The organism is Pseudomonas sp. PDM30, assembly GCF_019218985.1.
In the GTDB taxonomy this organism is placed as follows: domain Bacteria; phylum Pseudomonadota; class Gammaproteobacteria; order Pseudomonadales; family Pseudomonadaceae; genus Aquipseudomonas; species Aquipseudomonas jessenii.
Window position 1 is genome coordinate 1 of the sequence record NZ_JAHUWM010000015.1, and the last position, 57,671, is coordinate 57,671.

The following is a 57,671-nucleotide window of genomic DNA, read 5'->3' on the forward strand; positions in this document are numbered from 1 at the left end:
CTGCCGGTGACGGTGATAGTCACCAGTTGGGTGTCGACGCCGCCGAGGCCATCGCTGACCTGCACGCTGAACACTTCGTTGTGACTCTCGCCCGCCTTCAGCGACTGCACCGCACTGGCGACACCATCGGTGCCATTGGCCAGGGTGTAGGTCCATTGGCCGCTGTTGTTCACGGCGATCGAGCCAAAGGTGCCGGTGTTTGACCCGGCAATACTCCAAGTGGCGGTGGCATCGTGGTCGATGTCGGCCGAACTGAACTGGCCATTCACGCTGAACGTGGTGTCTTCCTGCACCGCGCCGGCATCATGGCCGGTCGCGAAGCTGAGCACCGGTGCGTCGTTGGTGCCGGTCAGGGTGATCATCACCGTCTGCGGTGCCGAAGCGGCGTTGTCCGTACCGCTGTCGTCGCTGGCCACCACGGTGTAGGAGAAGCTGATGGTTTCGCCGGCGCTCAGGAAGTCCAGGTTCTGGTTGCTGCTGTAGGTCCAGCCGGCCTGATCCACCGAGAAACCGGCGACCAGCGCGGCGGCCTGCGCCGCGCCGAGGGTGCCGCCGCTCCAGACGAGGTCGTTGTTGGCGGTCTGGCTGACAGTCACGACGTCGTTGCTGTCCAGATCGGCGAAGCTCAGCGCTCCGCTGTCGCTCAGCGTGGCCGCGCCGTTGCCTTCGTTCATCGCCCCGGTCGTGTCGTCGATGGTCAGCGTCGGCTGGTCGTTGGTGCCGGTCAGGGTGATCGTCACATCCTTGGTCACCGTCGCCCCGAAGTCGTCGGTCAGCGTCACCGTGAACACTTCGGTCTTGGTCTGGCCCTCGGCCAGGTACTGCGCCGCGTTGTTGTTCAGCGTATAGGTCCAGCCCACGCTACCCGCAGCGTCGCCTGTGCTCTCGTCGCTGACAATGGCCACCAGCGTACCCAGCGCACCGGACGGCGCGCTCACGCTGGCCACATGTGCGTCATCGGCCAGGTCTACGTCGCCGAAGGCGAAGCTGCCGCTGGCCACCGTGGTGCCGTCTTCGGTCACCGCCCCGCTTTCGATTTCTGCCGCCGCCACCGTCGGCGCGTCGTTGGTGCCGGTGATAGTGATGGTCACATTCTGCGTTACCGACGAACCCTGACCATCGCTGATGGTGACCAGGTAAGTTTCGGTTACTGTCTGTCCCTGGGCCAGGTACTGCGCCGCCGCATTGTCCAGGTTGTACGTCCATTGCACCGAACCGTTGGCCGCGTTCGCAGCTTCGCTTACCGGCGAGAGCATGAACGTACCAAGATGAGTAGCGTTGCCCCCCGCCGGCGTGAACGTCGCCATGTGCGTGTCATTGAGGTCGACGTCGTTAAAGACAATCGTGCCGCTGGCCGTCAGCGAGTCGGTCGTGCTCGCAGTGGTGTCGGCGTCTTCGGTCACCATGCCGGCCTGCGCGCCGAGGCTGATCGTCACACCATCATTCACGCCCGAAAACTGCACGGTAGCAGTGGCCCAACTGAGCGTTCCGTTGCCGAGGCGAATCGCATAGGTAAAGCTGTCCGTCAGGAGCTCACCAGTGGCAAGCGCCTGGAGTTGTTCCTTGAACTCACACGAGAAAGTAGCGGCGTCGTAGCCGACCTTCCCGTCCGAGGTGATCCAGATCTTTGCACCATTCTTACTGGTGTCAGAACTCGTCGCCTCAGCCCTCGCCGTATCCTGGGTCAGGAGGTCGGCCGGAGCATAAGCCTTGGTGGCAGTAGAAAAACTGTCCGCGTTGTCGAGTGACCAGAGTGTCTTCGCGTTGCCGCCAAGGTCATTGGACATGACGTCCCAATACATGACCCCCAGCAGATTTTCAGTGGTGTTAAGGACATCATCCTTCGCCTGCGGCGTGTTGGAAAACGAGGTAACGGTTCCGCCGCTTGTAGTTGTAGTGCTAGCCATGTCTTTCTCCCAAGAATGTCACCCTGAGCAAAAAACCGCTATGGGCCACCAACAGCCGCAAGCCGATTCTTCCTCAACCCACGAACACTTCACTCCACCGGTACCAGCCGGCTGGCCAGTAGCTTCACGCCCACCCCGGCCCTGCCGCCCAGCGGTTCAATGCGCACGATTTGTCCTTGCGCCTTGAACTTCATGGGGCCGCCGGGCGTGTCGAGTTCGATCTCGAAGTCAATCAAGCTACCCACCTGCTGCTCGCTATCGGTTTCGAAATACAAACCGGAGGCGCTGATGTCACGGATGACACCCTGGCCCCCGCCGATCAGTTGCAGCGACAGGGTGACTTGTTCACGGGGCTCAATTCGGTGTGCGTCTTTCATGACTGCAGTCTAAAAACGGCCGCTGTTTATTACATGAGTGCGCTATCCCTTTTTTCTGGGAGTCAATCACCCATAAAAACAGTGTTTTATGGGACAAATGTCATGGGAGGGGGCACTGAAGCGCTATAGAAAAAAGCTACAGGCTGCAACGATTGCTATCATGATCAGCTAACACAACCCGCCTAAAGAGGCAGCGACCCGAATGCCAATTCAAGTCCTGTTAGTCGCTCTACCGCTCGTGGCCTGGGGCCTTGAGCGTCTGGTGGAAAGCGCTCAACCAAGGTTGGCGCTGGCGGGTTCGGTGGCGTCGGTGGCGCAATACCTGCTTTCGCTGCACCAATACGCGCCGGATGTGGTGGTGCTGGACCTGGACAGCGAGGACTGTATCGAGTCACTGGCCGAATTGCACAGACAGACCAAAGCCAGGATTCTGGTCGTGACAGGGTCGAGCGACGTGACGCTGCATGACAGTGCGGTGCTGGCAGGCGCACGTGGCGTGGTGGATAAGCGGGAGTCGGCATCCGCATCGACATTGCTCAAAGCCATAGAAAAAGTGCATGACGGCGAGCTCTGGATTGACCGCAATGCGACCAGCCGTATCTTCCTTGAACTGGCGCGCAAGAAAGTCGAGCGCGATATAGACCCGGAGCAACAAAAAATCGCCAAGCTAACGCGCCGCGAGCAGCAAACCATTGCATCGCTGGCCCGCGACCCCTCTGCCCCTGGCAAGTTGGTGGCCGAGAAACTGCACATCAGCGAACACACGCTGCGCAACCATTTGACATCGATCTACAGCAAGCTGGGCCTGACGAATCGCGTAGATCTGTACGCCTACGCACACAAGCATGGGCTTTCCACAGGCGACTGAGCCGATTCCTTCCAGATTGATCGAAAACCCGATCTACCCCACCCATCTCCTGCGAGACCGGCAAGATTCGCCATCAATCTGCGTGACAGACCACTGCCGCAGTGGATCTTCACGGAACCCAGCCTTTATCCTTGACGCCCCCCGCTGTCCCGAGTCCTGGAGTTTCGCCCATGCCCCATGAAGGCAACCTGCTACAAGCCGCTGTCGTATTTCTGATGGCGGCCGTACTCATCGTTCCATTAGCCAAGCGCCTGCAACTGGGGGCGGTTCTGGGTTATCTGTTTGCCGGGGTGATCATCGGCCCGTCGGTGCTGGGCCTGATCGACAACCCGCAAAGCGTCGCGAACATTTCCGAACTCGGCGTGGTGTTGCTGCTGTTCATCATCGGCCTGGAACTGTCACCGCGACGCTTGTGGGTGATGCGCAAATCAGTGTTCGGCGTGGGCTTGGCCCAAGTGCTGCTGACGGGTTCGATGATCGGCGTGGTGGCGCTGTGGCTGTTTGGCCAGCCATTGAACACCGCGATCGTCCTGGGCCTGGGTCTGGCGCTGTCGTCCACGGCGTTCGGCCTGCAAAGCCTGGCTGAACGCAAGGAACTGACCAGCCCCCACGGGCGGCTGGCGTTCGCGATTCTGTTGTTTCAGGACATCGCCGCGATCCCCTTGATCGCCATGGTGCCGTTGCTGGCCGGTGGCGATCACAGCACCACCGTCAGCGAAAACCTGAACCACGGCCTGCAAGTGCTGGCCAGCATCGCCGTCGTGGTGATCGGTGGGCGCTATCTGCTGCGACCGGTGTTTCGCGTGGTGACCAAAACCGCGTTGCCAGAGGTCTCCACCGCCACGGCGTTGCTGGTGGTGATTGGCACAGCATGGCTGATGGAACTGGTCGGGATTTCCATGGCCCTGGGCGCCTTCCTCGCCGGTCTGTTGCTGGCGGACTCCGAGTATCGCCATGAACTGGAAGCCCAGATCGAACCGTTCAAGGGCCTGTTACTCGGGCTGTTTTTCATCAGTGTCGGCATGGGGGCGAACCTGAGTTTGCTGCTGAGCATGCCGATGGCTGTGCTGGGCCTGACCCTGTTGCTGATCGCGATCAAACTGCCGCTGCTGTTTATTGTCGGTCGATTGGCCGGAGGCTTGAAGAACGTCAGCGCGATCCGCCTGGGTATCGTGCTGGCGGCCGGTGGTGAATTTGCCTTTGTGGTGTTCAAGATCGGGCGAGATCACGGGCTGTTCGCGGCAGAACTGTATGACTTGCTGGTGCTGACCATCACCCTGTCCATGGCCGTGACACCCTTGTTGCTGCTGCTCTGCGCACGGTTGGTCAGCCCTAAAGTGCAACCGGTGGAAGTGCCGGAGAAGTTCCGCGAAATCGACGCCGACGCGCCACGGGTGGTGATCGCCGGCATGGGGCGCATGGGCCAGATCGTTGCGCGGATTCTGCGCGCGCAGAACATCAAGTTCGTGGCCCTCGACACCTCGGTGGAAACCATCGAACTGTCCCGCAGTTTTGGTGGCGTGCCGGTGTTCTACGGCGACCCGATGCGCCCGGAAATCCTCAACGCGGCCAAGGTCGGGGAAGCCGAGTACTTCGTGATCGCCACCGACGACCCGGACACCAACATCAAGACCGCCGAGCTGGTGCGCAAGCTCTATCCGCATATGAAAATCATCGCCCGCGCCCGTAACCGTCAGCATGTGCACCGGCTGATGGACGTCGGCGCACACGCCGTGCGCGAAACCTTTTATTCGAGCCTGGAAATGAGCCGGCAAACCCTGATCGGGCTGGGATTGACCCAGGCTCAGGCGGATGCGCGGATCAAGCGCTTCAAGCAGCACGACGAAGTGGTGCTCGAAGCCCAGCATGCGGTGTATGACGACGCGGTGAAAGTGATGCAGACGGCGCAGGAAGCGCGGGCGGAACTGGCCAGGTTATTCGAGTCGGATCACCTGCAAGAGCAAGCGGGCAAGAATTGAGGTGACTGTGAGGGCCCCTTCGTCGGAACGCCGCCCGGAGCAAGCCCGCTCCCACATTGGATCTTGGGTGTTCAAAAATATTGAGCCTGACAGAGCCCCCTTGTGGGAGCGGGCTTGCTCGCGAAGAACGATAACGCGGTGCATTGGATAAACAATCATTTCAAAGGAATCCACCATGACTGACCAACCTGCCCCCGCCCTCAAGGAAATCTTCAACAGCGCGCGTCTCCAGCACATCGCCACCGAAATAACGGCGGTGTATCCGGAATTCGAGGCCAGACGCTTCCTGAAGCTGGCCCGATCCGGGCTGGCAGACCTCAGTGTCATGCAGCGCATGGCCCGGGTCAGCGAATGCCTGCACGCGGTGTTGCCGCTGGACTATGAAGCGTCGCTGCAGGTACTGCGCGCCCTCGCCCCGCGCCTGAACAGCGGCTTCGTCAGCATGTGCCTGCCGCACTTTGTCGCCAGCTACGGCGCCCATGCGTTCGATCAGTCAATGGACGCGCTGAAGTACTTCACCGCTTTTGGCTCTTCGGAGTTCGCAATCCGTCACTTTCTGCGCAGTGACCTCGAGCGCTCGCTCAAGCTGATGCATGCCTGGTCGCTGGATGACAACGAGCATGTGCGGCGCCTGGCCAGCGAAGGATGCCGGCCACGCCTGCCCTGGTCATTCCGGCTGGAGCCCATCCAGGCCGATCCGACACTGGCCGCGAACATCCTCGACAACCTCAAGGCCGACACGAGCCTGTACGTACGCAAATCCGTGGCCAACCACCTCAACGACATCACCAAGGATCATCCCGACTGGGTGCTGGACCTGATCGAAGGCTGGTCGCTGGACAACCGGCACACCGCATGGATCGCCAAACACGCCCTGCGCAGCCTGATCAAACAGGGCAACCGACGGGCACTGGCGATCATCGGCGCGGGCGGCAAGCCTGAAGTCGAGATCGTTGATGTAAAAGTCGAACCGCCGGTGATTGGCCTCGGAGAAAAAATCACTCTGTCGTTTGCCGTCAAATCCACCGTTCAAAGCAGCCAGCGCCTGGTGATCGACTACGCCATCGATTACGTCAAGGCCAACGGCAGCACCTCGGCGAAGGTGTTCAAGCTCAAGGCGCTGACGCTGCCGGGCAACGCCGTCGAAGCCGTCAGCCGTGGTCAGCAGATCAAGGAACTCACCACCCGCCGGCATTATGCGGGGCGCCATGCGGTGCACATCATGGTCAATGGTGAGCGGCTGGCCAGCACGGCGTTCGAGATTCTTGCTTGAGCCCCAAGATGGATATTGGATGTGCTGCCGCCATCGCGAGCAAGCTCGCTCCCACATTGGTTTAGCTTCGTTCGCAAAATGTGTGACAACACAGCACCCTGTGGGAGCGAGCTTGCTCGCGATCGCGTCCGTTCAGGCACCGTAGGAGGTTGGCCCGAGCAACAACCCTTGCTCCCGCTCACACAACTCCACCACATAATCCCAAAGCACCCGCAGCCGCACCGATTTGTGCAGCTCCCGGCGGGTGCTGATCCAGTAGCTGCGCTGGATGCTTTCGTCCGGCAGCAGCGGCACCAGGTCCGGGTCGGCGCTGGCCATATAGCACGGCAGCACGGCGATCCCCAGGCCTGAGCGCGCCGCCTGTTGCTGGGCGATCACGCTGGTGCTGTGAAACACCACCCGTGGGTTGCGGCAGAAGCTGTTGAGGAACATCAGTTCCTGGCTGAACAGCAAATCATCGACATAGCCAATCCACGCATGACGCCCCAGGTCCTCCCGACTGCGCAACGGCGGTGAGCGATCGAGATAGTCCTGGCTGGCATACAACGCCAGGCGATAGTCGGTGAGTTTGCGGGTGACCAGCATGTCGGCGGCCGGGCGTTCGAGGTGGATGCTGATTTCCGCCTCGCGGTTGAGGATGCTGACAAAACGCGGCACCGCCACCAGTTCCACCTCCAACCCCGGATAGCGCTCGAACAAACCGTTCATGCGACTGGCCAGAAACATGATGCCCAACCCTTCCGTCACGCCGACGCGGATCTTGCCCAGCGGCGCGGTGGATTGGGTGATTTCCTCCTGTGCCAGCAGCGCCACGTTCTCCATCGCCTCGGCGTGTTTAAGCAACGCCTCGCCGGCCGGGGTCATCTCGTAACCCTGGGCGTGCTGGACGAACAGCGCCGTACCGAGGCTTTTTTCGATGGCCTCGATGTGCCGCGCCACGGTGGCATGGGTGGTGTTCAAGCGACGGGCAGCCGTGAGCAAACGCCCGCTGCGCTGCAATTCGAGAAAAAACCGCAGGTCATTCCAGTCGAACATGAATCGTCCTTGTTCGTTGCCGTTCGGGATGCTGTTTAAAAACGCACAGCAGCTGCGCAAAAACTAACATTCTTTTGACGAAAGCTAACAACTAGGATGACAGACAACAAGAACAACAACACGAGGTCAGGGATGCAGGCTTCCCTAGATGAATTCGATTACATCGTGGTCGGGGCCGGGCCGGCCGGGTGTCTGCTGGCCAATCGACTGTCGGCCGATGCGCAACATCGCGTGTTGCTGCTCGAGGCCGGCGGCCGCGACAACTATGCGTGGATTCACATCCCCGTGGGTTACCTGTTCTGCATCGGCAACCCGCGCACCGACTGGTGCTTCAAGACCGAAGCGCAACCGGGCCTGCAAGGCCGCGCCCTGAGCTATCCGCGCGGCAAGGTGCTGGGGGGCTGCTCCTCGATCAACGGCATGATCTACATGCGCGGCCAGGCCGGCGACTACGACGGCTGGGCCGCCGACGGCAATCCTGGCTGGAGCTGGCGAGACGTATTGCCACTGTTCAAGCAGAGTGAAAATCACTTTGCCGGCGCCGCCGAGTTTCACGGCGCCGCGGGCGAATGGCGGGTCGAACGCCAGCGCCTGTCATGGCCGATTCTCGATGCGTTCCGCAGTGCCGCCGAGCAAAGCGGCATCGCTAGCATCGATGACTTCAACCAGGGCGATAACGAAGGTTGCGGTTATTTCCAGGTCAATCAGAAGGCCGGCATCCGCTGGAACGCGTCCAAGGCCTTTCTCAAACCCATTGGCCAACGCCCCAATCTCACCGTGCTGACCGGTGTCGAAGTCGACCGCGTGTTGCTGGACAATGGCCGCGCCTCGGCGGTCAGCGCCCGCTGGCAAGGCCAGGCAAAAACCTTCAAGGCGCGCAAGGAGATCATCCTGTGTGCCGGCTCGATCGGTTCGCCCAGCATCCTGCAACGCTCCGGCATCGGCCCGCGTCCACTGCTTGAGCGGCTGGGCATTGGCGTCGCCCATGAGTTACCCGGCGTCGGTGGCAACCTGCAAGATCACCTGCAACTGCGGCTGATCTACAAGCTGGAAAATGCCCGTACCCTGAACCAGATCGCCGGCAGCCTGTGGGGCAAGATGGGCATGGGCCTGCGCTACCTGTATGACCGCAGCGGCCCGCTGTCCATGGCGCCGAGCCAGTTGGGCGCCTTTGCCCGCTCGGGGCCGGAGCAGACTTCAGCCAACCTCGAATACCACGTGCAGCCGCTGTCGCTGGAACGCTTTGGCGAACCGTTGCATGCCTTTCCGGCGTTCACCGCGTCGGTCTGCGATCTACGTCCGCAAAGCCGTGGCCGGGTGGAAATCCGCTCGGCCGATCCGCAAGAAGCTCCGCTGATCCAACCCAATTACCTGAGCCACCCGCAAGACCTGCGGGTCGCCGCCGATGCCATTCGCCTGACCCGGCGCATCGTCGCCGCCCCGGCCCTGCGTGCCTTCAATCCGGTGGAGTACTTGCCCGGCGACAGCCTGCAAAGCGAAGAACAGTTGCACGAAGCCGCCGCGCGGATCGGCACCACGATTTTCCATCCGGTGGGCACCTGCCGCATGGGCAATGACGCCGACGCCGTGGTCGATGAGCAACTCAAGGTCCATGGCATTCCCGGCCTGCGCATTGCCGATGCCTCGATCATGCCGCGCATCACCTCGGGCAACACCTGCTCGCCGACGCTGATGATTGCCGAGAAGGCTGCACAATTGATCCTCAACCCCGCCACAAGGAGCATCACACCGACAATGGAACTGATCGCACACCCCTGAATCCTTACGCGCCCCCCTGTAGGAGCGAGCTCGCTCGCGATGAACCTGAGAGCGCACGTGGGTGTCAGGTTTGCAGCGTTATCGTTGACGACCATCGCGAGCAGGCGCGCTTCTACAAGTAGCGGATACACCCGATACATCGCAGTAGCGGCACCCGCCCACAAGGCCGGTGCCGGCAGTGGAACAACAAAAACAATCACTGTGAGGGATACCGGTATGTCAGAGAACGTTCAAACCCTGGAAGCCGTGCGTAGCGCGGGCACCAGTCAGGAAACCCAGAAAGTCATCTTTGCCTCGTCCCTCGGGACAGTCTTCGAGTGGTATGACTTTTTCCTCTATGGCGCCCTCGCGGCGGTGATCAGCAAGCAGTTTTTCGCCGGGGTCAACGACACCACGGCGTTTATCTTTGCGCTGATGGCCTTCGCCGCCGGCTTCATCGTGCGGCCGTTCGGCGCGCTGGTGTTCGGTCGGTTGGGGGACATGATCGGGCGCAAGTACACCTTCCTCGCCACCATCGTCCTCATGGGCCTGGCGACGTTCTGCGTCGGGCTGCTGCCGACCTACGCCAGCATCGGCATCGCCGCGCCAATCATCCTGGTGGTGCTGCGCATGCTCCAGGGCCTGGCCCTGGGCGGTGAATACGGCGGCGCCGCGACCTACGTCGCCGAGCACGCGCCCATCGGCAAGCGCGGCTTCCACACCAGCTGGATTCAATCCACCGCGACCCTGGGCCTGCTGCTGTCGCTGCTGGTGGTGCTGGGCTGTCGTTACTTCACCGGCGATCAGTTCGAAGTCTGGGGCTGGCGCATTCCGTTCCTGTTTTCCATCGTGCTGCTGGGCATCTCGACCTGGATTCGCCTGAGCCTGCATGAATCGCCGGCCTTCGTGAAAATGAAAGAAGAAGGCAAGTTGTGCAAACAGCCGATTCGCGACTCCTTCGGCAAGTGGGAAAACCTCAAGGTGGTGTTGATCGCCCTGTTCAGCATCAATGCCGGGCAAGCGGTGACATTCTACGCCGCGCAATTCTATGTGCTGTTCTTCCTCACCCAGTTCCTGAAAATGGACCCGGCCGTGGCCAACGGTTTGCTGATCGTCAGCGTGACCATCGGCGCCCCCTTCTTCATTTTCTTTGGCTGGCTGTCGGACAAGGTCGGGCGTAAACCGGTACTCATGATCGGCCTGCTGCTGGCCACCGCCCTGTACTTCCCGATCTTCAAGACCCTGGCCCACTACGCCAACCCGGCCATCGACCAGGCCAGCCGCCAGGCACCTATCACCGTGATGGCCGACCCGACCACCTGCACCTTCCAGTTCGACCCGGTGGGCAAGGCGAAATTCGACAGCCCGTGCGACAAGGTCAAGACCTTCCTGGTCAAGCAGGGCCTGCCGTACCAGAGTGCAGTCGCACCGGCCGGCAGTGACGTGCAGGTGAGCGTCGGTGACGTGAAGATCGACGGGTTCGACGAAGCCGCCCTGCGCGGTGCCGTGACCCTCGCCGGTTACCCGCAACAGGCGGACATGCAGCAGATCAACAAGCCGATGATCGTGGCGCTGATCGTCGCGCTGATCATCATCTCCGCGATGTGCTACGGCCCGCTGGCGGCGTTGATGGTCGAACTGTTCCCGACCCGCATCCGCTACACCTCGATGTCCCTGCCCTACCACATCGGCAACGGCTGGTTCGGCGGCTTCCTGCCGACCGTGTCGTTCGCGTTGGTGGTGTACACCGGGGATATCTTCTACGGGCTGTGGTATCCGGTGGTGATCACCGGGGTGAGCCTGGTGGTGGGGATGATTTGCCTGCGTGAGACGCGCAACGTCGATCTCGATAAAAACTGACCTGACCTGTCATTGTAGGAGCGAGCCTGCTCGCGATGGACTCGAAAGCGCCGCGTTTAACCACTAAACACGCGTTTTCGTTAACGACCATCGCGAGCAGGCTCGCTCCTGCAGGGATTTTGCAGCGTCAGAAACGGGCCTTGACCGATACCATGAAGTTGCGTGGATCACCGTAGTAATTGCCAAACGTCTCGGTACCAATGGTGGCGTAGTAACGCTTGTCGAACAGGTTGTTGCCGTTGAGCGCAACAGACCAGGTGTCGTCGATGCGATAGCCTATGCGACCGTTCCAGACGGCATAACCCGACTGGCTGATCTTTTTTGCACTGTTGGGTGAAACCCGAAAGTTATCGCTCTGCGCGTTGACGCCGGCACCAATGCTGAACCTTTCCAGAGACCCGCTCAGGGTGTAGTCACCCCACATGCGCAATACATGCCGAGGCACATAGCTGTTGAACGCAGCGCCGTTCAGACTCGTGTCGATGTCATCCAGGGTCTTGGTCTGGGTGTAGGTGTAACCCGCCAGCAATTGCAATCGCTCAATGACTTCACCGCTGATTTCCGCCTCGAAGCCCTGGGCCCTGACCTTGCCGGCATTGACGTAGCAATAGCCGTCAGAGGATGGACAAGACGAGTTGTAGTCGGTTTGCGCCTGGTCTTTCTGGATCGTGCGAAACAGATTGAAAGAGCTGTTCAAGCGACCGTCGAACCACGCCCCCTTGATCCCCAGTTCATAACTCTGGCCCACCAGAGGCTTGAGGGTCGAGCCGTCTTCGGCCCGCAAGTTACCCTGGGGCGTGAAGATTTCCGCATAGCTGGTATAGGCCGTGAGGTTTTCATTGAGGTCAAGCAACAGCCCGGCAAAAGGTGTGACCTGCCCTGTTTCCTTGGTGCTGGCGTGTTCGGACGTACCCGAACTGATGAACACCGAATCGGTATCGGAGCTGTACCAGCTGACGCGGCTGCCAATGACGAAGGTCAACGGTTCCGCCAGTTTCAGGCGCAAGGTCGAGTAAGCCCCCTTCTGTTTGGTCACGCTATCGACCGGACCGCCACGAGACGAGTTGTCGATGAAGAAACTGTCGTCCGGCTCCGGAATATGTTTGTCGGGATTGAACACATTTTGCCGTTGCGGCAGAAACGCCACCGAGTAGAAGTCGTCCTTGTTCGAACGACTGGCATTGAAACCCACCACCAGTTCGTGTTGCAGGCCGAACCCATCGAACTTGCCATCCACGTAGGCGTCGAGGCCGTAGTCGACTTGATCGTAGTCGTACATGCTGCCCAGCACACCGGTGGTATCCACGCCAGGCGTTACCGCCCCGGAGGCGAACGCGTATTTGATGTCCTGGGTGTTTTTTGTGTAAACGCTGGCGACTTTCAATGCCCAGTCTTCGTTGATCTGGTGCTTGAGATCGCTGAAGACCGTGGTGCGTTTACTGCGCCAGGTGTTCCACGACGGATCGAGGCAGGTTGAACGACTGAGCTTGAGGTCGCTGCCATCCTTGTAGCGCGGCAACCCGCCCCAGCACGGATTGGCGTCGACATCTTCATAGGCCAGGCCCACCCCGAGCGTGGTGTCCGGGCTCAAGTCGACATCGAGCGCGCCGTAATACACCTGGTCCTTGCGACTGGCATCGTCGACAAAGTAATGCCGGCTCTGCTCCGCAATCACGGCGCGGCCGCGCAGGGTGCCCGAATCGTTCAGTGGGCCGCCGGTGTCGACCTGTGCGCGATAGTTGTCGTAACTGCCGCCCGACAAGGTGATCTCGGTGTGAGGCGTCGCTTGCCCGCGTTTGCGCACGAAGTTCACACCGCCCGCCGTGCCGCCCGCGCCTTTCATCATGCCGGCGGCACCGCGCAGGATTTCTACCCGGTCGTAATACGCCATGTCCCCGCTGAAACTGTCGGCCTGAACGTAGAGGTTGCCCATGTCCAGTGGCACGCCGTCGTACTGGTACTGGCCGGACATGCGGAAACCGCGCGAGTAAAAGTATTTGCCGCCCATGGTCGAGTCGTAGACGGTGATGCCCGGGGTCTTCTCCATCACTTGATCGATGGTGTTGAGGTTCTGGTCATCGAGCATCTTGCGGGTCATCACCGTCACCGATTGCGGTGTTTCCCGCAGGGAGTGTTCGCCTTTGCCGATAGTGATCGCTCCGGTGGTGTACGACCCGCTGTTCTCGGTCGTCGCGTCCAGCTCCTGCCCATTGATGTTGGTGGCGCCCAGTTCCAGCGCCGAACCGGACACAGGCGCCGCCCGCAGCATGTAAGTACCGTTGCCCTGGGGCTCGGCTTGCAGGCCGCTGCCACCGAGTATGCGTGCAAAGCCTTCACTGACACCGAAAGAGCCTTTCAGCCCGGGGGAACTGAAACCGTCGGTTTGCCGCGCATCGAACGAAATGGCCGCGCCTGCCGCGCTGGCAAAACGACTGAGGACTTCAGTCAGGCTGCCGCCGGCGATATCGAAGGATTGAACCGAACGCTGTTGTTGCGCCGGCACCGGCGCGGCGTATGTTGCAGCAGACCATGAACCGGTTGTCGTAGCCGCCAATAATCCAAACTTCACCGCGGTCGCCAGACGACCAGACTGGTACACCCGAAACATGCTTACCCTCCCCCAAACGATCAATAAAAACTCATTGGGGGATGAGCCGAACGATGCGCATGAATAGTGCAATGGTGCAGAAATTATTTTTATCGGCGTCGCGGATTAGCCCGTAGCACCACCGGAAACATTGACCCAATAGCGGCTGTAGCGGGTGACACGCAACGACAAACCACTCTCCAGCGCTGCCAGCGCCACGTCTGTGTCGTCAATCGGAAAAGAACCGGAAACCTTCAGGTCGGCGATGCTCGAATCGCAGCGCAGAACACCCCTGCGATAGCGCGAAAGATCGGCCAGCAACTCGGCCAAGGGGCGGTTGATCGCGATAATGCTGCCCTGGCGCCACGCCCCGACCGAGGCATCGCTCGATTGCATTGGACCCAACCCGGCAGGACCGAAGGCCATGCGTTGACCAGCCTCCAGCCGTGCCTTCGATGGTGACACGCTCACCTCTACGGCCTTTTCCAGCACCGCCACTTCGCTGCCGCGTCCCTGGGAGCGGACGATAAACCGCGTGCCCAACGCCCGGACCTCGCCATCTCGAGTGACAACCTTGAACGGCCGCTGCGCAGGGTCAACGGCGGTCGAAACGAGAATTTCCCCCGCCAGCAACTCCAGCACCCTCTGCTGGCCATCGAAACGCAAGTTGACCGACGTCTGGGTGTTGAGCAGCAGCGAGCTGCCATCGGCCAGGCGAAATTCCCGGCGCTCGCCCACTGCCGTGCGGTAGTCGGCGAACAGGTCCCGGGTTACCTCACTGCGCCAGCCCAACCACCCGAAGGAGCCCGCCGACGCCAGCACCAGCACGCTGCGCAGCACCTGGCGACGGGATCGATCGGCTCCGCGCAAGGCCGGCGCAGCCAGTGCACCCGGAACCCGAGCCATCTGCTCACCGACGTCGGTCATGCGCTGCCAGGCCTGGTGATGCCCAGGATCAGCCGCCAGCCAGGCGCGCCAGGCCACCTGATCGGCATCCGTTGCAACACCGGAGTGAAGCCTCGCGTACCACTGCGCGGCGCTGCTGATCGCTTTCAGTTCGGCGGGCGACAGGCTCATGCGAGCTGCAACTGGATTTGCATCAGACAGCAATGCTCCATGGCCTTGGCCATGTGGTTGTTTACCGTACGCACGCTGACGCCCAGGCGCTCGGCGATCTGTGGGTAGGTCAGGCCATCGAACTGCGAGAGGATGAAACTCTGCTTGATCTTCGGCCCCAGTCCTTGCAGCAACCGATCAATCTCCATCAGTGCTTGCAGCAAAATCGCCTGTTCCTCCAGCGATGGCTGTTGCCGTTCGGGAGTGGCGGCCAACGCTTCAAGATAGGATTGCTCCAGCGAGCGGCGGCGAAACAGATCAATCAACAACCCCTTGGCGATCATCGACAGATAAGGCCGCGGCTCGCGGATCTCCAGTGCGCTGCGTGCCTTGATCACCCGGACAAAGGTGTCCTGCGCCAGGTCCGCGGCATCGAACGCGTTCCCCAGACGCTTGCGCAGCCAGCCATGGAGCCAACCGTGATGGTCGCAATACAGGTCGTTGACGGCGCTGCGCAGGGATAAATCGTTGGCGGACATGAGAGTGGAATAATTCGCGAGTGATAATGACTCGCATTGTCATACTTGTAAGAGCTGATTGGCAATAGCCATGGGGGCAATCCAGAATGTCCAAGTGAGCAGAAGGACATTCCGGAATTTGCCGATCAGGGGGATAACCGTTGAATCGTGACTGTCTTATCGCTTGAAAACGACAATCAAACCTCGGCATCAAGCAGCTCGAACTTCACTTGATCCGGGTAGAACGCCAGATAACCGCGGATTTGCTCTACCGACACCTTGGGGTCTTCGTAACTCCACACCGCGTTGGCGCTTTCATGCCCCGGCACCTGCAGGCTGAAATAGCTGGCATCGCCCTTGTAGGGGCAATAACTGGTGTGGTCGGTACGGGCGAAATACTTCTCGTCGATGTCCTCTCGCGGCACGTAGTACACCGGCGGGTAGTTGGCCTCCAGCAACACCAGGGCCCGCGCCGAGGCGGCCACTTGAATGCCGTGAAATTTTACCAACAGACAGCCAGGCTGCTCGGCGATGGTGATGACAGGGCTAGGACCGGAGCTTTTCATGGAAAACGTTCCTCATGACGGTAATGGACCTGCAAATCGATGTGGCAGCGTGGCTTGCCCGCGATGGGCTGCGCAGCAGCCCCAAAACCTGAAACCACGATTTATCAGGTATAACCCAAGTTTTACCCTCGCGACTGCTTCGCAGCCGAACGGGAGCGACACACAAACCTGTACATCCATACAGATAAAGATTGCTCCATCGTTCATCAAGCGCCATTCTGTGCATCTCTGGCACATTGATCGACGATGGTGGTTATGCGGCTGTACCTCTGTGAAAAACCTTCCCAGGCCAAAGACATTGCAGCAGTCCTCGGCGCCCGGCGCCGGGGCGATGGCTGTTGGTTGGGAACGGACGTCACGGTGACCTGGTGCATCGGCCACTTGCTGGAAACCGCACCGCCGGATGCCTACGACGCGCGCTACAAGCGCTGGGTGCTGGCCGACCTGCCGATCATTCCCGAAAAATGGAAAATGACCGTCAAGCCGCGCACCGCCAGCCAGTACAAGGCGGTCAAGCGCCTGCTCGGTGAAGCGTCCGAACTGATCATTGCCACGGACGCCGACCGCGAGGGCGAGATGATCGCCCGGGAACTGGTGGAGCATTGCCGCTATCGCGGACCGATCCGCCGGCTCTGGTTGTCGGCGCTGGACGATGCGTCCATCCGCAAGGCCCTCGCGGCCCTCAAACCGGGGAACGAGACCTTCAGCCTCTATCACTCGGCCCTGGGGCGTTCCCGGGCCGACTGGCTGATCGGCATGAACATGAGTCGGCTGTTCACCCTGCTGGGGCGCCAGTCTGGCTATCAAGGCGTGTTGCCGGTCGGCCGGGTGCAAACGCCGACCTTGCGCCTGGTGGTGGATCGCGATCGCAGCATCGCCGACTTTGTGCCCGTCCCCTATTGGGCCATCGACGTGCAACTGCTGCACAACGGCACGGCGTTCACGGCGCAATGGCGCGCGGCATCCGAGCTTTGCGACGACCAGGACCGCTGTCTGAATCAGGCATTGGCGCAACAGGCGGCGGCCGCCATGAGCAGCGCGGCCAGTGCGCGGGTGATCAATCTGCGCACCGAACGGATGCGCGAAGTGGCCCCGCTGCCGTTCGACCTGGGTACCCTGCAGGAGGTCTGCTCAAAGAAACTCGGCCTCGGCGCCCAGGAAACCCTCGACATTGCCCAGGCGCTGTACGAGACCCACAAAGTCATTACCTATCCGCGCAGTGATTGCGGCTACTTGCCCCTGAGTCAGCACAGCGAAGCGCCGGCCATTCTGGCGGCGTTGCGTCAGGCCGATCCGGCGTTGAACGCCTTGCACGATCACCTTGATCCGCAGCGGCGCTCACGGGCCTGGAACGATGCCAAGGTCAGTGCGCACCACGGCATCATCCCCACGGCTGCGGCGAAGAACCTCGAACGTCTGGCGGGTAAACAGCGTGCGGTCTACACCCTGATCCGCGCCCGATACCTGGCGCAGTTCCTGCCCAATCACGAGTACGACCGCACCCAGGCCGATTTCGACTGCGCCGGCGAGGCCTTGCGCGCTGTCGGCAAGCAGATCATCGAGCCGGGCTGGAAACGCGCCCTGCCCGAAGCACTGGCTCCGGCCAAGGGGCGCGAAGCCCCGGCACCGCAGACTCTGCCCAACCTGGCCGAAGGCATCGACTGCGCAGTGGCCGGCGTGCAATTCAAGGACCTCTGGACGCAACCGCCAAAGCCGTTTACGGAAGGCGACCTGATCAAGGCCATGAAGAATGTCGCCAAACTGGTGCAAGACCCGCTGCTCAAGCAAAAGCTCAAGGACACCACCGGCATCGGCACCGAAGCGACGCGTGCGTCGATCATTCAGGGCCTGCTCGACCGTGGTTATCTGGTCAAGAACGGCAAGGCCCTGGCCGCCACGCCGGCCGCGTTCAGCCTGATCGACGCCGTACCCCGGGCCATCGCCGATCCGGGCACCACGGCGATCTGGGAGCAGGCGCTGGACATGGTGCAAAGCGGGGAAATGAGCCTGGAGGAGTTCGTCACCAAACAGGCGGCGTGGATGAGCAAGCAGGTCAGTCGCTGTGCCGGCCTGAGCCTGACCATCAGCGGTCCACCGCCCGGCGGGCGCTCCGCAACTCCATGGAAGAAAAAGCGCAAGAGCGCCCCGCGCAAATCATCGACTGGCACCAGGCGCGGGGCAAAGCCGGCAAGCAAAACCTGAACCCGACACCGAACCTTGTGGCCAACCATAATCAAGGGTGTACCTGCCCCGGCGTAACTGGAGCCAACCCGTATGCCTTCGATAGAACTGCACGCCGCCCAACGCGATGAACTGGAAACCATCGAGAACCTGATGCAGTTCTACACCTACGACTTCAGCGAATGGTTACCGCTGAAACTCGGCGAATACGGTTTCTTCAACATCCTGCCCATGCCCGACTACTGGCGAAACCCGGCTACCCGACCCTTCCTGATCAAGGTCGACGGTGAACTGGCCGGCTTCGTGACCGTGGATAACCAGGTCCATCTATCCGGTGCCGACTACAACATCGGCTATCTGTTTGTCAGTCGACGCTTTCGTGGCCGGGGTGTCGCGCGATTTGTCGTTTCCACCCTCTTGAGTCGGTTCCCCGGTCAATGGCAGATTTTCCACATCGAGGCGAATCAGCCGGCGCGCCTGTTCTGGGCCGCCGTGATGCCGGGGCTCAACGTTGCCGGGCTCACCTTGCATCAGCAGGTGGTTGACCGCTATCCCTGCACTTTTTACCGCTTTGAGTGTCCGCCTTTGTCGTCCTGACCGACACACCTTCGACTCCACCCGCTAATTCCCAACAGCTTTGTCCGACAATATGTAGTGACTAAAAATATTCACTACAAAACCGTTGACGCCTCCGATTTGCCCTTGCATGATGCAGACGTCTCCCCGATCGGGAGTACAGGCAACACGTTTGAGCAAGCTCGTCTGACCGCCGAGCTGTTTTTCCCGGATACACGCTGCCCACAAGGCAGATTGAAGAAGCTGACCTGGCCTGAACGTCCAGTACAAGGGCGAGAAGTCTTGGCGAGCAATCCTCATGAAGCTTGTGGCCGACCCTGAAAATGTCGGCAGTGGCCTTAAGGTTTTCGCCGCTTCTCTTCGTTGTGACGCTATTGCGTAGCAGTTATTCAACACGACTACATGCAACAGACGCAGGACCCCGCCCGATAAGGCGGTCGAACGCTGACGTCCTGGTTTCGGTGCCAGGGATCAACTAACCGATGGGCTACCTGTATTAGCGAATCAACTTTGAAAGATCACCAATTGGTCAAGGGGCTTTATGATGAATCTGAACAATCAACCAACTATCGATGAACTGGCTCGTATCTTCGCTGCAAAGAAAGACAGCCACGACAACCATATTCTCTGGATCAGCAAGTGTGGCCAGGTTCATATCGACTGCCTGTCGCCGCACGCCCATGAAGCAGAGTTCGACCAGAACAACCAGAACCTGCTCGCCCGACTGAAGATGTACCGTCGCGGCCAGGGTTATGTCGGCAAGAAGGCCGCGGCCGACAAGGACTTCATCGGTAATGTTCTGCAAACCCTGAAACAGGCCTGGGCCTCGATGCAGAACCAGAACGAAGTTCGGGTGATTGACCGGTTCTACTGATTAAGATGAGTCATTACTGACTTATTGATAAACAAGGCCTGCTCCCGATAAGGAGCAGGCTTTTTTATGTTGGAATAAACATCAACTGTGGGAGCGGGCTTGCAGCGGTCACAAGTTCCGCCATCTCAGCGTTTGACGCCCAGATCGATTTGGGTCATGCGACTACGAATGGTAAACACGCCATCACCCGAGAGAATCGCACTGCGAGCAAACAGGCGCCCGCTCTCCCAGTTCGAAAGCCCCAGCTCCGGCTTGTTCAACGCGTACTGGCCGTCGACCCAACGGGTGATGCCGTTGCCGACAAAAGGCGCGTTGACCGCGTTGTAGAAACGCTCCTGAGCCTCGGCACTTTCACTGATCAATGACACGGTGAATTGCGGGCTGTAGCGATTGAACAAGGCAATGGCATCGTCCAGGTTGTCGACGATCTTCAGGCTGACTTCCGGGGTTTCTTCCCACTCCCATTCACGGCCCAATTGATCTTCCGGCAACGGTTCGGCCTGCGCCTCGCTCTGATAGCCTTCGGCACGGTATACCTGGACCGTTGCAGTCAGCCAGTCTTGCGGCAGGTGCGACTCGCTGCCTTCAACGATATGCAGCTTGCAGCCCTGGCCCCGTGCGGTGCCGGCCTGCTTGAGTGCGTCGAGGAACAGCGGCACCAGTTCAGCGGCGCGGTCGCGGTGAATCAGGCAGACGTTCAGGGTGTTGCAGACCTTGCGGTCCAGGGAGTTGCGCACCACGGCGGCAAAGCGCGGGGCGTCGGCATCGGCGTTGGCGATCAGCCACGCACCACCGGTGCCGTGCAGGCTGACCGCCGTGCCGGCCTGCTGCGCGATGCTGCCCAACTGGCTGACGGCGCGACCCGAACCACGGGCCACTGCCAATGACAGGCGTCGGTCAGCGAACATCGCCCAACCGGCGGCGTGGTTGACACTTTCCACCAGCGACACGGCACCGGCCGGCAAACCGGCGTCGCTCAGCGCAGGGTTCAGTGCATGGGTGACGATCGCCTGGGCGGTGCCCAACGCATCACTGCCGATGCGCAGCACGGCGGTGTTGCCGGTACGCAATACACCGGCCGCGTCGGCAAACACATTCGGCCGGCCTTCGAAGACGAACGCGACGATGCCCAGCGGCGAGACCACTTGCTCGACTTTCCAGCCATCGTGCTCGACGCAACTGATCACCTTGCCACGGCTGGCCGGTGCATCGCGCCAGGCGCGCAGGCCGGCGATCATGTCGCGACGCATGCGCTCATCGGCCAGCAAACGGGTGGTCGAACGACCGCGCGCCTTGGCCCGTTCGATGTCGGCCAGGTTGGCGGCTTCGATCAAGGCCCAGCATTGCGCGGTTTCCAGGCGTTGGGCAAACAGGTCGAAGAAGGCGCTGATGGCTTGATCGGACACTGCCGACAGCGCGGTGAATGCCGCCTGGGCGCGCTCGATCGCGACGTTGGCCGCTTGCTGGTCCGCCACGGGAATCAGCAACAACTCGCCGCTGACCTGCTCCACCAGCAGGTGGTCACCGGGCTGGAAGCGCTGCGCCAGTTCGGGGCTGACGACAGTGACACGATTACCGGCGAAAGGGATTGGCGTGCCAGCGACTAGACGTTCGAGCGCAAGAGACATGAAGCGGTTTCACCATGCAGGGGGCGGCCAGAAAATGTATAGCAATTTCCCTGTGGGAGCGAGCCTGCTCAATCCCACAGGGGGTAAGCGATGGCCGTTTACGTATCTCAGTGTATACAGCCCCACCCCAGACACACCCCGCACTCAAAACCCCGCCACAACGACACACCGCAGATACACCCTATTGATGAAATACGCCTGTCGATTGGCCAAGCCGATCAAAGCGCTCAACTCTCGGGGGTATGCCGTTGCCCCGCCGCCCTGACCTGAAAGAGAACTACGCCCATGAACACTTCCGTTTCTTCGGCCGTCAAAGGCCTGCACCTGAACCTCGACCGTGCCGGCGACTGGGTTGCCCCCCTGGCACTGCGGGTGTTCCTCGCCTGGGAATTTTTCGAGTCCGGCCTGGAAAAATTCAACGGCCAGAACTGGTTCGCCGATATCCAGGAGCGCTTCCCGTTTCCGTTCGACCACCTTCCAGCGACGCTGAACTGGGAACTGTCGATGTGGGCCGAACTGATCTTCGCCCTGACCTTGCTGGTGGGCCTGGGCACACGTTTTTCGGCGCTGAGCCTGATGGTGGTAACCCTCGTCGCAACCGCCGCCGTGCATTGGCCCGCCGACTGGCACACTCTCAGTGAACTCGCCCAAGGCTATGCCATCAGCAACAAGGGTTACGGCAACTTCAAGCTGCCTTTGATCTATCTTGTGGCCCTCACGCCGCTGTTGCTGTCGGGTGGCGGTAAGCTCGGCATCGATGCGCTGCTGGCGCGTTGCTTCTGGCGACGCTGAAACGACAGCTGCAACGCCGACAAACAAAAAGGGGACTTCCATGAAGTCCCCTGTTTTTTTTCCCCGGAACTAACCCATCACCTCTTCCAGCCCGGTCTGTTCCGCCAGCTTTGGATGCGCGCTGCGCTCATGCACATGGGATTGCGGCGTGCGGTCAATCAGCAGGCTCAGCAGTTCCGGGCGGCTGTAGTGTCCACGGGAATCCATCATGCGCTTGCGCTTGTCGATCAGGCCCATGTCGAGGTCGGCGATCACCTCGCCCTCACCTTCATGCAACGAACCCAGCACCGAGCCATCCGGGCTGATGATCGCGGTGTAGCAACCGCCGGAGATCGGACCGATGGCGCAACCGGTGTCGGCCATGATCTGCGCCTGTTGCTCGGGGTACAGCCACGCCGTGGAGTTGACCACAAAGCACGCGGCCTCCAGAGCATGCTGACGAATGCTGACTTCCATTTGCGAGGCGAACAGCGGACCTGCAAACGACCCCGGGTACATGGCCGCATGGATCTGTTCGCCATCGGCCATCAAGGCATAACGGGCCAGCGGGTTGAAATGCTCCCAGCAGGCCAGTTGCCCGATGCGCCCTACCGCGCTGTCGACGGCCCGCAGGCCTGAGCCGTCGCCCATGCCCCAGATCATGCGCTCGTGGTAGGTCGGGGAAATCTTGCGGCGACGCTGGATCAGCGAGCCGTCGGCATCGAACAGCAACTGCGTGTTGTACAACGTGCCGCCATCGCGCTCGTTGACGCCGATGGACACGACCATCCCCGCTTGCCTGGCCGCAGCGCCGATGGCATCGGTGGCGTGCGAAGGCACGGTGACTGCCTGGTCCAGCAGCTTGAGGTGTTCGGCGGCCATTTCGAATGGCGACTGCACGTAGGAAAAGTACGGGTAGTACGGCACCACGGTTTCCGGGAATACTGCGAATTGCACACCTTGCTCGCCGAGTTCGAGAATCTTCTGCACCACTTTGTCGACGGTGCCTTCTCGGCTGTAAAGAACAGGGCTGATTTGTACGGCGGCGGCTTTGACGAGGGTCATGGCGGTGATCTCATTGAGGAAAAGGTTTCAACGAGATAAATATTACGTAAATAATATTAAGACCTGAATGTCGCATACACCACCTTTCAGGACATGACGATTCAGCCCCGACTGGCACGCTGAATCACCTGCGGCGGCTGCCCGAACGCACGAATAAAAGCGCGGCGCATCCGCTCCCGGTCACCAAAGCCGGTGTCCGTCGCTACCACATCGATAGAGTGCCGTCCGGTTTCCATCATCAACCGGGCCGACTCCACCCGCAGGTTTTCGATGGCCTTGGCCGGAGACTGGCCGGTTTCGGCATGAAACACCCGGCTGAATTGCCGAGGGCTGAGATTGGCCGCACTGGCCAGCTCCTCGACCGACAGCGCGGACTTGAGATTCTGCCTGGCGTAATTCAGCGCGGCCTGTATGCGATCGGTCTTGGGGGCCAGCTCCAGCATCACCGAAAACTGCGACTGCCCGCCGGAACGCCGGTGATACACCACCAATTGCCGCGCTACCTTGCGTGCAACGTCGACGCCCAGATCGCTCTCCACCAGGGCCAGCGCCAGATCGACGCATGCGCTCATGCCGGCAGCCGTCCAGACGTTGCCGTCGTTTATGAAGATCCGGTCTTCCTCGACCTTCACGTTCGGGTACGCCTTGCGAAACGCCGACACATGCGCCCAGTGGGTGGTCGCCCGCCGACCATCAAGCAAACCGGCCTGGGCCAAGGCAATCGCCCCCGTGCAAATCGAACCCAGACGCCGGGTGCCGTGGCTGGCGCGGCGCAGAAACTCCAACATGCCCGGCGTGGTCGGGCGGATCAGATTGTCGCCTAGGACCAGCAGCGTATCGAACGCGCGCTGGTCGAACGCTTCGGTCTGCACTGCAAAACCGGCGGACGTTTGCACCAGGCCACCCGGCTCGGACAGCAATGTAATGCGGTACAACGGCTCGTCGCCGGCGCTATTGGCCAACTCGAAGGCGGCACACATGGCCAGGCCCAGAACCTGGAAGCCGGGATAAACAATGAGTCCGATCTGGTGCATGGCGATATGACCCTAAACGTGGCATGCCTGATGTTCAGGCCAGAAGACTTGTACTCTAACCCGAACAGCAGGCGCCGGGCATCAGGGCGGAGCACCTCGCGCATTGGCCGATAGCGACGGATAATCAGGTGGCTTCCATCTCACCGAGGAATTGCAGGATGTCACTGACTCTTTATTTCCATCCGCTCTCGTCGTTCTGCCACAAAGCGCTGATCGCTCTCTATGAACTGGGAATCGAGTTTGAAAAAAGGGTCATAGACCTGGGTAACGAGGCTGACCGGGCCGAGCTTCAAGCGCTGTGGCCGATCGGCAAGTTTCCGGTGCTGCGCGATCACGCCCGGCAAAAGGATGTGCCGGAGTCGAGTGTGATCATTGAGTACCTGGACCGGCTTCATCCCGGCCAGGTGCATCTGGTTCCGGACGACTGGGAAACCGCGCTGGAGGTGCGTCTGTGGGATCGTTTTTTCGACCTGCACATCCAGGTGCCGATGCAGAAGATCGTCGCTGACAGAATCAATGCCGCAAACGGCGACCTGACCCGCGAACGCGCCGCGCTAATGACGGCGTACGGCATGCTTGAACGTCAGCTGGCGGCAAGAACCTGGGTCGCCAGCCCCGCGTTCAGCATGGCCGACTGTGCCGCCGCCCCGGCACTGTTCTACGCCAGCACCCTCGTACCCTTTCCCGGCGATCATCGCCACTTGAGTGCTTATTTCGACAGGTTGACCCAAAGGTCCTCGGTCAAGCGGGTCATCGACGAGGCAAGGCCGTATTTTTCCTGGTACCCGTTTGCCGAGGCCATCCCGGAGCGCTTTCGGTAGTAGCGCCAGCGCGACCGGGGAACGGGAGGCAAAAACCAACGAATCGACGAGTCGACGAATAATAACCGTCGGTCGAGTGTTATCTGATTATGCAGGAATAAAAAAATGGCAGGGGCGGCTGGATTCGAACCAACGCATGGCAGGATCAAAACCTGCTGCCTTACCGCTTGGCGACGCCCCTGTATCTGTTGCGATGAGTGCCTGGCACTCGCTTTCTTGAGTGGCAACAAGACCTGTTGCCTGCTCTCGCGGCTGGTTCCCTGAGGGCCGCTGCAAGAGTGGGCGCAAATTTACCAACTTTTTCCTCGTCTGGGAAGCCCAAACAAAAAAAATTGTTCATTAAAACAGGCGCTTAGTGTTGAGCCGGATCTCGGGGATTTATCGGCGCACATTCAGCCCGAACAGCTCTGCTACGCTTTTCTTTACTCGAATTGAATCGGGAATCGTTTATGCAACACCCTTCCCTTGCCATTTGAGGGCGCCAAAAGTGAAAGGCAAATTAATGGGGGCCGCTGCAACCCTTCTGGTACTCGGGACCGCGGTTTATGGGTTGAACACCTGGGAACACATCCAGAACCAGCGACAGGAAGCGGTCTGCAAGGCCGCTCGGGAGCACCTGAATGACCTGGAAACCCAAGCGCGAGCCTTGGCCTCCGGGTTGACGGTCGAAGCCTATGCCGAAGCCGAAAAAGCCGAGGCCGGCCAGTTGGTCCTGGCGCTCGATACCGCCAGGAATGAAGCCGAGGTCGATGCCGTCATCGACAAGCACGCCGCTGCCATCGAGGCGCAGATAACGGCCGAGGAGGCTGAGGTCCAGTCCCGAGGCGAACAACCCTTCCTCGGTCAGGAACTGAAAAGGCAACGCATCCCGACCGACGTCAAACAGGAATTCAAACGTGCTGAAAAGGCCGTCGCCGATACCTGTAAATAGTGTCGACCGCCAGCTCCAGGTTTATCGTCAGCGTCTGGACTTCAGCAAAAGAGGTTTCAGGCTGGAACAGGTGAGCGCGCCGTTGCGGCGCACTCACCGGTCACTCAGTGCGGTGCGCGCGGGATGGTCTTGAGCAGGTCTTCGGGGCTGATGTGTCCCACCACGCTGCCCGGTTGCGGCAGGTTGAGGATGTGGCCTTTCATCTTGCCGATGATGTGCATTTCACAAGGCTTGCAGTCGAACTTCAACGTCAGTACTTCATCGCCGTGTATCAGCTGCATCGGTGCAACCTTGGTGCGCACGCCAGTCACGCCCTTGGCCTGTTTCGGGCACAGGTTGAAGGAGAAACGCAGGCAGTGCTTGGTGATCATCACCGGCACCTCGCCGGTTTCCTCGTGGGCCTCGTAGGCCGCGTCGATCAGCTTGACGCCGTGGCGGTGATAGAAGTCGCGGGCCTTCTGGTTGTAGACGTTGGCCAGGAAGGACAGGTGCGACTCCGGGTACACCGGCGGCGGTGTGGTCTCGGCCTTACGGCTGCCACGCGGGTGGGCGGCGATCCGCGCTTCGGTCAAGGCGTCGATCACTTCACGGCGCAGGGCCTTGAGCTGCGAGTTGGGGATGAAGTACGCCTGCGGCGCGTCCAGCTTGATGTCGATGGCGTGGTACTGCGTGGTACCCAGTTGGCCGAGCAGATCCTGCAATTGCTCCAGCGCCTGTTCCGGTTTGTTGGCGGCGCCGAACGGGCCGGCCAGGGTGACGCTGGCGCTGATGCCCTCTTCGCTGGTAGCGGTCAGTTCCAACTGCTCTTCACGCAGGCGAGCGACCCAGTTCAGGGCAATGCGACGCTCGGCGGAGGTCTTTTGCAGCGCCTGTTGCCAGTTGTGATCAAGGTTGCGATTCAGCGGATGGTTGGGGCGCAGCTTGTACATCCCCTCCGGCATCTCGTTGGGCTCGACGCGATAGCGATAACGTTTCTCGCCGTCCTCTTCGAATTCGCCTTTGGGTTCGGCGATGTTGGCGCGGAACCCCACCACTTCACGCTTGACCAGCACGTTGAGGCCGTCGCCGTTGGACAGCGGCTCGTGCGTCACGACCTGCATGTCGCGCTTGGCGACTTTTTCGACCACACCCACCGGCAGACCGGTGAAGGTCGGCGAATCAAAGGCGCCAATGTCGATCTTGCGGTCAGTGACGAAGTAATCGGTGCTGCCACGGTGGAAGGTTTTTTCCGGGTCGGGCAGGAAGAAGTGCGCAGTGCGGCCGCTGGAGGCACGGGCCAGGTCCGGACGATCTTCGAGCACGGCGTCGAGGCGCTGACGATAGTAGGCAGTGATGTTTTTCACATAGCCCATGTCCTTGTAGCGGCCTTCAATCTTGAACGAGCGCACGCCGGCCTCGACCAGGGCGCGGATGTTGGCGCTCTGGTTGTTGTCCTTCATCGACAGCAGGTGCTTTTCGTAGGCGATCACCCCACCCTTTTCGTCCTTGAGGGTGTACGGCAGACGGCAGGCCTGGGAGCAGTCGCCACGGTTGGCGCTGCGCCCGGTTTGCGCGTGGGAAATGTTGCACTGGCCGGAAAACGCCACGCACAACGCACCATGGATAAAGAACTCGATGGCTGCGTCGGTTTCGTCGGCGATAGCGCGGATCTCCTGGAGATTCAGCTCGCGGGCCAGCACCAGTTGCGAGAAACCGGCCTGATCGAGGAACTTCGCCCGCTCCAGGGTGCGGATGTCAGTCTGGGTACTGGCGTGCAGCTCGATCGGCGGAATGTCCAGCTCCATCACCCCCAGGTCCTGGACGATCAGCGCATCGACGCCGGCGTCGTACAACTGATGGATCAGCTTGCGGGCCGGTTCCAGTTCGTTGTCGTGCAGGATGGTATTGATAGTGGTGAACACCCGGGCGTGGTAGCGACGGGCGAACTCCACCAATTGGGCGATATCACTCACTTCGTTGCAGGCATTGTGGCGGGCGCCGAAGCTCGGGCCACCGATGTAGATGGCATCGGCGCCATGCAGGATGGCCTCGCGGGCGATGGCGACATCGCGGGCAGGGCTGAGCAATTCCAGGTGATGTTTGGGCAAAGACATAGTTTTTTTAGTCAGGCTTGTCACGGTCGAGGCGTGCATTGTAGCGGCGAAACGCCTGACCGGCACCCGTGCGCTGCCAGGTGGTGCTTCGAGCAGGCCTCAATCCCTGTAGGAGCGAGCTTGCTCGCGATGGCCGTCAACGATAACGCTGGCAACCTGATGCCCCGAGTCGCTCTCAGGTTCATCGCGAGCAAGCTCGCTCCTACAGTATTGTGTGTGTGTTGCCGTGATCAGGCCTTGGCCGCCATCGCGGTCACTTCCACGCGCATGCCTTCAACCGCCAACGAGGCAACCCCGACAGCAGCGCGCACCGGCCAGGGTTTGGCGAAGTAGCGCTTGTAGACCTCGTTGAACGCGGCGCGGTCGGCCATGTCGGTGAGGTAGATGGTCAGGTGCATCACGCGGTCCATGGAACTGCCGGCTCGCTCCAGCGCGACCTTCAGCGCTTGCAGGGTGCATTCGCTTTGCAGGGTGATGTCGCCCAGTTCCAGGCTGCCGTCGGCGCGGGTGGGGATCTGGGTGGAGACCAGCACACCGCCGAAACCGACAACGTCGGAGGAAATCGAATCCGCATCAGGATCAGGGGTGAAGGTCAGGTCGTGGTTTGCCATGAGGACTCTCTTGCTTGAGGTGGTGAGGCAGGCGCCTTTTGCGCGGCCAGTTTACAGGGCCATTGGCGGCGCGTCGCTAATCCAGACCGGACGGCTGCTGGTGACCGGTGGCCTGCCGGTACTGGCGCGGGGTGAAACCGGTCAATGCCTTGAACTGCCGGGTGAACGCACTGTGGTCGGTATAGCCGCATTGCAGGGCGACCTCTGTGATCGGCATATCGGTGTGAAGCAGTCGATGCGCGTGTTCCAGGCGAACCTTCTGGATCATCTGCCGGGGCGTCAGGTGAAACACGCGCTTGCAGTAGCGTTCCAGTTGCGCCACGGAAATACCGGCGATGCGCGTCAACTCGCCCAGGGTAACGCGACGGTTGAAATGCGCGCGAATGTGCTCGTCCACTGCCGCCAGGCGCTGGTACGCCGGGTGCGTGTCACTGGCCGATTGCAGGTCGACCGAGATGCCCGCCAGACCGATGATTTCATTGCGGCGGTTATACAAGGGGCGCTTATGGGTCAGGCACCAGCCAGGTTCCCGGCTGCCGTACAGATGCAACTCCAGCTGGTCTTCCAGCACCAGCCCCTGCTCCAGCACCCGCCGGTCCTGCTCGGTGTAACCAGGCCCCAGTTGCTCCGGGAACACCTCGGCGCTGGTTTTCCCCAGCAGCGGTTTTAGCTGCTTCAAACCACAGCGCTGCACCAGCGTGCGGTTGGCCATGACATAGCGCGCCTGCACATCCTTGATGAAGATCGCCGCATTCGGAATGACATCCAGCATGGGCAGCAGAAGCGCAACGCCCGCCAGCAGTTGCTCGATGGATTCGGGGCGATTCGAGTCGTCGCCCTGGCACAACAGCGCAAACGCATCCTGAGTCATCAACCGGTCCCTCGCAAAAATCAGACATTTCCCATTGTGCTGATTTCGTCATCGACACCCAAGGAAAACATCAATCGCGGGCACGCCGCCAAGTTCACTCTATGGCCACCGCCCTCCTCGGCAAAACCGACCGGGGCGTCTTGAAGTGCACACCTGCCTATCCAATAACTCACAAGAAGGCGATGCCATGTCAGGCCAAGGCAAGTTCAAAAAACAACTTTCGTTGATAGACCTTACGTTTATCGGACTGGGGGCCATCTTCGGTTCCGGCTGGTTGTTCGCAGCCAGTCACGTGTCCGCCATCGCGGGGCCGGCGGGGATCTTTTCCTGGCTGCTGGGCGGTTTTGCGGTGCTGCTGCTGGGCATCGTCTACTGTGAACTCGGCGCAGCGCTGCCCCGTGCCGGCGGTGTGGTTCGCTACCCGGTTTACTCCCACGGCCCGTTGCTGGGTTACCTGATGGGCTTCATCACGCTGATCGCGTTTTCCAGCCTGGTGGCCATCGAGGTGGTCGCCGCGCGCCAGTATGCCGCTGCGTGGTTTCCCGCATTGACCCAGGCCGGTTCCAGCAATCCAACGGCGATTGGCTGGCTGGTCCAGTTCGGCCTGCTGTGCCTGTTCTTCATGCTCAACTACTACAGCGTGAAAACGTTCGCCAAGGCCAACAACTTGATCAGCATGTTCAAGTTCATCGTGCCGCTGCTGGTGATCGGCGTGCTGTTCACCTTCTTCAAACCGGAGAATTTCCAGTCCCAGGGCTTCATGCCGTTCGGGCTGTCAGGTGTCGAGATGGCGGTGTCCGCCGGCGGCATTATCTTCGCCTACCTGGGGCTGACACCGATCATCTCGGTAGCCAGCGAAGTGAAGAATCCACAACGCACCATCCCGATTGCACTGATCCTCTCCGTACTGCTGTCCACCGCCATCTATGTGTTGTTGCAAGTAGCATTCCTCGGCGGCGTGCCTACCGAAATGCTCGCCAACGGTTGGGCCGGCGTGGCCAAGGAACTGGCCCTGCCCTACCGCGACATCGCCCTGGCATTGGGTGTGGGCTGGTTGGCTTATCTGGTGGTGGCCGACGCGGTGATCTCCCCCAGCGGTTGCGGCAACATCTACATGAACGCGACACCGCGAGTGATCTACGGCTGGGCGCAGACCGGCACCTTCTTCAAGGTCTTCACCCGCATTGACGAAAAGTCCGGGATCCCGCGTCCGGCGCTGTGGCTGACCTTCGCCCTGTCGGTGTTCTGGACCCTGCCCTTCCCCTCCTGGGAAGCGCTGATCAATGTGGTCTCCGCCGCGCTGGTGTTGAGCTACGCCGTGGCCCCGGTGTCGGTGGCTGCCCTGCGCCGCAATGCGCCGGACATGCCGCGCCCGTTCAAGGTCAAGCGCATGGGTGTCCTCGGCCCGGTGTCGTTCATCATCGCCGCGCTGATCGTCTACTGGTCTGGCTGGAGCACTGTGTCCTGGTTGCTCGGCCTGCAAATCCTGATGTTCGTGGTGTACCTGCTGTGCGGACGTTTCGTGCCGACCCAACACCTGAGCCTGGCCCAACAAGTGCGTTCTTCGGCGTGGCTGATCGGCTTCTATGCCGTGACCATCGTGCTGTCCTGGCTCGGCAGCTTCGGCGGCATGGGCGTACTCACCCATCCCTTCGACACAGTGGTCGTGGCGGCCTGCGCGATGGGCATCTACTACTGGGGCGCGGCCACCGGGGTGCCGGCGCATCTGGTTCGCCTGGAAGACGAGGACGGTGAAAGCCAAGCCGATCCTGTTCACACCGGCACGACCGCAGGCCAGCGTCCGATCGGTGTATCCGCCCAGACCTCTCGCTGAAATTCAGGCCAGCAAAGCCTGCGTGTTCCTCAAATGGAAAGGTTTATGAAAAAAGTACATGTCATTGATTCCCACACCGGCGGCGAGCCGACTCGCCTGGTGATGTCGGGCCTGCCCCAGTTGCCCGGCCGGACCATGGCCGAGAAGCGCGATGCCCTGCGCGAGCAGCATGACCAATGGCGTCGTGCCTGCCTGCTGGAGCCCCGTGGTAACGATGTGCTGGTGGGGGCGCTGTATTGCGAACCGGTGTCGCCGGATGCCACTTGCGGCGTGATCTTCTTCAACAACGCCGGTTACCTCGGCATGTGCGGTCACGGCACCATCGGCCTGGTCAACTCGCTGCATTACCTGGGGCATATCCAGCCCGGCGAGCACAAGATCGATACGCCGGTCGGCCCGGTCAGCGCCACGCTGCATGAGGACGGCAACGTCACCCTGCGCAACGTACCCGCCTACCGCTACCGCCAACAGGTGCCGGTCGAAGTGCCGGGGCATGGCCGCGTGTACGGCGACATCGCCTGGGGCGGCAACTGGTTTTTCCTGGTGTCCGATCACGGTCAGGCCTTGCAGATGGACAACGTCGAGTTCCTCACCGAGTACACCTGGGCAATGCTCAAGGCCCTCGAGGCCCAGGGCATCCACGGTGAAGACGGCGCGCTGATCGACCACATCGAACTGTTTGCCGACGACGATCACGCCGACAGCCGCAACTTCGTCATGTGCCCGGGCAAGGCCTACGACCGCTCGCCCTGCGGGACCGGTACCAGCGCAAAACTGGCGTGCCTGGCGGCTGACGGAACACTGGCCGCCGGCGAACGCTGGGTCCAGGCCAGCATCACCGCCAGCCAATTTGTCGGCAGCTACGAATGGGAAGGCGAACACATCATCCCTTTCATCACCGGCCGCGCCTACATGACCGCCGACAGCACCTTGCTGATCGACGAACAGGACCCCTTTGCGTGGGGCATTTGAGCCCCACGCCTTTTCCCTGACCAAATCTGAATGAACGCCTCAAGGAGTGACAACAAAATGAGCGACAACATTTTCACTGGCTGCATCCCTGCACTGATGACCCCATGCACCGCCGAGCGCAAGCCGGACTTCGACGCGCTGGTGGCCAAGGGTCGCGAGCTGATCGACATTGGCATGAGCGCGGTGGTGTATTGCGGTTCCATGGGCGACTGGCCGCTGCTGACCGAAGCCGAGCGTCAGGAAGGCGTGGCGCGCCTGGTGGCCGCCGGTGTTCCGACCATCGTCGGCACCGGTGCCGTCAACAGCCGCGAAGCGGTGTCCCATGCGGCACACGCGGCCAAAGTCGGTGCTCATGGCTTGATGGTCATCCCTCGCGTGCTGTCTCGCGGCGCTTCGGCCACCGCGCAAAAAGCCCACTTCGCCGCGATCCTCAAAGCTGCTCCAGGCCTGCCGGCGGTGATCTACAACAGCCCTTACTACGGCTTCGCCACCCGCGCCGACCTGTTCTTCGAACTGCGCCGCGAGTACCCGAACCTAATCGGCTTCAAGGAGTTCGGCGGTGCCGCCGACCTGCGCTACGCCGCCGAACACATCACCTCCAAGGACGATGACGTGACCCTGATGGTCGGTGTCGACACCCAGGTGGTCCATGGCTTCGTCAACTGCAACGCCACCGGCGCCATCACCGGCATCGGTAACGCGCTGCCGCGCGAAGTGTTGCGCCTGGTGGCCTTGAGCAAACAAGCGGCCAAGGGCGATGCCAAGGCGCGTCGTCAGGCGCGGGAACTGGAATCGGCACTGGCGGTGCTGTCGTCCTTCGATGAGGGTTGCGACCTGGTGCTCTACTACAAGCACCTGATGGTGCTCAATGGCGACAAGGAATACACCCTGCACTTCAACGAGACCGATGCGCTCAGCGATGCCCAGCGTCGTTATGCCGAGAACCAGTACGCGCTGTTCCGCCAGTGGTACGAGCAGTGGTCGGCCGAGCAGAACTTCGCCTGATATTCAGCCTGTACAGCGGCGTGCCAAGGTGCGCCGCCTTTATTTTCGCCCACGGCGGTACGGCGTTTTTTTTCGCAACGCCCCCCCTCTTTGTTTCAGGAAAGACCATGACTCTGACAGGCAACATGTTGATCGGCCAGCAGGCCATCGCCGGCAACCGCGAAGCGATCCGCGGCATCGATCCCGCCACTGATCTCCCCCTTGAACCGGCCTATCACGGTGGCAGCGGCGAACACGTCGAACAGGCCTGCGCCCTGGCGTGGAGTGCCCTGGACAGCTACCGCGCGACGTCCCTGGAGGCCCGCGCCGAATTCCTCGAAACCATCGCCAGCGAAATCGAAGCCCTGGGCGATGAATTGATCGACCGCGCCGTGGCCGAGACCGGCCTGCCACGCCCGCGTATCCAGAGTGAACGGGGCCGCACTTGCCAGCAGCTGCGCACCTTTGCCCGCACCGTGCGTGCCGGTGAGTGGCTGGATGTACGGGTCGACTCCGCGCTGCCGGAGCGTCAGCCCCTGCCCCGCCCGGACCTGCGTCAGCGTCAGGTGCCGCTCGGCCCGGTGGCGGTGTTCGGCGCCAGCAACTTTCCCCTGGCCTTCTCCGTCGCCGGCGGTGACACCGCGTCGGCGTTGGCCGCCGGTTGCCCGGTGATCGTCAAGGCCCATGGCGCGCACCCCGGCACCAGCGAGTTGGTGGGCCGAGCCCTGGCCCGTGCGGTCAAACTGTGCGGGCTGCACGAAGGCGTGTTTTCGCTGTTGTTCGGCTCCGGCCGCGAAGTAGGCATCGCCCTGGTCACCGATCCGCGCATCAAGGCCGTGGGTTTCACCGGCTCGCGCAGCGGTGGCATCGCCTTGTGCAACGCGGCCCAGGCGCGTCCCGAGCCGATCCCGGTGTATGCGGAAATGAGCTCGATCAACCCGGTCTTGCTGTTCCCGGCAGCCCTGCAATCGCGAGCCGAAGCCCTGGCGCAAGGCTTCGTCGCCTCCCTCACCCAAGGCGCCGGCCAGTTCTGCACCAACCCAGGTCTGGTGATTGCCCGCCAGGGCCCGGACCTAGAACGCTTCATCCAGTCGGCCGCGCAACTGCTACAGCGCAGCCCGGCGCAGACAATGCTCACCCCCGGCATTTTCAAGGCCTACGAGGCCGGCGTCGGCGCTCTGGCCGAGCATGCCCACGCTGACACAGTGGCCGTCGGCTTGAAGGGCGAACCCCCTAACCAGTGCCAGGCCCACCTGTTCGTCACCCAGGCCAGTGAGTTTCTCGCCGACCCGGCGTTGCAGGCAGAAATGTTCGGCGCCGCGTCGCTGATCGTGCAATGTGCCAACGACGAGCAAATCCGCCAGGTCATCGAACACCTGGAAGGCCAACTGACCGCCACCCTGCACCTGGACGATGCCGACGTGGAGAGCGCCAGGGCCTTGCTGCCGATCCTCGAGCGCAAGGCCGGGCGTCTGTTGGTCAATAGCTGGCCGACCGGGGTCGAGGTGTGCGATGCCATGGTCCATGGCGGCCCGTTCCCGGCGACGTCCGATGCGCGCACCACCTCGGTCGGCACCGCCGCCATTCTGCGTTTCCTGCGCCCAGTCTGCTATCAGGACTTCCCGGACGCCTTGTTGCCGGCCGCGCTCAAGCACGGCAACCCATTGCAGTTGCGTCGCCTGCTCGACGGCCAGAGAGAAGCCTAGGCCATGTCCAACGACTCCCTTTTCAACAGCCCCAATGCAGTGGCGGACGTTGCCGTGATCGGCGCCGGGATCATCGGCGTCGCCTGCGCCCTGCGCCTGGCGCGTCAGGGCCGGCGGGTGGTGGTCATCGATCAGCAGGAGCCCGGTCGTGGCGCCTCGTTCGGCAATGCCGGGCACCTGGCCACCGAGCAGGTGTTCCCCATCGCCGACCTGTCGATCCTCAAACGCCTGCCCGCCATGCTCATGGACCCGATGGGCCCGCTGCGCCTGGACTGGAAATACATGCCCCGGGCCCTGCCCTGGTTCGCACGCTTGTTGCTCAACCTGCGACCGGCGCCGTTCCAGCGCACCGTGGCCGGCATCCGCGCGCTCAATGAAAGCAGCCTGGGGGCCTGGCACCGGTTGCTGGAGACCATCGAACGTCCCCAGTTGCTGAAGGAAGACGGCTCGTTGCTGGTGTTCGAGCGCGCCGACTCGCAACAGGCCATCGAAGCGCTACAGGCGCGCATGCGCCAGCAGCAGGTGCCGGTGGATTTCTGGCGGGCCAAGGCGGTACGCGATGCGGCGCCGCAACTCAGCGAGCAGCTCCGGGGCGGCTTGTTCTTCCCGCACACCGGGCATTTTCTCGATCCCTTCCAGGTGGTCGGCGAATTGGTGCACGCGGCCAAAAGCAGCGGCGTGCAGTTCCTCAAGCAGCGGGTCGAGGGTGGGCAATTGAATGAAAGCGGCGTGTCGTTGATCACCAATCAAGGACGCGTCAGCAGTCGACACGTGCTGGTTGCCTGTGGCGCCCATTCCGCCAGGCTCACCGCTGCATTGACCGGCAAGAAGGTGCCGCTGGACACCGAGCGCGGCTATCACCTGATGCTGCCCCACGAGCACGAACGCTTGCCGTTCGCCGTCACTTCACTGGAGCGCAAGTTCATCATGACGCCGATGGCTGACGGGCTGCGCCTGGCAGGCACCGTCGAGTTCGCCGGTCTCGACCGCCCACCGACCATGGAACGCGCCTGGCAGTTGCACCGCCTGAGCAAAGGCCTGTTCAAACGCGACCTGAGTGCCGAAGCCGCCACGCCGTGGATGGGTTTCCGGCCGTCCTTGCCCGACTCCCTGCCGATCATCGACCGGGTGTGCGACGGCAGGGTCCTGCTCGCCTTCGGTCATCAGCATCTGGGGTTGACCCAGGCGGCGGTCACGGCGGAAATGATCGCGCAAATGGCCTCGCCCTTGACTGGCACCCAGCCCCACAACCTGCCGGCGGCTGCGCCGTACAGGCTGGATCGTTTCTGAATGAACCCACCGAAAACCTTCTGATCAGGACGCTAGCGCACCTCGATCAGAAGGTCTTGCTGGCGCTGACCACAACGGTGGCGGTGCACACGTCGCCATAGCCGTAGTAGCTAGTGCACTCGTGCGCGGAAAGATCGGTGTCGATGTAGGCCACCGCCCAGTCGACGCCCACGGCGCTATGGGTCAGCCGAGCCTCCCACTCGTGATAGTCGCCGCGCGCATCGCCGTTACCGGCAATGAACACGTCATCCTTGAAATCGAATCGGCCATAGCGCACCTCCAGTCCCGTGTCCGCCGGTAGCGCGTAGCTGTAACCCAGCCAGGTGTAGAGGGTGTCTTGGTCCTTGCCCACGAAAGTCTGCAAATCGTTGGAGTAGTAACTGGCGAACTTGAAGCCATAGGCTTTAACGATGGCGTAGACCTCGCTCTGGTTGAAGTCCGATTGCCTGGCGTAGGTGTACTTGAGGTAGCCCAGGTCGAGACTGACGTCATCGGTGATCTGCTTGAAGAAGCCCGCGTAGAAATCCTGCTCCAACCGGGTTTTATAGTTCAGGCCGAAATCGACATTGGAGGTCCAGACCCCGGCGTAGGCGCCGCTGCTGTGCAGCAGTGTGGCGTCCAGTTGCGCCGCCGGGTCGCCCAGAGTCAGCGACAAGCCACGGCTGCGGTAGTCGCTGACCACCGCCGGTTTGAGCATCAGTTGAAAGTCATCGTTCAGCGTAATGGCGTGGGCGGCCAGCGGCAAAAAAGTGCAGGCGACAAACAGAGTCAATGCAGGGCGATGCATGTTTCAGGTCCTTTCTTATTATTGAGTTGGCAAGGCTTCGCCCTCCCCTTGCCGACTGGGCAAAGGGTGGGCGAACAGAGGGGAGTTACGGGCGGCTGTAGACTTCGCGGCCGGCGAAGTAAGTCTTGAGCACTTGGGTGTCGGCCAGTTGCGTTTCCGGCGCACTGAACACATCGCGATCGACAACGATCATGTCGGCTTGCTTGCCAGGGGTCAGCGTACCGATCTGCTGCTCCAGGCCAATGGTTTTCGCGGCGTTGCGGGTGTAGGCGTTGAACATGGTTTCGCGGTCGATGGCTTCTGCCTGGTTCAGCACACCCTTGGGGCCTTTACGGCTGATGGCTTGCCCGATCGCTTTCCACGGATCCGGTGTCGACACCGGCCAGTCGCTGGCCCCGGAAATGGTCGCGCCGTTCTTGAGCAACGAACGCGCCGGGTACATGAACTGAAATTGCATGGCATTGATGTAAGGCTGCAGCAAGTCGATGCTCAGCTCGTCTGCCGATGCCCAGTAAAGCTGCATCGATGCGATGACGTTGAGCGGCTTGAACCGGGTGAATTCCTTGGGGTTGACCATCTGCAAGTGGGTGACGGAGTGGGCCACGTTGTTGTGCCCTTCGCGACGCGCCTGCTCGATGCCATTGAGGGATTCACGCACCGCACGATCACCGATGGCATGCACATGCACCAGCCAGCCGCGGGCATCGGCAGCGCCCACCAATTCGCCGAAGTGCGCCGGGTCGATCAGCAATTCGCCGCCCTTGAGCGAGTTCTTGTAGGGCGACAGCAACGAGGCGGTTTGTGCCGGAAACTCGGCCACACCATCGGCAAACACCTTGATGCCGGGTAGGCTTAGATTGTCGACATCGGCAAACTGCTGGCGGACCTGCTCCATGACCTCAAGGTCGGCGGGTTTGCTCTTGGGGTTGACGACCATCAAGGCCGCCACGTGCATACGCAGTTCGCCCTTGTCCGCCAACGCCTTGTAGGCCGGCAGCACCCCGACATTTTTCACCGTGGGCTTGAAGTCGAACAACGCATCCCCGGGCACCGCGTTGGCCGCAGGGTCCATCAGGGCCGTCACGCCCAGGCTGTGGTAAAGATCGCGGGCAGCTTCGGCTGCGCCGATCAATTGCTCAAGACTGGCGGGCGGCAGCTGCGACATCACCGCCGACAGACCGGCATCGGCGACGAAACCATTGGGGGTGTTGTCGTCATGGTGGCCGATGGTCGCCACCGCTTCGCCAGTGAGTGCCTTGACCCGCTCGGCATCGATACCGGCGCGTTTGAGCAGGGCCTTGTTGGCCCAACCGGTGTGGTAATCCCAACCGACGAACAATATCGGCGTGCCTGCCCACTCGCCCTGGTTGAAGCGCTTTTCAAACTCCGCCACCTGGCTCCAGTAGGTCGAGGGTGTTCCACCGACGACCAGGATGTCGCCATGCCGTGCCTTGCCGTTGTCACGCCACTCGCGCAAGCGCTGCTCCAGTTCGTCGAACGGCAGCATTTGTGTCTCAAGGTCGGCGGACTTGAGCTTCATCCCACCAAACACCGCGTGGCTGTGGGTGTCAATAAGGCCGGGCATCAACACCTTGCCCTGCAAGTCGATGACTTGCGTGCCGGGGTCCTTGAGGGCCAGCACCTCGGCGTCGCTGCCGACCTTGACGACTTTTCCGTCCTCCACTGCCACTGCCTGTTGCAGGGCCTTGCCTTGCTCGGCGGTAAAGACTTTGCCGTTATGCAAAATCAGATCGGCGGCCGCCATGCTTTCCATAGAGGAAAGACCAATTGCCATGGCCAATGCCGACTGGAGTATTCGCTTCATCGTCCCGCACCTTTTTCTTGTAAGAATGCCGAGAGACTAGCGAACCGGGCGGCAGTAAAGAATACTCGGCCCACGCAACACATACTTTCCAAACAGGAAACACTGCATGGACCAACTCAGCGCCATCGCGATGTTTGTCGAAACCGCCGACCAGGGCAGTTTCACCCGCGCCGCCTCGCAATTGGGCAAGACCACCTCGGCCCTGACCCGGGCCATCACCCACCTGGAGGAGGAATTGGGCGCGCGCCTGTTCGAGCGTTCCACGCGACGCATCGCGCTGACCGAGGCCGGGGAGATTTTCCTCGCCAGTTCGCGGCAAGTGCTCACGCAACTGCAGCAAGCCCGAGAGGACATCGACCAGTTGCAGCGGGAAATGTATGGCCTGCTGCGCGTGACCGCCCCACCCTCCTTCGCACCGGCCTTTCTCAATGCGGTGTGCTGTCGATTTCTCGAGCGCTACCCGCAGATGCGCCTGGACGTGGTGCTGAGCGATGAGTTCGTCGACCTGGTCGAAGGCCGGTTCGACCTGGCGGTGCGAGACGGCCCGGTGGAACTGCCCGACCTGATCACCCGCCCACTGACCGCCAACCGCATCCTCTTGTGCGCCAGCCCCCGCTACTTGCAACGCAACCCGCTGGAGGTTCAACCCCACACGTTCAATCAACATGATTGGCTGCTGTTTCGTCATCCCGCCCTCAACCCGCATTACTGGTGGTTGGAGCACGAAGGCGAACGCAAACGAATCCCCCAGCCGATACCCCGGCTGAGCAGCGACAACTATGACTTCCTGTTCGGCGCCCTGCTGGCCGGCCGGGGTTTGCAGTTCTGCCCGCAGTGGAGCGCCGCGCCCTACCTCAGGCGCGGCGAACTGGTGCAACTGCTACCGGACGCTGACCTCGACCCTGAGCAGTTTGGCCGGAAAATCCATGTGATTTACCCGGCGCACCGACGCCACACGCGCAAGCATCAGGCGTTCATCGAGTGCCTGAACGAGTACCTGGACGAGCAGGCGTTGCATTGAGGCGGGCATCCGGCCAGTCAAACCGTGCTTTGGTCATTGCAAGGGCGAGAACGTTGCAGGCAGGTAGATCGTCGAGCGCATGTCACGCAGTTGCGGGCCGGAGTTTTCCGGCGGCCAGACGCCGTCGGCAACCGCTTGGGTGCGTACTTGCAGGCGCTGTTCCAAAGTGGTCCACGGCCAGATGTGCAGATAGCGCGGCAGCGAACCGTCAGTGGCATAAAACGCCGCGTACACCGGTGAATACTGTTCGGCGGTTCGCGCTTCGATGGCTTTGCTCCAGCCGTCGAGGGTGGGTTGCAAGCCGCTGCTGACCAGGTCGTAGACGCGCAGTTCATAGAACGGACCGTGCTGACCGGCGCTCAAGGGTTCGAGAAAGGGGAACAGCGTGTAGTTTTCGATGCGCAGATCGGTGATGAACTCGTTGATGCCAAACGCCCCACCCCCCAGCAGGAAACGCTCGCGCTCGGCTTGCCTCAGGTTTTCGTCCTCATAGCCACGCAGCACGGCAATCTGGTTCAACTGACCGATCTCCGAAGCCCAGCAGCCTATCAACGTGCCGCCAACTTTCGGGTCGTCCAACGCCGCCTCGATCTGCGCCAACGCTTGCGCAACCGTGCGCACCCGCACGGTAAAAGTGATCAGTTCAAACAAACGCATAACAACTCCGCCCACCGGTTTGCCAAAACCACACAGCCTAGGGCAGCCCCCACCAGCGGGATATTGAGACGAACCCCATAGGCAACGGTATTTGCCGCAGTGTTCTAGGTAGTTTCTTTACGTTGAGCAGCGCCCGGTAATTCACAGATCGTGTTCAATGCCTTCACTTAATGGCGCTTGATGCAGGAATGGCGACGAATATGCTGTGGGTACATCTCCGTGATCTCGCATGACAACAAGAGCCCACTCCATGCACAGCCCCAGAACGCTCTACCAAAAACACATCGACAGCCACACCGTATGCGCCCTCGACGATCAGGGCCACGTTCTTTTGTACATCGACCGCCAGGTCGCCAACGAATACACCAGCCCGCAAGCCTTCAGTGGCATGCGCGAAGCCGGTCGCAAAGCCTGGCGCCCGGGCGCGACCCTGGCGGTCGTCGACCACGTCAATCCCACGGCACCGACACGCACTGCCGCCATGCCGGACGCTGGCGGCGCTCGTCAGGTGTCTTACTTCGAAGAAAACTGCCGCGACTTCGGTATCGAACTGTTCGACGTGCTGGACAAGCGCCAGGGCATCGAGCACGTCGTGGCCCCCGAACAAGGCTTTATCCTGCCCGGCATGGTCGTTGCCGCCGGCGACAGCCACACCACTACCTACGGTGCCCTCGGTGCCTTCGGTTTCGGCATTGGCACTTCGGAAATCGAACACCTGCTGGCCTCGCAAACCTTGGTCTACAAGCGCCTGAAGACAATGCGCGTGACGGTTAACGGTGTACTCGGTACGGGCGTGACGTCCAAGGACATCATCATGGCCCTGATCGAAAAAATCGGCGCTTCCGGTGCCACCGGCTATGCCATCGAGTTCGCCGGCCCGGCGATCAGCGACCTCAGCGTCGAAGCGCGCATGACCATCTGCAACATGGCCGTCGAAGCGGGCGCCCGAGGCGCGTTCATGGGACCGGATGACAAGGTCTTTGCTTATCTGCAACACAAACCCCGTGCCCCCCAAGGCCAACTGTGGGAACAGGCCGTCGCAAAATGGCGCGGCCTGCACAGCGACGAAGGTGCGGTGTTCGATCGCGAAGTCACCCTGGATGTCGCGGCGCTCGAACCCATGGTCACCTGGGGCACCAGCCCCGATCAGGCCGCATCGGTGGGCGGGCATGTGCCGGACCCGGCCGCGCAACCTGACTTGATCCTGCGTCAGGGCATGCAACGCGCCCTGAACTACATGGGCCTGACACCGGGCATGCCGCTCAGCGACGTGGTGATCAGCCACGCCTTCATCGGCTCATGCACCAACGCGCGCATCGAAGACCTGCGCGATGTCGCCCGCGTCGTGCGCGGCAAACGGGTGGCAGCCCACGTGCGGGCCATGATTGTTCCCGGTTCGACCCTGGTGCGTGATCAGGCCGAAGACGAAGGGCTGGCGCAGATCTTCCTCGACGCCGGGTTTGAATGGCGCCAGTCGGGTTGCTCGATGTGCCTGGCCATGAATGACGACGTGCTCGCCCCCGGTGATCGCTGCGCCTCAAGCACCAACCGCAACTTCGAAGGCCGCCAAGGCGCCGGTGCGCGCACCCATTTGATGAGCCCGGCCATGGTCGCCGCCGCAGCGATTACCGGGCACCTGACCGACGTGCGCACCTTCGCGCTGGAGGCTTGAACCATGCAACCTTTCGATTTCGTCAGCGGCAGCGCCGCCCCGCTCCTGGCCTCCAACATCGACACCGACGTGATCATGCCCAAGCAGTTCCTCAAAGGGATTGATCGCAAGGGGCTGGACAAGGGGCTGTTCTTTGACTTGAGGTTCCTTGAGTCCGGCGAACCCAATCCCGGGTTCATCCTCAACCAACCGGCCTGGAGCGACGCTGCGTTCCTGGTGGTGGGTCCCAATTTCGGCTGTGGTTCGAGCCGCGAACATGCGGTCTGGGGGCTGAAACAGGTCGGCATACGCGCCCTGATCGGCACCAGCTTCGCCGGTATTTTCTACGACAATTGCCAACGCAATGGCGTGTTGGCGATCCAGCTGACCGAGGTTCAACTCAATCAGATTGCCGCGTTGACCAGCAACCCGGCAACGGCTCGAATCAGCGTCAATCTGCCGGAACAAACCATCAAACTGGCAGACGGCAACGTGATCCCGTTCGGGATCGATGAACTGCGCAAGCAATCATTGCTGCTGGGGCTGGATGCCATTGGCACCACGTTGCAACGCGCAGAGCAGATTCGCCGTTTCGAGGCCCGGCATCTGGCGGAAAATCCCTGGTTGGGCTGATGCAAAACCCCGGCGGCGGATCTAATGCTCTGTAGGAGCGAGCTCGCTCGCGATGGACTCAACGGCACCGCGTTTAACCAGTAAACACGCGTTATCGTTAACGACCATCGCGAGCAGGCTCGCTCCTACAGAGATGCCGGTGGTTCATTCAACCCAAAGATGACGAAAGTATTCCTCGAGAAACTCCACGCAAACCCGCAGCTTGGCCGACTGGCTCAACCGCGTCGGGTACACCGCCCAGACGTTGGCGCTCTGGGTGTAATCGTGCAGCACCTGCACCAGTCGCCCCTGCTCCAGCATCGGCTTCACATCCCACATCGAGCGCAACAGGATCCCGCCGCCACTCAGGGCCCACTGCAACACGATCTCACCGTTGTTGGACGATAACGGCCCGCTGACGCGTACCGATTCTTCCTGCCCGTCCTTCGTCAGGCTCCACACGCCGAACGCGTTGTTGCGCTCCTTGAGCACCAGACAATCGTGGTCTTTCAAGTCCGCCAGCGATTGCGGTACACCCCTGCGCTCCAGGTACTCGGGCGTCGCACACAGCACCCGTCGGTTGCTCACCAGTTTGCGTCCCAGATGCTGGCCCGGCAGGTCATCACCCACGCGGATTTCCAGATCGAAGCCCTCGCCGACGATGTCGACCACGCGATCAAACACGTCCAGGCGCAATTCAAGCCTGGGATAGGTTTGCGACAGCTCGCAGATCGCCGGTGCCACATGGTTGCGCCCGAAACCGAAGCTGCTGCAGATGTGCAGCGAACCCATCGGCTGTTGCCGCGCCTGGGATATTTCGCCGACGAAGTCATCGAAGTCACCGAGCAACTTCTCCGCCCACACCCGCACCCGCTCGCCGTCGTCAGTCAGCGCGATGCGCCGTGTGGTGCGGTGCAGCAGCCGAGTCGAGAGCGTGGTTTCCAGCACGGAGATGCGTTTGCTGATGTAGGCCGGTGAATACCCCAGCTCCTCGGCGGCGCTGGCGAAGCCGTTTTTTCGAACGACGGTGAGGAACACCTTGAGGTCTTCAGGCAAGGGAAATTGATCACGATTCGTGTTCATACGCCTCATACTTTCGCTGTTTATTGCGTTATTAGCGAAGGATACCATCGATCTACCGAGTGGCAATCCATCCCCGGCCAACCGTGGTTTCTGAATCCTCGATAAAAACAACATGAGGAAAGCGCGACATGAACAAGCCCTATGAACAATCCCTGAAAATCGAAACCGCCTCCGACGGCGGATTTGTGCAACGCCTGCGCAGCCTGTGCGCCTACGAAATCGGCGTCATCCCGCTGCCGATCTTTCTCGGCATCGCGGTCATCGTTTATCTCTCGGCCCATCTGGGCTTCCTGCCCAAGAACATGATCGGCGGGCTCGCCGTCATCATGACCATGGGCGTGTTTTTTGGCCAAATGGGCTCGCGCCTGCCGATCCTCAAGGAAATCGGCGGCGGTGCCATCCTGTGCCTGATGCTGCCATCGATCTTGGTGTTCTACGGCTTCTTCGGACCGGCGACGATCGACGCCACCAAAATGCTGATGAAAGAAGCCAACTTCCTTTACTTCGTGATCGCCAGCCTGGTGGTCGGCAGCATTCTGGGCATGAGCCGTTTCATTCTGGTTCAGGGCATGCTACGGATGTTCATTCCCTTGCTCGTCGGCACCCTGGCCGCCGTTGCCAGCGGGTTGATCGTTGGCAAGTTGGTCGGCTACAGCTTCCACCACACGTTCTTTTTCATCATCGTGCCGATCATTGGCGGCGGGATCGGCGAAGGGATACTGCCCCTGTCGCTGGCCTACTCGGCAATCCTCGGCGGCACCCCGGATATCTACGTGGCTCAACTGGCGCCCGCCGCCGTGGTCGGCAACATCGTGGCGATCATCTGTGCCGGTTACCTGGCGCGCCTGGCCCTCAAGCGCCCGACCATCAATGGCGAAGGCTCGCTGATTCGCGCCAAGGACGAGAATGACCAATTCCTGGTCAAGGAAGACACAGGCACTATTGTCGACTTCCGCGTCATGGGTGCAGGGGTGCTGGTAATCTGCGCGTTCTTCGTCCTCGGCGGCCTGCTGGAAAAAGTCGTGGGCATTCCCGGCCCGGTGATGATGATCCTCGCGGCGGTGCTGTTTAAGTACCTTCGGGTGCTGCCGGAAAAACTCGAGAAAGGCGCCAACAGCTTTTACAAACTGGTGTCATCGGCGTTCATCTGGCCGGTGATGATCGGCCTGGGCATGCTCTACGTGCCGCTGGACAGTGTGGTGAAAGTGTTCTCGGTCGGCTACGTGCTGGTATGCGTCTCGGTGGTGGTGTCTATGACCGTAGCCGGCTTCTTCATCGGCAACCTGATGAAGATGTACCCCATCGAGTCGGCCATCGTGACCTGCTGCCACAGCGGCCTGGGCGGCACCGGAGACGTGGCGATCCTCTCGGCTTCCAACCGCATGTCGCTGATGCCGTTCGCGCAAATCTCCACGCGCATTGGCGGGGCTTCGACGGTGATTCTGGCGACGATATTGTTGCGGCTTTTTGTTTGACGCGGTGCCGGTGACCCAAGGGTGTTCTCTTGTGCAAGAGAACACCCTTTCCATCACTTGAAAAAATCGCTCGGCGTCTTGCCGAACTGCTTCTTGAACATGGTCGTGAATGCGCTTGGGCTGTCGTATCCCAGCTCCCCGGCGATGTCGATGATCTTCTCCCCGACGGCTATCCGTTCCAGCGCCAACAGCAGTCGCGCTTGCTGGCGCCATTGGCCGAAAGTCATGCCGGTTTCCTTGCGAAACCTGCGCTGGATGGTTTTGGCGTCGAGGCTCAACCGGGCACTCCAATCCGACAACGTCGAGCCATCCCCAGGGTCACGCTGCAACGCACTACAAATCAGGTTGATACGTTGGTCGGCGGGCTGCGGCAGGTTCAATGGCAAGGTCGGCAGGATCGTCAGCTCATCCAGGATCAGCCGCAGCACCCGGGCCTCCCGCGAGTCCGGATTGCAGGCGAAGTCAAAATCGACCGAGACCTTGATCAGCTCGCTCAGCAACGCGGAAACACTCACCGCCCGGGTTTCGGCGGGCAGATCCGGGCTCGCGTCAGGGTGCACGAAAACACTGCGCATCTTGATCGCCCCCACACAACGAATCGAGTGCACTTCACCGCTCGGCATCCAGATGCCACGGCTCGGCGGCACCGTCCATTGGCTGGTGGCGGCGTGCACCACCATCACGCCTTCGATGGCATAGATCAGTTGATGCTTTTCATGGGAGTGCGGCGGGATGAACCAGTTTTCCGGGTAGTCGGTCGCACTGCTGCGTACGCTCCAGCCGCCCTGGTCGATCTCCGCGAGAAATGTCTGCAATGGTTTGATCATGACGCCCTTTTTGCGATGGTCCACGCCCGAGTTGCGCGAGACGGGCGCCGTTGAGGCCCCTAGGATAACGCCGAACCCTGAAATTGGCTGCGCCTTGCGTTCGCAGTTCGCGTTTTTATCCGGAAACTCGCCTATGTCGACCACTACCCTGAGCTCTCCCTCACCCACCGCTTCGGTGGCCAGCCAGGCCAGCCCCCTGGTCATGCGCGTCATCGGCGCCTGTGCGCTGGCGCACCTGATCAACGACCTGATCCAGGCCGTGCTGCCGTCGATCTACCCGATGCTCAAGGCCAGTTATGGCCTGAGTTTCACCCAGGTCGGCCTGATCACCCTGACCTTCCAGCTCACCGCCTCGCTGCTGCAACCGTGGATCGGTTTCTACACCGACCGTCACCCCAAACCGTGGCTGTTGCCGGCCGGCATGGTCTGCACCCTGATCGGTATTCTGATGCTGTCGATGGTCGGCAGCTTCCCGGCCATTCTCGTGGCCTCGGCACTGGTGGGGGTTGGTTCGTCGACCTTTCACCCGGAGACCTCGCGGGTGGCGCGCCTGGCTTCGGGCGGTCGCTACGGCCTGGCGCAGTCGACCTTCCAGGTCGGTGGCAACGCCGGTAGCGCCTTCGGCCCATTGCTGGCCGCCGCGATCATCATTCCGTACGGCCAGGGCAACGTCGCCTGGTTCGGCCTGTTCGCGGTGTTTGCCATCCTCGTGCAGTACGGCCTGAGCCGCTGGTACCGCAATCACCTGAACCTGTTCAAGCTCAAGCAAGGCAGCAAGGCCACCCATGGCCTGTCAAAGCGGCGGGTGACGTTCGCCCTGGTGGTGTTGGCGCTGCTGGTGTTTTCCAAATACTTCTACATGGCCAGCTTCACCAGTTACTTCACCTTCTACCTGATCGAGAAGTTCGACCTGTCGGTGGCCAGTTCGCAGCTGTACCTGTTCCTGTTTCTTGGCGCCGTCGCGGCGGGCACGTTCTTTGGTGGCCCGATCGGCGACCGGATCGGCCGCAAGCAGGTGATCTGGTTTTCCATCCTCGGCGCCGCGCCGTTCACCCTCGCCCTGCCCTACGTCGACCTGTTCTGGACCGGCGTGCTGAGTATGCTCATCGGCTTCATCCTCGCCTCGGCGTTCTCGGCCATCGTGGTCTTCGCCCAGGAACTGGTGCCCGGCAACGTCGGCATGATCGCCGGGGTGTTCTTCGGCCTGATGTTCGGTTTCGGCGGAATCGGTGCCGCGCTGCTGGGGCACCTGGCGGATATCCATGGCATCGAGTACGTGTACACGCTGTGTTCGTTCCTGCCGTTGCTGGGGATTCTGACGATCCTGTTGCCTTCGACCCGGAGTGCTCGCTAAAGGATTCAGCCGATCATTTTTGATACCTGCCCTGTAGCACTCGGTAACACCAAGCCCTGTTGCGGTGCGTCTTCGCCACGACGCACCGCCAACCGCCGCGCTTCACACGGGCAATACCGCCATGGCGTACTTTGTGCATCCAAAGGCCATCCTCTTCTGCCTGTAGCCGCCATGCGCCCCAAGGAACTGAAACTCTGGACCACCGGTGTCGCCCACCTGCTCAACCTGCCTGCCGGGCATGGGCGGTTGTCGGGGTTGAGCCATTGGCTTCGGCAAATCTGCCCGGTCGATCATTTCGTGTTGTTTGTCTACGAAGGCAATCACCGGCCACTGGCGTTGTTCGATACGTTCTCGGCGGACAAGCGGGCGGTGTATGTCGACGACTATCAGTGCGGGCCTTACCTACTGGATCCCTTCTACCTGGCTTGTACCCGTGGGCAGGCGCCGGGGCTGTGGCGTCTGCGCCAGTTCGCCCCCGACCACTTCTACCTCGGCGAGTACTTCCTGACCTATTACCAGCAAACCGGACTGGCCGAGGAAGTGGCGTTCTTCGTCGACCTCGGCGGTGGCGCCATGGCGGTGTTGTCGCTGATGCGATCCAGCGCCAGCTGTGCATTCAGCCGGGACGAAATGCAACTGGTCGAGTGCGCGCAAGCGGTGGTCGAGCAGGTCATCAATGAGGCCTGGCGCTTGCGTCAGGCTCAGGAACCGCGACCGGCGCAGGACCTGGACTTCAAGATCCGCGAAGCCTTCGACCACTTCGGCGCGCACATCCTCACCGGACGCGAGCAGGAAATCGTTCAACTGTTGCTGCGCGGCCACTCCAGCGCCTCAGTGGCCGAACAACTGAACATCAGCCCCGGCACGGTGAAGATTCACCGCAAGAACATCTACGCCAAGCTGGGCATTGGCAGCCAGTCGGAGTTGCTGGGGTTGTTTATTCGGGAGCTGACGGAGGATCCGTTGCAGGCGCCCGGCCTCAAGCTGCAAGCCTGATACCTGTCGGCTAGCAGCCCCCCCTGTGGGAGCGAGCTTGCTCGCGATTGCGGCCTTACATTCAACATCCATGTGTCTGACACACCGCCATCGCGAGCAAGCTCGCTCCCACAGTTCTATCGGTGATCTGGAGATTGTGGTCAGGGCGGATCAAGCTGATCCAGCGCCCCTGGGCTCAGTTTGCAGGTTAATACCTGTCGGTTGGCAATAATCCCTTGTGGGAGCGAGCTCGCTAGCGATTGCGGCCTTACATTCAACATCCATGTGTCTGACACACCGCCATCGCGAGCAAGCTCGCTCCCACAGTTCTATCGGTGATCTGGAGATTGTGGTCAGGGCGGATCAAGCTGATCCAGCGCCCCTGGGCTCAGTTTGCAGGTTAATACCTGTCGGTTGGCAATAATCCCTTGTGGGAGCGAGCTCGCTCGCGATTGCGGCCTTACATTCAACATCCATGTGTCTGACACACCGCCATCGCGAGCAAGCTCGCTCCCACAATGGTCGGCGGTGTAAACAAAATTTGTATTCACCTCAAATCCCTGTAGGAGCGAGCCCGCTCGCGATGGTCGTTAACGATTACGCGTGATGACTGGCTCAACACAGTGCTCTTGAGTTCATCGCGAGCGAGCTCGCTCCTACGACAATCCGCTTCTATCCCCCAAGGGATATATACACCGCAAAACCCCGATTGCTAGTTTGGCCCCCGACGCACTGATTCATCACTGCAAGGGAGCCCGTCTCGTGAACAACACCCCGTCAAGCGATATCGAATTCTGCAATGTGGTCAAACGCTATGGCGAGGTGCAGGCCGTCGGCGGTCTGGATTTCGCGGTGCGCCGTGGCTCGTTTCATTCCTTCCTCGGCGGCTCGGGCTGCGGCAAGACCACCACCTTGCGCATGATCGCCGGCTTCGAACAGCCCACCAGCGGCGAGGTCCGCTTGGCCGGCAAGAGCGTGGCCGGTGTGCCGGCGTTCGAGCGGCCGGTGAATATGGTGTTCCAGCATTACGCGCTGTTTCCGCACCTGACCGTGGCACAGAACATTGCCTATGGCCTGCGCTATCGCACCCCGCGCCCTGACAAAAAACAGCAACTGCGCATGGCCGATGAGGCGCTGGAGATGGTACGCCTGAGCGGCTTCGGTCAGCGCAAGCCGAGCGAGCTTTCAGGCGGCCAGCAACAGCGTGTCGCCCTCGCCCGTGCGCTGGTGAACAAGCCGACGGTGTTGCTGCTCGACGAGCCACTGGCCGCACTGGACCGCAAGCTGCGCAAGGAGATGCAATCGGAATTGCTGCGCTTGCAACGCGAGGTCGGCATCACCTTCGTGCTGGTCACCCACGACCAGGAAGAAGCCCTGTCGATGAGTGACAGCATCAGCGTGATGCACAACGGTTCGATCATCCAGACCGCCACTCCGGAACAACTCTATGAAGCCCCGGCCAGCCGCTATGTGGCCGACTTTATCGGTGAGTCCAATCTGTTCGACGGCACCGTGCGCCAGCTCAACGGCAACTCCGTGGTGCTGCGCACCGAGCAAGGGCTGGAACTGACCAGCCCCCTCACCCCCACCGGCAAAGCCCTGAGCGCCAACGCCGCCGGTTGCATTGCGGTGCGGCCTGAGCTGATCAGCATCGCCGGGGCCAACGCCGAGATGACCCGGGAAGTGAAGCTGCCGGGCTGCGTGGAAGATCGCATTTATCTGGGCAATTCCACCGAGTACCGCGTGCGCACCCAGGCCTTTGGCGTGGTTTGCGTGCGGGTGCCGCGCCAGCAGGATCACGGCGCCAATGCATTCGAACACGGCGCGGCAGTGCGCGTCGGCTGGGATCACGCCAATGGCCTGGCCATGGCGTTGTAAATCATCGATTCGTTTCATCAACCGGATGTGGAGCGTGCTATGGACCAGAAGACTTTTATAAACACCCTGCGCAGCTGGCAGAACGGCTCGATCAGCCGCCGTGAGTTCCTTGGCCGCACGGGCCTTGGGATCGCCGCCGCCGTGGTCGCGACCAACATGCCCGGCCTGCTGACCTCCACCGCAGAAGCCGCCGAGCAAACCAAGCTCGGTGATCGCCTGTCGCTGGCGACCTGGCCGAACTACCACAGCCAGGAAAACCTCGACGCCTTCGGCAAGACCACAGGCGCCCGGGTGTCGATGAGCGTGTTTGGTTCCAACGAGGAAATGCTCGCCAAATTGCAGGCCGGCGGCAGTGGCTGGGACGTGCTGGTGCCGACCAACTACACCATCAGCACCTACGTCGGCCTGGGGCTGATCGAGCCGCTGGACCTGTCGCGCATCCCCAACTTCGACGCCTCGGCGTTCCAGCAAAAGTTCATGGCCCAGGGCACGGTGGACGGCAAGGTCTACGCGGTACCGAAAAACTGGGGCACCACCGGCATGCTCTACGACGCCGGCAAACTGAAAAACGGCCCAGCCAGCTGGAAGGAATTCTGGGCCGCCGCCCAAGGCCCGGCCAGTGGCCGGACAATTGTCCACGACTACCAGTTGACCGCCATCGGCAACGCGCTGAAAAGCTTTGGCTACAGCTTCAACTCCCTGGACCCGAAAGAACTGGCCGATGCCGAAAAGCTGCTGATCGAGGTCAAGCCACACCTGTTCGCGATCAACTCCGACATCCAGCCGTCGATGCGCAGCGGCGATGCCTGGCTGGCGATGTCCTGGACCGGCGATGCTTCGCAACTGCACCGCGACAATGCGCAAATGCAGTTCGAACTGGGCAAGGAAGGTGGCGAGTTGTGGAGCGACTTCTTCGCGATTCCCAAAAGCTCGGAGCACAAGGATGCCGCCTACGCGTTCATCAACTACCTGCTCGATCCGCAGCACAACAAGCTGGAAGTGCTGAGCCACGGCTACCCGAGCGGCGACAAGCGTGTCGACGCGCTGCTGCCTGTGGCGATGCTCGACGATCCGATCATGTACCCGGCCGCCGAGGCCCTGAGCCCGCTGGAGTTCGGTGCCGCCGCGACGCTGACCAGCCCGGCGCGCGCCGAACTGATGGCGCGTTTCAAGTCCGCCTGATCGCTTGACCATGGCCAATGAGGAGTCACCCATGAATGCCGCCGCCCACCCGCAAACGGTGCAGCCGGGCCATGCCCTGTCGGTCGAGGTTCGCCAACGGCGCAGCCTCGGCCGGCGCATTACCCTGCTGATGCTCTTGCCTTCGACCCTGTGGTTCCTGCTGCTGTTGTTGATGCCGCTGGTGATCATCCTGGTCTTCAGTTTCGGCGAGCGCAGCGCCGTGGGCGGTTACGCCGGTGGCTTCACACTGGTCAACTACCTGAACCTCGGTTCTCGCGGCGCGGCGTTCAGCAACACGCTGATGTTGGCGCCGCTGGGCACCCTGGTGTGCCTGGTGGCGGCTTATCCATTGGCGTACTTCCTTGCGGTCAAGGTCACAAGGAACCGCTCGCTGTTGCTGACCCTGGTGATCGTGCCGTTCTGGACCAGTTTCCTGATCCGCACCTACGCGTGGATTTTCATCCTCAGCGGCAAGGGCATCCCGGCGCTGCTGGCCAGCCTGGGTCTTGAGGATGTGCGGCTGATCAACACGCCGTGGGCGGTGCTGATCGGCATCGTCTACGGCTACCTGCCGCTGATGGTGTTCCCGATCTACGTCAGCCTGGAAAAACTCGACAAGCGCCTGCTCGAAGCCTCGGCGGACCTGGGTGCCAGCGCCTTCGAAAGCTTCCGCCGGATCACCCTGCCGCTGTCCGCGCCGGGGATCATCACCGGGGTGATGCTGGTGTTCATCCTGCTGATGGGCGAGTTCCTGATCCCGGCCATTCTCGGCGGCGGCAAGGTGTTCTTTGTCGGCAACGCGCTGGTCGACCTGTTCCTGCAATCGCGCAACTGGCCGTTCGGCAGTGCGCTGGCCATGACGTTGGTAGCGATGATGCTGCTGATCATCGGCGTGTATCTGAAACTGGTGGCGCGCTACGGCAGCCGCCCTGCCGACGGAGGCCTGTGACATGTGGCTGCGCAGCTATTCAACCTCGCTGTACCTGTTTCTCTACGCGCCGATTGCCTTGATCGTCCTGTTCAGCTTCAACGCCGGGCGCAGTGGCCTGGCGTTCCAGTGCTGCTCGGTGCAATGGTTCGGCACCGCATTCGGCAACCCGTTCATCATGGAAGCCCTGGGCAACAGCGCGCTGATCGCCTTCAGTTCGGCGGTGATAGCCACGCTGTTCGGCACCCTGGCGGTGTTCGGCTTGCAGCGCTGCGGCGCCAAGGTACGGATGCTGTTCGATGCGCTGACCTATTGCGCGATCATCGTGCCGGGCATCGTCATCGGCATCTCGACGCTGATTGCCTTCATCAGCCTGTTCGACCTGATCAACCCGTTGCTGGCGACCTGGTTGCCGACGGTACCGAAGTTGAACATGGGGTTCTTCACCGTGATCGCCGCGCATTCGCTTTTCACCATGGCACTGGTGATGGTGATCGTGCGCAGCCGCGTCGATTCCCTGGACAAGGCCTTGCTGGAAGCCTCCGCGGACCTGTACGCGCCACCGATGGACACCTTCTGGCGGGTGACCCTGCCGCAGATCAGTCCTGCGATCATGGCCGGGTTCCTGTTGGCGTTCACCTTCAGCTTCGACGATTTCATCATCGCGTTCTTCGTTGCCGGTTCCGAAACGACGTTGCCGATCTACATCTTTTCCTCCATCCGCCGTGGCGTGACGCCGGAGATCAACGCAATTTCCACGGTAATCATCTGCGTGTCGCTGGCCCTGCTGTTCACTTCCCGCCATCTGCAAAACCGCCGCATCGGCGTCCAGGAGTCGCACCATGCGTGATCAGCTCTATATCAACGGCGAATGGGTCAGCCCGGACCTGGGCGGCTATCTGGACGTGATTGATCCGGCCACCGAGCAAGTCTTCCACCGCGTGGCGGCAGGCACTGAAGAGGATGTCGACCATGCCGTGCGTGCGGCCCGTCGCGCCTTTGACAATGGCTGGGACCAGACCAGCGGCGCCGAGCGCGGGCAATGGCTGGAGGCGCTGGCCGATGAACTGGAAAGTGGCCAGCAGGCGCTGGCGGAACTGGAAGTGCGCGACAACGGCAAACCCTTGCCCGAAGCGCAGTGGGACATTGGTGACGCCATCGCCTGTTTTCGCTACTACGCCGGGTTGGCCCGCGAACTGGATCAGCAACAGGATCAGCCGCTGGACTTGCCGGACGCGCGTTTCCACTGCCGCATCCGCCACGAGCCGATTGGCGTGGCCGGGCAGATCATTCCCTGGAACTACCCGCTGCTGATGGCCGCGTGGAAGGTTGCGCCGGCTTTGGCAGCCGGGGCCACTGTGGTGTTGAAGCCGTCGGAACTGACGCCGCTGACCGCCCTGGAACTGGCCGCTGCCGCCGATCGTATCGGCTTGCCCGCCGGGGTGTTGAACCTGGTCACCGGCCTCGGCGCCGATGCCGGCAGCCCGCTCACCGAGCATCCGGGGGTGGACAAACTGGCCTTCACCGGCAGCGTGCCCACCGGCGCGAAAATCATGTCGGCAGCGGCCCGCGACATCAAGAACATAAGCCTGGAACTGGGGGGCAAGTCTGCCTTTATCGTGTTCGATGACGCCGATGTCGAAGCCGCCGTGGAGTGGATTTTGTTCGGGATTTTCTGGAACCAGGGCCAGGTGTGCAGCGCCACATCTCGTCTGCTGGTACAGGAAACCATCGCTGCGCGCCTGATCGAACGGCTGGTGGAGGAAACCCGCAAGATCAGCATTGGCCCAGGCATGCAGCCCGGCGTGCTGCTCGGTCCGCTGGTCAGCCAGGGCCAGTACGACAAGGTGCTCGGCTTCATCGACCAGGGCCTGGCCAGTGGCGCCCGTTTGCTCACGGGCGGACGGCGACCGGCGCACTTGCGCGAAGGTTACTTCGTCGAGCCAGCGATTTTCGACGAGCCTGGCCACAGCAGCATTTTGTGGCGCGAAGAAGTGTTCGGCCCGGTGCTGTGCATCAAGCGCTTCAAGACCGAAGAGCAAGCGCTGCAAATGGCCAACGCCAGTCGCTTCGGCCTGGCCGCCGCCGTGATGAGCGCGGACTTGCAGCGCACCGCCCGGGTCGCCAACCAGCTGCGCGCCGGGATCGTCTGGGTCAACTGCTCGCAACCGACCTTCGTCGAAGCCCCCTGGGGCGGCATGAAACACAGCGGCATCGGCCGCGAACTGGGCCAATGGGGGCTACACAATTACCTGGAGGTCAAACAGGTGACCGAGTACGTCAGCGACCAGCCTTGGGGGTGGTACTTGAAGTAATCAGGTCACACGGTGGGAGCGAGCTTGCTCGCGATAGCGGTGGGTCAGCCAATATCTCTGTTGGATGTACCGGCCTCTTCGCGGGCAAGCCCGCTCCCACAGGGATGGTGGCCAACCGCAGGATTAGCATTCACTGAAGATCAAAACTGCGAAAGCGAGCTTGCTCGCGATAGCGGTGGGTCAGCCAGTATCTCTGTTGAATGTGCCGGCCTCTTCGCGGGCAAGCCCGCTCCCACAGGGATTGTGGCCGGTCGTTGGATTAGCGTTCACCGAAAGTCAAAACTGTGGGAGCGAGCTTGCTCGCGATAGCGGTGGGTCAGCCAATATCTTTGTTGGATGTGCCGGCCTCTTCGCGAGCAAGCCCGCTCCCACAGGGATGGTGGCAGGTCGTTAGATTGGCGTTCACCGAAAGTCAAAACTGTGGGAGCGGGCTTGCTCGCGATAGCGGTGGGTCAGCCAATATCTTTGTTGGATGTGCCGGCCTCTTCGCGGGCAAGCCCGCTCCCACAGGGATGGTGGCCGGTCGTTGGATTGGCGTTCACTGAAGATCAAAACTGTGGGAGCGGGCTTGCTCGCGATAGCGGTGGGTCAGCCAACATCTCTGTTGGATGTGCCGGCCTCTTCGCGGGCAAGCCCGCTCCCACAGGGATGGTGGCCAACCGCAGGATTGGCGTTCACTGAAGATCAAAACTGTGGGAGCGAGCTTGCTCGCGATAGCGGTGGGTCAGCCAATATCGCTGTTGGATGTGCCGGCCTCTTCGCGAGCAAGCCCGCGCCCACAGAGATTGTGAGCAACCGCAGTATTGGCATTCACTGAAGATCAAAACTGTGGGAGCGAGCTTGCTCGCGATAGTGGTGGGTCAGCCAGTATCTCTGTTGAATGTGCCGGCCTCTTCGCGAGCAAGCTCGCTCCCACAGTGTCCCGGGCTTAACTGACCGGCATTAGCCTCTGGAGAGCCGCTTTTTTTCAGGACTGTCCCGCCCTAAAGACCTTTATCAAATCGGAATGAGGCGCCGTAAGCAGAATCCGGTAAATGGCTGGCGCCATCGTCCCGTAACCGCGAACGGAAAGTACCGCTCTGTGGCTGGGTACGATACAAGCCGCGTTTTTGCAGTTCAGGAATGATCAGTTCAACGAAGTCCTCAAGGCTGCCCGGGCTGATCAGCGGGTTGAGCATGTAGCCGCTGGTGCCGGAAATACGGGCGTGCTCTTCGATCCGATCGGCCACTTGTTGCGGCGTTCCCACCAGAATCAGATCACTGCCCCGGGTGACATTGGCAAAGCGCTGTTTGACATCGCCGGCGGTCAAGGGCTTGCCACTTCCATCAGGACGCATCACATAGGAAGTCATGCCTTCGGTGTGAGTGGACAACGCGTCGCTGTCCGCGTAGCGGCTGATGTCGATACCGGTATCACCGGCATAGCTCACCAGTTGCGCCTGCAAGTGATAGTTGCTTTGCAGTTCGTCATATTTGCGTTGGGCTTCGATCTCGGTCCTGGCTGTGACGATGCGAAGTACCGTCAGTGATTTGACATCCCCGGCATGACGCCCCCGTGCCCTGGCCTGCGTCCATATATCTTCCAATCCCTGGCGAATCTCCAGCGGGTTGGACTTGGCGATGAAAATCAGTTCGGCGTGCTTGGCCGCAAACTCGCGGCCGCGGCCTGACCAACCGGCCTGGATCAGCAAGGGTGTGCGTTGCGGTGACGGGGACGTCAAATGCGGCCCGGCCACCCGGTAATGCTCGCCAACATGATTGATCGGTCGCACGCGATCGCCCTTGGCATAGACCTGGCGAGACTTGTCGGCAACCACGGCATCGCTTGCCCAGCTGCCTTCCCAGAGTTTGTAGACCACATCGAGAAATTCATCTGCGCGTTCATAGCGATCATCGTGCTTGATCATCTGCTCCAGGCCGAAGTTGCGAGCGGCGCTGGTCAGGTAGGAGGTGACGATGTTCCAGCCGACCCGGCCATTGGTCAGGTGGTCCAGCGTGCTGAAGCGCCGGGCGTGGGTGAAAGGATGCTCGTAACTGGTGGTGACCGTGACGCCGAAGGCGAGGTTTTCCGTCACGGCGGCCAATGCCGGGATGATCATCAACGGGTCGTTGGCCGGTGCTTCCACCGCCCACTTCATGGCCGCGTCGGCATTACCGCCAAACACATCGTAGAAACCCAGCACATCACCAAAAAACAGCATGTCGAGATGAGCCTGGTCGGCGATGCGTGCCAGGTTCGACCAGTAGCCCAGCGAGTTGATGGTCAGTCGCTCGTCAGCCGGGTGCGTCCAGAGGCTCGGCGCGCCGCCACAGCCAACGCTGGCTTGCTCGTATAACGCAAACAACAGAGGTTTTGGATCGGACATCGTAGTACCTGTAAAAAGTCATTAAACGGACGGGTCAGCGCTGATGCTTGAAACCTTTGCCGTAGTGGCGTTCAAGACGGTTCTGTATCAACTCCAGTCCAATGGACAGGAGCCAATAGATAACGGCTGCGGTGGTGAGCATTTCGATGTAGCGGTAAGACGAGCGACCGTACGACTGCGCCAGGAACATCACTTCCCAGACACCCATCACCGATATCAACGATGAGTCCTTGAGCATTGAAATGAACTGACTGGTTGTCGGGGGAATGATCGTGCGCATGGCTTGCGGCAGGACGATGTGCAGGAACGTTGCCGCCGGCCCCAGCCCCAGAGCCATCGCCGCTTCGCGCTGTCCGGGTGCTACAGCCATGATGCCGGCACGAAAAATCTCGCTGAGGTAGGCACCGTAATTGAGCGACAGCGCAATGATTCCCGCGCTGATGGCGCCCGGCACGACACCCAACTGCGGCAGCCCCAGGTAGATCAGCAGGATCTGGATCAACAGTGGAGTACCGCGAAAAAAAGACGCATAGAAACTGGCAACGCCGAAAGCCACTGCACTGCGAGACAGGCGCGCCAGTGCCGTCACGAAGCCAAGGAGCAACGAAAGCCAGATCGAACACAAGCACAGGAACAGTGTCAGCGCGGCGCCTTGCAAGAAACCGTCAGGCCCCAAATGCAGGCCGACCAGATTGGGCAGCTTCTGCAC

Annotated in this window: 47 protein-coding genes and 1 tRNA gene (1 of these 48 running past the window's edge); 27 read left to right on the forward strand and 21 right to left on the reverse strand. The window is 61.3% G+C overall.

Annotated features, from left to right (window positions below; translation table 11 throughout):
* Together KW840_RS26340 and KW840_RS26345 are read right to left on the reverse strand one after the other, a co-directional pair.
* A partial coding sequence (locus KW840_RS26340; RefSeq protein ID WP_218498269.1) for a VCBS domain-containing protein occupies positions 1–1,907 on the reverse strand: 1,907 nt, incomplete at its 3' end.
* A gap of 89 nt (positions 1,908–1,996) precedes the next feature.
* Positions 1,997–2,284 carry a PilZ domain-containing protein gene (locus KW840_RS26345; protein ID WP_218498270.1) on the reverse strand — a complete coding sequence of 96 codons (288 nt, stop codon included), beginning with the start codon at positions 2,282–2,284 and terminating at the stop codon, positions 1,997–1,999.
* Positions 2,285–2,486: 202 nt separating this feature from the next.
* Here KW840_RS26345 and KW840_RS26350 point away from each other — a divergent pair, with 202 nt between their 5' ends.
* The 3 genes from KW840_RS26350 to KW840_RS26360 all read left to right on the forward strand — a co-directional run bounded on the left by KW840_RS26350 (position 2,487) and on the right by KW840_RS26360 (position 6,404).
* On the forward strand, positions 2,487–3,152 hold the full coding sequence (locus KW840_RS26350; RefSeq protein ID WP_218498271.1) for a response regulator transcription factor: 666 nt from the start codon (positions 2,487–2,489) through the stop codon (positions 3,150–3,152).
* A gap of 170 nt (positions 3,153–3,322) precedes the next feature.
* The gene (locus KW840_RS26355; protein WP_057715228.1) at positions 3,323–5,131 is read left to right on the forward strand and encodes a monovalent cation:proton antiporter-2 (CPA2) family protein; all 1,809 of its coding nucleotides are present in this window, start codon (positions 3,323–3,325) and stop codon (positions 5,129–5,131) included.
* Positions 5,132–5,306: 175 nt separating this feature from the next.
* Entirely contained in the window at positions 5,307–6,404 is a 1,098-nt protein-coding gene (locus tag KW840_RS26360) for a DNA alkylation repair protein (protein WP_218498272.1), read from the forward strand.
* A gap of 132 nt (positions 6,405–6,536) precedes the next feature.
* Here KW840_RS26360 and KW840_RS26365 read toward each other — a convergent pair whose 3' ends face one another.
* Entirely contained in the window at positions 6,537–7,439 is a 903-nt protein-coding gene (locus tag KW840_RS26365) for a LysR family transcriptional regulator (protein WP_057715230.1), read from the reverse strand.
* A gap of 132 nt (positions 7,440–7,571) precedes the next feature.
* On the opposite strand from KW840_RS26365, the gene KW840_RS26370 reads away from it, so the two are divergent.
* Together KW840_RS26370 and KW840_RS26375 are read left to right on the forward strand one after the other, a co-directional pair.
* On the forward strand, positions 7,572–9,218 hold the full coding sequence (locus tag KW840_RS26370) for a GMC family oxidoreductase (protein ID WP_218498273.1): 1,647 nt from the start codon (positions 7,572–7,574) through the stop codon (positions 9,216–9,218).
* 216 nt (positions 9,219–9,434) lie between these two features.
* The gene (locus tag KW840_RS26375; RefSeq protein WP_218498274.1) at positions 9,435–11,057 is read left to right on the forward strand and encodes an MFS transporter; all 1,623 of its coding nucleotides are present in this window, start codon (positions 9,435–9,437) and stop codon (positions 11,055–11,057) included.
* Between the two features lie 127 nt (positions 11,058–11,184).
* Here KW840_RS26375 and KW840_RS26380 read toward each other — a convergent pair whose 3' ends face one another.
* The 4 genes from KW840_RS26380 to KW840_RS26395 form a co-directional block, all read right to left on the reverse strand.
* The gene (locus KW840_RS26380) at positions 11,185–13,665 is read right to left on the reverse strand and encodes a TonB-dependent receptor (protein WP_218498275.1); all 2,481 of its coding nucleotides are present in this window, start codon (positions 13,663–13,665) and stop codon (positions 11,185–11,187) included.
* 105 nt (positions 13,666–13,770) lie between these two features.
* Positions 13,771–14,721, reverse strand: a complete 951-nt coding sequence (locus KW840_RS26385) for a FecR domain-containing protein (protein WP_218498276.1) — start codon at positions 14,719–14,721, stop codon at positions 13,771–13,773.
* Positions 14,718–15,239, reverse strand: a complete 522-nt coding sequence (locus KW840_RS26390) for a sigma-70 family RNA polymerase sigma factor (RefSeq protein ID WP_057715235.1) — start codon at positions 15,237–15,239, stop codon at positions 14,718–14,720. The genes KW840_RS26385 and KW840_RS26390 overlap by 4 nt, the downstream gene beginning before the upstream one ends.
* A gap of 176 nt (positions 15,240–15,415) precedes the next feature.
* Positions 15,416–15,784: a DUF427 domain-containing protein gene (locus KW840_RS26395; protein ID WP_057715236.1), complete on the reverse strand. Its 369-nt coding sequence runs from the start codon at positions 15,782–15,784 to the stop codon at positions 15,416–15,418.
* 255 nt (positions 15,785–16,039) lie between these two features.
* On the opposite strand from KW840_RS26395, the gene KW840_RS26400 reads away from it, so the two are divergent.
* The 3 genes from KW840_RS26400 (at position 16,040) to KW840_RS26410 (ending at position 19,415) form a co-directional block, all read left to right on the forward strand.
* Positions 16,040–17,986, forward strand: coding sequence for a DNA topoisomerase III (locus KW840_RS26400; protein WP_256353644.1), 1,947 nt, complete (start codon positions 16,040–16,042; stop codon positions 17,984–17,986).
* Between the two features lie 72 nt (positions 17,987–18,058).
* A complete protein-coding gene (locus KW840_RS26405; RefSeq protein ID WP_218498278.1) occupies positions 18,059–18,562 on the forward strand; it encodes a GNAT family N-acetyltransferase in 504 nt (167 codons plus the stop codon).
* Between the two features lie 523 nt (positions 18,563–19,085).
* Positions 19,086–19,415 carry a hypothetical protein gene (locus KW840_RS26410; protein WP_032829393.1) on the forward strand — a complete coding sequence of 110 codons (330 nt, stop codon included), beginning with the start codon at positions 19,086–19,088 and terminating at the stop codon, positions 19,413–19,415.
* A gap of 125 nt (positions 19,416–19,540) precedes the next feature.
* On the opposite strand, the gene KW840_RS26415 is transcribed toward KW840_RS26410, so the two are convergent.
* Positions 19,541–21,043, reverse strand: coding sequence for an aldehyde dehydrogenase family protein (locus tag KW840_RS26415; RefSeq protein WP_218498279.1), 1,503 nt, complete (start codon positions 21,041–21,043; stop codon positions 19,541–19,543).
* Between the two features lie 285 nt (positions 21,044–21,328).
* Here KW840_RS26415 and KW840_RS26420 point away from each other — a divergent pair, with 285 nt between their 5' ends.
* On the forward strand, positions 21,329–21,835 hold the full coding sequence (locus KW840_RS26420) for a DoxX family protein (protein WP_218498280.1): 507 nt from the start codon (positions 21,329–21,331) through the stop codon (positions 21,833–21,835).
* A 69-nt stretch (positions 21,836–21,904) separates the two neighbouring features.
* Here the strand turns inward: KW840_RS26420 and KW840_RS26425 are convergent, their stop codons facing one another.
* Positions 21,905–22,879 (reverse strand): nitrilase-related carbon-nitrogen hydrolase, encoded by a 975-nt coding sequence (locus KW840_RS26425; RefSeq protein WP_057715240.1) that lies wholly within the window; start codon positions 22,877–22,879, stop codon positions 21,905–21,907.
* Positions 22,880–22,980: 101 nt separating this feature from the next.
* Complete coding sequence (locus KW840_RS26430; protein WP_218498281.1) at positions 22,981–23,913, reverse strand: GlxA family transcriptional regulator; 933 nt, start codon at positions 23,911–23,913, stop codon at positions 22,981–22,983.
* 158 nt (positions 23,914–24,071) lie between these two features.
* Between KW840_RS26430 and KW840_RS26435 the strand changes: the two genes are divergently transcribed.
* On the forward strand, positions 24,072–24,734 hold the full coding sequence (locus tag KW840_RS26435; RefSeq protein ID WP_218498282.1) for a glutathione S-transferase family protein: 663 nt from the start codon (positions 24,072–24,074) through the stop codon (positions 24,732–24,734).
* 106 nt (positions 24,735–24,840) lie between these two features.
* On the opposite strand, the gene KW840_RS26440 is transcribed toward KW840_RS26435, so the two are convergent.
* Positions 24,841–24,915: transfer RNA gene (locus KW840_RS26440), tRNA-Gln, on the reverse strand.
* Between the two features lie 321 nt (positions 24,916–25,236).
* Here KW840_RS26440 and KW840_RS26445 point away from each other — a divergent pair.
* Positions 25,237–25,665, forward strand: a complete 429-nt coding sequence (locus KW840_RS26445; protein WP_057715243.1) for a hypothetical protein — start codon at positions 25,237–25,239, stop codon at positions 25,663–25,665.
* A 104-nt stretch (positions 25,666–25,769) separates the two neighbouring features.
* On the opposite strand, the gene KW840_RS26450 is transcribed toward KW840_RS26445, so the two are convergent.
* The 3 genes from KW840_RS26450 to KW840_RS26460 all read right to left on the reverse strand — a co-directional run bounded on the left by KW840_RS26450 (position 25,770) and on the right by KW840_RS26460 (position 29,240).
* Positions 25,770–27,758, reverse strand: a complete 1,989-nt coding sequence (locus KW840_RS26450) for a U32 family peptidase (protein WP_057715244.1) — start codon at positions 27,756–27,758, stop codon at positions 25,770–25,772.
* A gap of 230 nt (positions 27,759–27,988) precedes the next feature.
* Entirely contained in the window at positions 27,989–28,369 is a 381-nt protein-coding gene (locus KW840_RS26455; protein WP_008021538.1) for a RidA family protein, read from the reverse strand.
* A gap of 76 nt (positions 28,370–28,445) precedes the next feature.
* The gene (locus KW840_RS26460; protein WP_057715245.1) at positions 28,446–29,240 is read right to left on the reverse strand and encodes an AraC family transcriptional regulator; all 795 of its coding nucleotides are present in this window, start codon (positions 29,238–29,240) and stop codon (positions 28,446–28,448) included.
* 187 nt (positions 29,241–29,427) lie between these two features.
* Here KW840_RS26460 and KW840_RS26465 point away from each other — a divergent pair, with 187 nt between their 5' ends.
* The 5 genes from KW840_RS26465 to KW840_RS26485 all read left to right on the forward strand — a co-directional run bounded on the left by KW840_RS26465 (position 29,428) and on the right by KW840_RS26485 (position 36,026).
* Complete coding sequence (locus KW840_RS26465; protein WP_057715246.1) at positions 29,428–31,074, forward strand: APC family permease; 1,647 nt, start codon at positions 29,428–29,430, stop codon at positions 31,072–31,074.
* 45 nt (positions 31,075–31,119) lie between these two features.
* Positions 31,120–32,046, forward strand: coding sequence for a 4-hydroxyproline epimerase (locus KW840_RS26470; protein WP_218498283.1), 927 nt, complete (start codon positions 31,120–31,122; stop codon positions 32,044–32,046).
* Positions 32,047–32,103: 57 nt separating this feature from the next.
* Complete coding sequence (locus tag KW840_RS26475) at positions 32,104–33,051, forward strand: dihydrodipicolinate synthase family protein (protein ID WP_057715248.1); 948 nt, start codon at positions 32,104–32,106, stop codon at positions 33,049–33,051.
* Positions 33,052–33,158: 107 nt separating this feature from the next.
* Entirely contained in the window at positions 33,159–34,736 is a 1,578-nt protein-coding gene (locus KW840_RS26480; RefSeq protein WP_218498284.1) for an aldehyde dehydrogenase (NADP(+)), read from the forward strand.
* A gap of 3 nt (positions 34,737–34,739) precedes the next feature.
* Positions 34,740–36,026, forward strand: a complete 1,287-nt coding sequence (locus tag KW840_RS26485) for an FAD-binding oxidoreductase (RefSeq protein WP_218498285.1) — start codon at positions 34,740–34,742, stop codon at positions 36,024–36,026.
* Positions 36,027–36,072: 46 nt separating this feature from the next.
* Here KW840_RS26485 and KW840_RS26490 read toward each other — a convergent pair whose 3' ends face one another.
* Both KW840_RS26490 and KW840_RS26495 read right to left on the reverse strand, forming a co-directional pair.
* Positions 36,073–36,813 (reverse strand): TorF family putative porin, encoded by a 741-nt coding sequence (locus KW840_RS26490; RefSeq protein WP_057715251.1) that lies wholly within the window; start codon positions 36,811–36,813, stop codon positions 36,073–36,075.
* An 85-nt stretch (positions 36,814–36,898) separates the two neighbouring features.
* Positions 36,899–38,638 carry an amidohydrolase gene (locus KW840_RS26495; protein ID WP_218498286.1) on the reverse strand — a complete coding sequence of 580 codons (1,740 nt, stop codon included), beginning with the start codon at positions 38,636–38,638 and terminating at the stop codon, positions 36,899–36,901.
* A gap of 106 nt (positions 38,639–38,744) precedes the next feature.
* Between KW840_RS26495 and KW840_RS26500 the strand changes: the two genes are divergently transcribed.
* Positions 38,745–39,659 carry a LysR family transcriptional regulator gene (locus tag KW840_RS26500; RefSeq protein ID WP_218498287.1) on the forward strand — a complete coding sequence of 305 codons (915 nt, stop codon included), beginning with the start codon at positions 38,745–38,747 and terminating at the stop codon, positions 39,657–39,659.
* Between the two features lie 33 nt (positions 39,660–39,692).
* On the opposite strand, the gene KW840_RS26505 is transcribed toward KW840_RS26500, so the two are convergent.
* Positions 39,693–40,316 carry an NIPSNAP family protein gene (locus tag KW840_RS26505; protein WP_218498288.1) on the reverse strand — a complete coding sequence of 208 codons (624 nt, stop codon included), beginning with the start codon at positions 40,314–40,316 and terminating at the stop codon, positions 39,693–39,695.
* Positions 40,317–40,566: 250 nt separating this feature from the next.
* Here KW840_RS26505 and leuC point away from each other — a divergent pair, with 250 nt between their 5' ends.
* On the forward strand, positions 40,567–41,988 hold the full coding sequence (gene leuC / locus KW840_RS26510) for a 3-isopropylmalate dehydratase large subunit (RefSeq protein WP_150814498.1): 1,422 nt from the start codon (positions 40,567–40,569) through the stop codon (positions 41,986–41,988).
* 3 nt (positions 41,989–41,991) lie between these two features.
* On the forward strand, positions 41,992–42,600 hold the full coding sequence (gene leuD, locus KW840_RS26515) for a 3-isopropylmalate dehydratase small subunit (protein WP_218498289.1): 609 nt from the start codon (positions 41,992–41,994) through the stop codon (positions 42,598–42,600).
* A gap of 144 nt (positions 42,601–42,744) precedes the next feature.
* On the opposite strand, the gene KW840_RS26520 is transcribed toward leuD, so the two are convergent.
* A complete protein-coding gene (locus KW840_RS26520) occupies positions 42,745–43,662 on the reverse strand; it encodes a LysR substrate-binding domain-containing protein (protein WP_218498290.1) in 918 nt (305 codons plus the stop codon).
* Positions 43,663–43,790: 128 nt separating this feature from the next.
* Here KW840_RS26520 and KW840_RS26525 point away from each other — a divergent pair, with 128 nt between their 5' ends.
* The gene (locus KW840_RS26525) at positions 43,791–45,137 is read left to right on the forward strand and encodes a 2-hydroxycarboxylate transporter family protein (RefSeq protein WP_057715258.1); all 1,347 of its coding nucleotides are present in this window, start codon (positions 43,791–43,793) and stop codon (positions 45,135–45,137) included.
* Between the two features lie 53 nt (positions 45,138–45,190).
* Here the strand turns inward: KW840_RS26525 and KW840_RS26530 are convergent, their stop codons facing one another.
* Positions 45,191–45,964, reverse strand: coding sequence for a helix-turn-helix domain-containing protein (locus tag KW840_RS26530; protein WP_057715259.1), 774 nt, complete (start codon positions 45,962–45,964; stop codon positions 45,191–45,193).
* Between the two features lie 133 nt (positions 45,965–46,097).
* Here KW840_RS26530 and KW840_RS26535 point away from each other — a divergent pair, with 133 nt between their 5' ends.
* The 7 genes from KW840_RS26535 to KW840_RS26565 all read left to right on the forward strand — a co-directional run bounded on the left by KW840_RS26535 (position 46,098) and on the right by KW840_RS26565 (position 54,596).
* Positions 46,098–47,318, forward strand: a complete 1,221-nt coding sequence (locus KW840_RS26535) for an MFS transporter (protein WP_218498291.1) — start codon at positions 46,098–46,100, stop codon at positions 47,316–47,318.
* A 171-nt stretch (positions 47,319–47,489) separates the two neighbouring features.
* A complete protein-coding gene (locus KW840_RS26540) occupies positions 47,490–48,314 on the forward strand; it encodes a response regulator transcription factor (RefSeq protein ID WP_218498292.1) in 825 nt (274 codons plus the stop codon).
* A 741-nt stretch (positions 48,315–49,055) separates the two neighbouring features.
* Positions 49,056–50,171, forward strand: a complete 1,116-nt coding sequence (locus tag KW840_RS26545; RefSeq protein ID WP_218498293.1) for an ABC transporter ATP-binding protein — start codon at positions 49,056–49,058, stop codon at positions 50,169–50,171.
* 39 nt (positions 50,172–50,210) lie between these two features.
* Positions 50,211–51,353, forward strand: coding sequence for a PotD/PotF family extracellular solute-binding protein (locus tag KW840_RS26550; RefSeq protein WP_218498294.1), 1,143 nt, complete (start codon positions 50,211–50,213; stop codon positions 51,351–51,353).
* Positions 51,354–51,384: 31 nt separating this feature from the next.
* Complete coding sequence (locus KW840_RS26555) at positions 51,385–52,302, forward strand: ABC transporter permease (RefSeq protein ID WP_218498295.1); 918 nt, start codon at positions 51,385–51,387, stop codon at positions 52,300–52,302.
* A gap of 1 nt (position 52,303) precedes the next feature.
* Positions 52,304–53,131 (forward strand): ABC transporter permease, encoded by an 828-nt coding sequence (locus KW840_RS26560; protein WP_218498296.1) that lies wholly within the window; start codon positions 52,304–52,306, stop codon positions 53,129–53,131.
* Positions 53,124–54,596: an aldehyde dehydrogenase family protein gene (locus tag KW840_RS26565; RefSeq protein WP_218498297.1), complete on the forward strand. Its 1,473-nt coding sequence runs from the start codon at positions 53,124–53,126 to the stop codon at positions 54,594–54,596. The genes KW840_RS26560 and KW840_RS26565 overlap by 8 nt, the downstream gene beginning before the upstream one ends.
* A 983-nt stretch (positions 54,597–55,579) precedes the next feature.
* On the opposite strand, the gene KW840_RS26570 is transcribed toward KW840_RS26565, so the two are convergent.
* Positions 55,580–56,962 (reverse strand): LLM class flavin-dependent oxidoreductase, encoded by a 1,383-nt coding sequence (locus KW840_RS26570; protein ID WP_218498298.1) that lies wholly within the window; start codon positions 56,960–56,962, stop codon positions 55,580–55,582.
* 34 nt (positions 56,963–56,996) lie between these two features.
* Positions 56,997–57,671, reverse strand: partial view of an amino acid ABC transporter permease gene (locus tag KW840_RS26575; protein ID WP_218498299.1) — the 3' portion only. 171 nt of this gene lie beyond the right edge of the window; the window shows 675 of its 846 coding nt (coding positions 172–846); the start codon falls outside the window, past its right edge; it ends in the stop codon at positions 56,997–56,999.

What these genes read in the sequence shown, in the direction of transcription:
- KW840_RS26345 (WP_218498270.1), bottom strand. Translation starts at nt 2,284, where the DNA reads ATGAAAGACGCACACCGAATTGAGCCCCGTGAACAAGTCACCCTGTCG.
- KW840_RS26350 (WP_218498271.1), top strand. Translation starts at nt 2,487, where the DNA reads ATGCCAATTCAAGTCCTGTTAGTCGCTCTACCGCTCGTGGCCTGGGGC.
- KW840_RS26355 (WP_057715228.1), top strand. Translation starts at nt 3,323, where the DNA reads ATGCCCCATGAAGGCAACCTGCTACAAGCCGCTGTCGTATTTCTGATG.
- KW840_RS26360 (WP_218498272.1), top strand. Translation starts at nt 5,307, where the DNA reads ATGACTGACCAACCTGCCCCCGCCCTCAAGGAAATCTTCAACAGCGCG.
- KW840_RS26365 (WP_057715230.1), bottom strand. Translation starts at nt 7,439, where the DNA reads ATGTTCGACTGGAATGACCTGCGGTTTTTTCTCGAATTGCAGCGCAGC.
- KW840_RS26370 (WP_218498273.1), top strand. Translation starts at nt 7,572, where the DNA reads ATGCAGGCTTCCCTAGATGAATTCGATTACATCGTGGTCGGGGCCGGG.
- KW840_RS26375 (WP_218498274.1), top strand. Translation starts at nt 9,435, where the DNA reads ATGTCAGAGAACGTTCAAACCCTGGAAGCCGTGCGTAGCGCGGGCACC.
- KW840_RS26380 (WP_218498275.1), bottom strand. Translation starts at nt 13,665, where the DNA reads ATGTTTCGGGTGTACCAGTCTGGTCGTCTGGCGACCGCGGTGAAGTTT.
- KW840_RS26385 (WP_218498276.1), bottom strand. Translation starts at nt 14,721, where the DNA reads ATGAGCCTGTCGCCCGCCGAACTGAAAGCGATCAGCAGCGCCGCGCAG.
- KW840_RS26390 (WP_057715235.1), bottom strand. Translation starts at nt 15,239, where the DNA reads ATGTCCGCCAACGATTTATCCCTGCGCAGCGCCGTCAACGACCTGTAT.
- KW840_RS26395 (WP_057715236.1), bottom strand. Translation starts at nt 15,784, where the DNA reads ATGAAAAGCTCCGGTCCTAGCCCTGTCATCACCATCGCCGAGCAGCCT.
- KW840_RS26400 (WP_256353644.1), top strand. Translation starts at nt 16,040, where the DNA reads ATGCGGCTGTACCTCTGTGAAAAACCTTCCCAGGCCAAAGACATTGCA.
- KW840_RS26405 (WP_218498278.1), top strand. Translation starts at nt 18,059, where the DNA reads ATGCCTTCGATAGAACTGCACGCCGCCCAACGCGATGAACTGGAAACC.
- KW840_RS26410 (WP_032829393.1), top strand. Translation starts at nt 19,086, where the DNA reads ATGAATCTGAACAATCAACCAACTATCGATGAACTGGCTCGTATCTTC.
- KW840_RS26415 (WP_218498279.1), bottom strand. Translation starts at nt 21,043, where the DNA reads ATGTCTCTTGCGCTCGAACGTCTAGTCGCTGGCACGCCAATCCCTTTC.
- KW840_RS26420 (WP_218498280.1), top strand. Translation starts at nt 21,329, where the DNA reads ATGAACACTTCCGTTTCTTCGGCCGTCAAAGGCCTGCACCTGAACCTC.
- KW840_RS26425 (WP_057715240.1), bottom strand. Translation starts at nt 22,879, where the DNA reads ATGACCCTCGTCAAAGCCGCCGCCGTACAAATCAGCCCTGTTCTTTAC.
- KW840_RS26430 (WP_218498281.1), bottom strand. Translation starts at nt 23,913, where the DNA reads ATGCACCAGATCGGACTCATTGTTTATCCCGGCTTCCAGGTTCTGGGC.
- KW840_RS26435 (WP_218498282.1), top strand. Translation starts at nt 24,072, where the DNA reads ATGTCACTGACTCTTTATTTCCATCCGCTCTCGTCGTTCTGCCACAAA.
- KW840_RS26445 (WP_057715243.1), top strand. Translation starts at nt 25,237, where the DNA reads ATGGGGGCCGCTGCAACCCTTCTGGTACTCGGGACCGCGGTTTATGGG.
- KW840_RS26450 (WP_057715244.1), bottom strand. Translation starts at nt 27,758, where the DNA reads ATGTCTTTGCCCAAACATCACCTGGAATTGCTCAGCCCTGCCCGCGAT.
- KW840_RS26455 (WP_008021538.1), bottom strand. Translation starts at nt 28,369, where the DNA reads ATGGCAAACCACGACCTGACCTTCACCCCTGATCCTGATGCGGATTCG.
- KW840_RS26460 (WP_057715245.1), bottom strand. Translation starts at nt 29,240, where the DNA reads ATGACTCAGGATGCGTTTGCGCTGTTGTGCCAGGGCGACGACTCGAAT.
- KW840_RS26465 (WP_057715246.1), top strand. Translation starts at nt 29,428, where the DNA reads ATGTCAGGCCAAGGCAAGTTCAAAAAACAACTTTCGTTGATAGACCTT.
- KW840_RS26470 (WP_218498283.1), top strand. Translation starts at nt 31,120, where the DNA reads ATGAAAAAAGTACATGTCATTGATTCCCACACCGGCGGCGAGCCGACT.
- KW840_RS26475 (WP_057715248.1), top strand. Translation starts at nt 32,104, where the DNA reads ATGAGCGACAACATTTTCACTGGCTGCATCCCTGCACTGATGACCCCA.
- KW840_RS26480 (WP_218498284.1), top strand. Translation starts at nt 33,159, where the DNA reads ATGACTCTGACAGGCAACATGTTGATCGGCCAGCAGGCCATCGCCGGC.
- KW840_RS26485 (WP_218498285.1), top strand. Translation starts at nt 34,740, where the DNA reads ATGTCCAACGACTCCCTTTTCAACAGCCCCAATGCAGTGGCGGACGTT.
- KW840_RS26490 (WP_057715251.1), bottom strand. Translation starts at nt 36,813, where the DNA reads ATGCATCGCCCTGCATTGACTCTGTTTGTCGCCTGCACTTTTTTGCCG.
- KW840_RS26495 (WP_218498286.1), bottom strand. Translation starts at nt 38,638, where the DNA reads ATGAAGCGAATACTCCAGTCGGCATTGGCCATGGCAATTGGTCTTTCC.
- KW840_RS26500 (WP_218498287.1), top strand. Translation starts at nt 38,745, where the DNA reads ATGGACCAACTCAGCGCCATCGCGATGTTTGTCGAAACCGCCGACCAG.
- KW840_RS26505 (WP_218498288.1), bottom strand. Translation starts at nt 40,316, where the DNA reads ATGCGTTTGTTTGAACTGATCACTTTTACCGTGCGGGTGCGCACGGTT.
- leuC (WP_150814498.1), top strand. Translation starts at nt 40,567, where the DNA reads ATGCACAGCCCCAGAACGCTCTACCAAAAACACATCGACAGCCACACC.
- leuD (WP_218498289.1), top strand. Translation starts at nt 41,992, where the DNA reads ATGCAACCTTTCGATTTCGTCAGCGGCAGCGCCGCCCCGCTCCTGGCC.
- KW840_RS26520 (WP_218498290.1), bottom strand. Translation starts at nt 43,662, where the DNA reads ATGAACACGAATCGTGATCAATTTCCCTTGCCTGAAGACCTCAAGGTG.
- KW840_RS26525 (WP_057715258.1), top strand. Translation starts at nt 43,791, where the DNA reads ATGAACAAGCCCTATGAACAATCCCTGAAAATCGAAACCGCCTCCGAC.
- KW840_RS26530 (WP_057715259.1), bottom strand. Translation starts at nt 45,964, where the DNA reads ATGATCAAACCATTGCAGACATTTCTCGCGGAGATCGACCAGGGCGGC.
- KW840_RS26535 (WP_218498291.1), top strand. Translation starts at nt 46,098, where the DNA reads ATGTCGACCACTACCCTGAGCTCTCCCTCACCCACCGCTTCGGTGGCC.
- KW840_RS26540 (WP_218498292.1), top strand. Translation starts at nt 47,490, where the DNA reads ATGCGCCCCAAGGAACTGAAACTCTGGACCACCGGTGTCGCCCACCTG.
- KW840_RS26550 (WP_218498294.1), top strand. Translation starts at nt 50,211, where the DNA reads ATGGACCAGAAGACTTTTATAAACACCCTGCGCAGCTGGCAGAACGGC.
- KW840_RS26555 (WP_218498295.1), top strand. Translation starts at nt 51,385, where the DNA reads ATGAATGCCGCCGCCCACCCGCAAACGGTGCAGCCGGGCCATGCCCTG.
- KW840_RS26560 (WP_218498296.1), top strand. Translation starts at nt 52,304, where the DNA reads ATGTGGCTGCGCAGCTATTCAACCTCGCTGTACCTGTTTCTCTACGCG.
- KW840_RS26565 (WP_218498297.1), top strand. Translation starts at nt 53,124, where the DNA reads ATGCGTGATCAGCTCTATATCAACGGCGAATGGGTCAGCCCGGACCTG.
- KW840_RS26570 (WP_218498298.1), bottom strand. Translation starts at nt 56,962, where the DNA reads ATGTCCGATCCAAAACCTCTGTTGTTTGCGTTATACGAGCAAGCCAGC.